Source organism: Dyadobacter sp. CY326 (genome assembly GCF_021390515.1).
In the GTDB taxonomy this organism is placed as follows: Bacteria; Bacteroidota; Bacteroidia; order Cytophagales; family Spirosomataceae; genus Dyadobacter.
Genome location: NZ_JAJUXI010000012.1, coordinates 1 through 57,287, shown reverse-complemented (window position 1 = coordinate 57,287; position 57,287 = coordinate 1). Strand labels below are relative to the sequence as shown.

At 43.6% G+C, this 57,287-nt stretch carries 55 protein-coding genes and 1 rRNA gene (1 of these 56 running past the window's edge); 25 read left to right on the top strand and 31 right to left on the bottom strand.

Going from position 1 to position 57,287, the window contains the following annotated elements:
- The 4 genes from LZG73_RS22195 to LZG73_RS22180 all read left to right on the top strand — a co-directional run.
- Window positions 1-1,210 carry the 3' portion of a PLP-dependent aminotransferase family protein gene (locus tag LZG73_RS22195; protein WP_233854625.1) on the top strand. It extends 275 nt beyond the left edge of the window, so only the last 1,210 of its 1,485 coding nucleotides appear in the window; the start codon falls outside the window, past its left edge; the stop codon is at window positions 1,208-1,210.
- 131 nt (window positions 1,211-1,341) lie between these two features.
- Complete coding sequence (locus LZG73_RS22190) at window positions 1,342-2,661, top strand: D-arabinono-1,4-lactone oxidase (RefSeq protein WP_233854623.1); 1,320 nt, start codon at window positions 1,342-1,344, stop codon at window positions 2,659-2,661.
- A 129-nt stretch (window positions 2,662-2,790) separates the two neighbouring features.
- The gene (locus tag LZG73_RS22185; protein WP_233854621.1) at window positions 2,791-3,465 is read left to right on the top strand and encodes a TetR family transcriptional regulator C-terminal domain-containing protein; all 675 of its coding nucleotides are present in this window, start codon (window positions 2,791-2,793) and stop codon (window positions 3,463-3,465) included.
- Window positions 3,466-3,467: 2 nt separating this feature from the next.
- The gene (locus LZG73_RS22180) at window positions 3,468-4,769 is read left to right on the top strand and encodes an AarF/ABC1/UbiB kinase family protein (RefSeq protein WP_233854619.1); all 1,302 of its coding nucleotides are present in this window, start codon (window positions 3,468-3,470) and stop codon (window positions 4,767-4,769) included.
- Window positions 4,770-4,788: 19 nt separating this feature from the next.
- On the opposite strand, the gene LZG73_RS22175 is transcribed toward LZG73_RS22180, so the two are convergent.
- Complete coding sequence (locus LZG73_RS22175) at window positions 4,789-5,913, bottom strand: AI-2E family transporter (protein ID WP_233854617.1); 1,125 nt, start codon at window positions 5,911-5,913, stop codon at window positions 4,789-4,791.
- A 110-nt stretch (window positions 5,914-6,023) separates the two neighbouring features.
- On the opposite strand from LZG73_RS22175, the gene LZG73_RS25710 reads away from it, so the two are divergent.
- Complete coding sequence (locus tag LZG73_RS25710; RefSeq protein WP_409014352.1) at window positions 6,024-6,317, top strand: type II toxin-antitoxin system HigB family toxin; 294 nt, start codon at window positions 6,024-6,026, stop codon at window positions 6,315-6,317.
- Between the two features lies 1 nt (window position 6,318).
- Window positions 6,319-6,690 (top strand): type II toxin-antitoxin system HigA family antitoxin, encoded by a 372-nt coding sequence (locus LZG73_RS22170; protein WP_233854615.1) that lies wholly within the window; start codon window positions 6,319-6,321, stop codon window positions 6,688-6,690.
- A gap of 23 nt (window positions 6,691-6,713) precedes the next feature.
- Here LZG73_RS22170 and LZG73_RS22165 read toward each other — a convergent pair whose 3' ends face one another.
- Together LZG73_RS22165 and LZG73_RS22160 are read right to left on the bottom strand one after the other, a co-directional pair.
- Window positions 6,714-7,157, bottom strand: a complete 444-nt coding sequence (locus LZG73_RS22165; RefSeq protein ID WP_233854613.1) for a GNAT family N-acetyltransferase — start codon at window positions 7,155-7,157, stop codon at window positions 6,714-6,716.
- A gap of 58 nt (window positions 7,158-7,215) precedes the next feature.
- A complete protein-coding gene (locus LZG73_RS22160; RefSeq protein WP_233854611.1) occupies window positions 7,216-8,700 on the bottom strand; it encodes a cryptochrome/photolyase family protein in 1,485 nt (494 codons plus the stop codon).
- A 45-nt stretch (window positions 8,701-8,745) separates the two neighbouring features.
- Between LZG73_RS22160 and LZG73_RS22155 the strand changes: the two genes are divergently transcribed.
- The gene (locus tag LZG73_RS22155; RefSeq protein WP_233854610.1) at window positions 8,746-9,690 is read left to right on the top strand and encodes an MBL fold metallo-hydrolase; all 945 of its coding nucleotides are present in this window, start codon (window positions 8,746-8,748) and stop codon (window positions 9,688-9,690) included.
- A gap of 186 nt (window positions 9,691-9,876) precedes the next feature.
- Here the strand turns inward: LZG73_RS22155 and LZG73_RS22150 are convergent, their stop codons facing one another.
- The 6 genes from LZG73_RS22150 to LZG73_RS22125 all read right to left on the bottom strand — a co-directional run bounded on the left by LZG73_RS22150 (window position 9,877) and on the right by LZG73_RS22125 (window position 19,554).
- Complete coding sequence (locus LZG73_RS22150; RefSeq protein ID WP_233854609.1) at window positions 9,877-10,764, bottom strand: DUF72 domain-containing protein; 888 nt, start codon at window positions 10,762-10,764, stop codon at window positions 9,877-9,879.
- 73 nt (window positions 10,765-10,837) lie between these two features.
- On the bottom strand, window positions 10,838-11,353 hold the full coding sequence (locus LZG73_RS22145) for a phosphoheptose isomerase (protein ID WP_233854608.1): 516 nt from the start codon (window positions 11,351-11,353) through the stop codon (window positions 10,838-10,840).
- A 108-nt stretch (window positions 11,354-11,461) separates the two neighbouring features.
- Complete coding sequence (locus LZG73_RS22140) at window positions 11,462-13,036, bottom strand: SusD/RagB family nutrient-binding outer membrane lipoprotein (RefSeq protein ID WP_233854607.1); 1,575 nt, start codon at window positions 13,034-13,036, stop codon at window positions 11,462-11,464.
- Window positions 13,037-13,046: 10 nt separating this feature from the next.
- Window positions 13,047-16,232, bottom strand: coding sequence for a SusC/RagA family TonB-linked outer membrane protein (locus tag LZG73_RS22135; RefSeq protein ID WP_233854606.1), 3,186 nt, complete (start codon window positions 16,230-16,232; stop codon window positions 13,047-13,049).
- A gap of 271 nt (window positions 16,233-16,503) precedes the next feature.
- Window positions 16,504-17,697, bottom strand: a complete 1,194-nt coding sequence (locus LZG73_RS22130; protein WP_233854605.1) for a glycosidase — start codon at window positions 17,695-17,697, stop codon at window positions 16,504-16,506.
- A gap of 27 nt (window positions 17,698-17,724) precedes the next feature.
- Window positions 17,725-19,554: a sodium:solute symporter family protein gene (locus tag LZG73_RS22125; RefSeq protein WP_233854604.1), complete on the bottom strand. Its 1,830-nt coding sequence runs from the start codon at window positions 19,552-19,554 to the stop codon at window positions 17,725-17,727.
- Between the two features lie 323 nt (window positions 19,555-19,877).
- On the opposite strand from LZG73_RS22125, the gene LZG73_RS22120 reads away from it, so the two are divergent.
- A complete protein-coding gene (locus tag LZG73_RS22120; protein ID WP_233854603.1) occupies window positions 19,878-20,762 on the top strand; it encodes an AraC family transcriptional regulator in 885 nt (294 codons plus the stop codon).
- A gap of 91 nt (window positions 20,763-20,853) precedes the next feature.
- Here LZG73_RS22120 and LZG73_RS22115 read toward each other — a convergent pair whose 3' ends face one another.
- From LZG73_RS22115 to LZG73_RS22100, 4 genes are all read right to left on the bottom strand, one after another.
- Window positions 20,854-21,921: a branched-chain amino acid aminotransferase gene (locus LZG73_RS22115; protein ID WP_233854601.1), complete on the bottom strand. Its 1,068-nt coding sequence runs from the start codon at window positions 21,919-21,921 to the stop codon at window positions 20,854-20,856.
- A gap of 112 nt (window positions 21,922-22,033) precedes the next feature.
- Entirely contained in the window at window positions 22,034-22,594 is a 561-nt protein-coding gene (locus LZG73_RS22110; RefSeq protein ID WP_233854599.1) for a cob(I)yrinic acid a,c-diamide adenosyltransferase, read from the bottom strand.
- Window positions 22,595-22,607: 13 nt separating this feature from the next.
- Entirely contained in the window at window positions 22,608-23,036 is a 429-nt protein-coding gene (locus LZG73_RS22105) for a putative toxin-antitoxin system toxin component, PIN family (protein ID WP_233854597.1), read from the bottom strand.
- A complete protein-coding gene (locus LZG73_RS22100; RefSeq protein WP_233854595.1) occupies window positions 23,029-23,271 on the bottom strand; it encodes a hypothetical protein in 243 nt (80 codons plus the stop codon). Before LZG73_RS22100 ends, LZG73_RS22105 begins: the two co-directional genes overlap by 8 nt.
- A 172-nt stretch (window positions 23,272-23,443) precedes the next feature.
- Here LZG73_RS22100 and LZG73_RS22095 point away from each other — a divergent pair, with 172 nt between their 5' ends.
- Together LZG73_RS22095 and LZG73_RS22090 are read left to right on the top strand one after the other, a co-directional pair.
- Window positions 23,444-23,956: a hypothetical protein gene (locus LZG73_RS22095; RefSeq protein WP_233854593.1), complete on the top strand. Its 513-nt coding sequence runs from the start codon at window positions 23,444-23,446 to the stop codon at window positions 23,954-23,956.
- 9 nt (window positions 23,957-23,965) lie between these two features.
- A complete protein-coding gene (locus LZG73_RS22090) occupies window positions 23,966-25,231 on the top strand; it encodes an S-adenosylmethionine:tRNA ribosyltransferase-isomerase (protein WP_233854591.1) in 1,266 nt (421 codons plus the stop codon).
- A 13-nt stretch (window positions 25,232-25,244) separates the two neighbouring features.
- On the opposite strand, the gene LZG73_RS22085 is transcribed toward LZG73_RS22090, so the two are convergent.
- A complete protein-coding gene (locus tag LZG73_RS22085) occupies window positions 25,245-27,131 on the bottom strand; it encodes a discoidin domain-containing protein (protein ID WP_409014351.1) in 1,887 nt (628 codons plus the stop codon).
- Window positions 27,132-27,142: 11 nt separating this feature from the next.
- Here LZG73_RS22085 and tyrS point away from each other — a divergent pair, with 11 nt between their 5' ends.
- From tyrS to LZG73_RS22070, 3 genes are all read left to right on the top strand, one after another.
- A complete protein-coding gene (tyrS, locus tag LZG73_RS22080; RefSeq protein ID WP_233854918.1) occupies window positions 27,143-28,438 on the top strand; it encodes a tyrosine--tRNA ligase in 1,296 nt (431 codons plus the stop codon).
- 70 nt (window positions 28,439-28,508) lie between these two features.
- On the top strand, window positions 28,509-28,718 hold the full coding sequence (locus LZG73_RS22075) for a hypothetical protein (protein ID WP_233854589.1): 210 nt from the start codon (window positions 28,509-28,511) through the stop codon (window positions 28,716-28,718).
- A 65-nt stretch (window positions 28,719-28,783) separates the two neighbouring features.
- On the top strand, window positions 28,784-29,053 hold the full coding sequence (locus LZG73_RS22070) for a hypothetical protein (RefSeq protein WP_233854587.1): 270 nt from the start codon (window positions 28,784-28,786) through the stop codon (window positions 29,051-29,053).
- A 25-nt stretch (window positions 29,054-29,078) separates the two neighbouring features.
- Here the strand turns inward: LZG73_RS22070 and LZG73_RS22065 are convergent, their stop codons facing one another.
- Both LZG73_RS22065 and LZG73_RS22060 read right to left on the bottom strand, forming a co-directional pair.
- A complete protein-coding gene (locus tag LZG73_RS22065) occupies window positions 29,079-29,318 on the bottom strand; it encodes a hypothetical protein (protein WP_233854585.1) in 240 nt (79 codons plus the stop codon).
- A gap of 173 nt (window positions 29,319-29,491) precedes the next feature.
- Window positions 29,492-30,307, bottom strand: a complete 816-nt coding sequence (locus LZG73_RS22060; RefSeq protein ID WP_233854583.1) for a metallophosphoesterase — start codon at window positions 30,305-30,307, stop codon at window positions 29,492-29,494.
- Window positions 30,308-30,427: 120 nt separating this feature from the next.
- Between LZG73_RS22060 and LZG73_RS22055 the strand changes: the two genes are divergently transcribed.
- Window positions 30,428-30,883, top strand: a complete 456-nt coding sequence (locus LZG73_RS22055) for a regulatory protein RecX (protein ID WP_233854581.1) — start codon at window positions 30,428-30,430, stop codon at window positions 30,881-30,883.
- Between the two features lie 50 nt (window positions 30,884-30,933).
- Here the strand turns inward: LZG73_RS22055 and LZG73_RS22050 are convergent, their stop codons facing one another.
- Window positions 30,934-31,929 (bottom strand): ribonucleoside-diphosphate reductase small subunit, encoded by a 996-nt coding sequence (locus tag LZG73_RS22050; protein WP_233854579.1) that lies wholly within the window; start codon window positions 31,927-31,929, stop codon window positions 30,934-30,936.
- Window positions 31,930-32,135: 206 nt separating this feature from the next.
- On the opposite strand from LZG73_RS22050, the gene LZG73_RS22045 reads away from it, so the two are divergent.
- Window positions 32,136-33,020 (top strand): glycosyltransferase family 2 protein, encoded by an 885-nt coding sequence (locus LZG73_RS22045; RefSeq protein ID WP_233854577.1) that lies wholly within the window; start codon window positions 32,136-32,138, stop codon window positions 33,018-33,020.
- A 94-nt stretch (window positions 33,021-33,114) separates the two neighbouring features.
- Entirely contained in the window at window positions 33,115-33,942 is an 828-nt protein-coding gene (locus tag LZG73_RS22040; RefSeq protein ID WP_233854576.1) for an FkbM family methyltransferase, read from the top strand.
- A gap of 3 nt (window positions 33,943-33,945) precedes the next feature.
- Here the strand turns inward: LZG73_RS22040 and corA are convergent, their stop codons facing one another.
- The gene (gene corA / locus LZG73_RS22035) at window positions 33,946-34,890 is read right to left on the bottom strand and encodes a magnesium/cobalt transporter CorA (protein WP_233854575.1); all 945 of its coding nucleotides are present in this window, start codon (window positions 34,888-34,890) and stop codon (window positions 33,946-33,948) included.
- Between the two features lie 102 nt (window positions 34,891-34,992).
- Between corA and LZG73_RS22030 the strand changes: the two genes are divergently transcribed.
- Genes LZG73_RS22030 through LZG73_RS22015 form a run of 4 tightly spaced genes read left to right on the top strand, consistent with a single transcriptional unit; the run spans window position 34,993 to window position 37,440 of the window.
- Complete coding sequence (locus LZG73_RS22030) at window positions 34,993-35,427, top strand: DUF6934 family protein (RefSeq protein ID WP_233854574.1); 435 nt, start codon at window positions 34,993-34,995, stop codon at window positions 35,425-35,427.
- 5 nt (window positions 35,428-35,432) lie between these two features.
- A complete protein-coding gene (locus tag LZG73_RS22025) occupies window positions 35,433-35,597 on the top strand; it encodes a hypothetical protein (protein WP_233854573.1) in 165 nt (54 codons plus the stop codon).
- 51 nt (window positions 35,598-35,648) lie between these two features.
- Entirely contained in the window at window positions 35,649-36,836 is a 1,188-nt protein-coding gene (locus tag LZG73_RS22020; protein WP_233854572.1) for an MFS transporter, read from the top strand.
- Entirely contained in the window at window positions 36,826-37,440 is a 615-nt protein-coding gene (locus tag LZG73_RS22015; protein ID WP_233854571.1) for a YigZ family protein, read from the top strand. The genes LZG73_RS22020 and LZG73_RS22015 overlap by 11 nt, the downstream gene beginning before the upstream one ends.
- On the opposite strand, the gene LZG73_RS22010 is transcribed toward LZG73_RS22015, so the two are convergent.
- Window positions 37,412-37,576, bottom strand: coding sequence for a hypothetical protein (locus LZG73_RS22010; RefSeq protein ID WP_233854570.1), 165 nt, complete (start codon window positions 37,574-37,576; stop codon window positions 37,412-37,414). The genes LZG73_RS22015 and LZG73_RS22010 overlap by 29 nt on opposite strands.
- Window positions 37,577-37,792: 216 nt before the next feature.
- Between LZG73_RS22010 and uvrA the strand changes: the two genes are divergently transcribed.
- The gene (gene uvrA / locus LZG73_RS22005) at window positions 37,793-40,645 is read left to right on the top strand and encodes an excinuclease ABC subunit UvrA (RefSeq protein ID WP_233854568.1); all 2,853 of its coding nucleotides are present in this window, start codon (window positions 37,793-37,795) and stop codon (window positions 40,643-40,645) included.
- Between the two features lie 10 nt (window positions 40,646-40,655).
- Here uvrA and LZG73_RS22000 read toward each other — a convergent pair whose 3' ends face one another.
- Together LZG73_RS22000 and LZG73_RS21995 are read right to left on the bottom strand one after the other, a co-directional pair.
- Window positions 40,656-41,390 carry a LytTR family DNA-binding domain-containing protein gene (locus LZG73_RS22000; RefSeq protein ID WP_233854567.1) on the bottom strand — a complete coding sequence of 245 codons (735 nt, stop codon included), beginning with the start codon at window positions 41,388-41,390 and terminating at the stop codon, window positions 40,656-40,658.
- A complete protein-coding gene (locus tag LZG73_RS21995) occupies window positions 41,387-42,457 on the bottom strand; it encodes a sensor histidine kinase (RefSeq protein WP_233854566.1) in 1,071 nt (356 codons plus the stop codon). The genes LZG73_RS22000 and LZG73_RS21995 overlap by 4 nt, the downstream gene beginning before the upstream one ends.
- 315 nt (window positions 42,458-42,772) lie before the next feature.
- Here LZG73_RS21995 and LZG73_RS21990 point away from each other — a divergent pair, with 315 nt between their 5' ends.
- Window positions 42,773-45,637, top strand: a complete 2,865-nt coding sequence (locus LZG73_RS21990; protein ID WP_409014350.1) for a TonB-dependent receptor domain-containing protein — start codon at window positions 42,773-42,775, stop codon at window positions 45,635-45,637.
- A 71-nt stretch (window positions 45,638-45,708) separates the two neighbouring features.
- Here LZG73_RS21990 and LZG73_RS21985 read toward each other — a convergent pair whose 3' ends face one another.
- The 10 genes from LZG73_RS21985 to LZG73_RS21940 form a co-directional block, all read right to left on the bottom strand.
- The gene (locus tag LZG73_RS21985) at window positions 45,709-46,170 is read right to left on the bottom strand and encodes a hypothetical protein (RefSeq protein WP_233854564.1); all 462 of its coding nucleotides are present in this window, start codon (window positions 46,168-46,170) and stop codon (window positions 45,709-45,711) included.
- A gap of 106 nt (window positions 46,171-46,276) precedes the next feature.
- Entirely contained in the window at window positions 46,277-47,215 is a 939-nt protein-coding gene (hemC, locus tag LZG73_RS21980; RefSeq protein WP_233854563.1) for a hydroxymethylbilane synthase, read from the bottom strand.
- Between the two features lie 47 nt (window positions 47,216-47,262).
- Window positions 47,263-47,622, bottom strand: coding sequence for a type II toxin-antitoxin system HigA family antitoxin (locus LZG73_RS21975; protein WP_233854562.1), 360 nt, complete (start codon window positions 47,620-47,622; stop codon window positions 47,263-47,265).
- The gene (locus LZG73_RS21970; protein ID WP_233854561.1) at window positions 47,600-47,917 is read right to left on the bottom strand and encodes a type II toxin-antitoxin system HigB family toxin; all 318 of its coding nucleotides are present in this window, start codon (window positions 47,915-47,917) and stop codon (window positions 47,600-47,602) included. The genes LZG73_RS21975 and LZG73_RS21970 overlap by 23 nt, the downstream gene beginning before the upstream one ends.
- Before the next feature lie 61 nt (window positions 47,918-47,978).
- Entirely contained in the window at window positions 47,979-48,881 is a 903-nt protein-coding gene (gene rimK, locus LZG73_RS21965; RefSeq protein ID WP_233854560.1) for a 30S ribosomal protein S6--L-glutamate ligase, read from the bottom strand.
- Window positions 48,882-48,912: 31 nt separating this feature from the next.
- On the bottom strand, window positions 48,913-49,383 hold the full coding sequence (locus LZG73_RS21960; protein ID WP_233854558.1) for a RimK/LysX family protein: 471 nt from the start codon (window positions 49,381-49,383) through the stop codon (window positions 48,913-48,915).
- Window positions 49,380-50,498, bottom strand: coding sequence for a DNA polymerase III subunit delta' C-terminal domain-containing protein (locus LZG73_RS21955; protein WP_233854556.1), 1,119 nt, complete (start codon window positions 50,496-50,498; stop codon window positions 49,380-49,382). The genes LZG73_RS21960 and LZG73_RS21955 overlap by 4 nt, the downstream gene beginning before the upstream one ends.
- Before the next feature lie 34 nt (window positions 50,499-50,532).
- Window positions 50,533-51,729 (bottom strand): putative sugar nucleotidyl transferase, encoded by a 1,197-nt coding sequence (locus LZG73_RS21950; protein WP_233854554.1) that lies wholly within the window; start codon window positions 51,727-51,729, stop codon window positions 50,533-50,535.
- 147 nt (window positions 51,730-51,876) lie between these two features.
- A complete protein-coding gene (locus LZG73_RS21945; protein WP_233854552.1) occupies window positions 51,877-52,131 on the bottom strand; it encodes a type B 50S ribosomal protein L31 in 255 nt (84 codons plus the stop codon).
- 130 nt (window positions 52,132-52,261) lie between these two features.
- Complete coding sequence (locus LZG73_RS21940; RefSeq protein ID WP_233854550.1) at window positions 52,262-53,173, bottom strand: sugar phosphate isomerase/epimerase; 912 nt, start codon at window positions 53,171-53,173, stop codon at window positions 52,262-52,264.
- 447 nt (window positions 53,174-53,620) lie between these two features.
- Between LZG73_RS21940 and LZG73_RS21935 the strand changes: the two genes are divergently transcribed.
- The 3 genes from LZG73_RS21935 to LZG73_RS21925 form a co-directional block, all read left to right on the top strand.
- Complete coding sequence (locus LZG73_RS21935; RefSeq protein ID WP_233854916.1) at window positions 53,621-56,065, top strand: ribonucleoside-diphosphate reductase subunit alpha; 2,445 nt, start codon at window positions 53,621-53,623, stop codon at window positions 56,063-56,065.
- A 152-nt stretch (window positions 56,066-56,217) separates the two neighbouring features.
- Entirely contained in the window at window positions 56,218-56,868 is a 651-nt protein-coding gene (locus LZG73_RS21930) for a hypothetical protein (protein ID WP_233854548.1), read from the top strand.
- A 343-nt stretch (window positions 56,869-57,211) separates the two neighbouring features.
- Window positions 57,212-57,287, top strand: a 16S ribosomal RNA gene (locus LZG73_RS21925); the annotation flags it as partial.

Sequence of the window (57,287 nt, the reverse complement as noted above, 5' to 3'; positions counted from 1 at the left end):
TAATGCCGGGAGCCCGCTGCAATTTAATGCGGACGACCTGGTCAGATATCCGCAAAAAACGGGTTTCGCTTTTGAAGAAAGCATGTTGCTGGACAGGCCGGTGTCGGTTTCAAAAGCAGAGCTCGAATTTACCGACGGACTGCCTGATGTTCGCCTGGCCCCGATGGATAAGCTCGCAAAAGCATATGCAAGCGTTTTGCGCCGGGGCAATAACCGTAAATTACTCACTTACTCGCATGTGGAAGGCAACGCTTTTTTTCGTGCCAAATTAGCGGAATATTTGAATAATACGCGTGGCTTACACATTGGAAAAGAGAATGTTATAACCACGCGGGGCATTCAAATGGGCATCTACCTGGCTTCAATGCTGTTGCTGAAAAAGGGCGACAGCGTTATTGTGGGCGATTTGAGTTACTATGTTGCCAACATGATTTTTCAGCAAGCCGGTGCGAACATTAGTGCTGTTCCCGTTGACGCCCACGGCATTTCCGTGGATGCCGTCCGGAAGTTATGCGAAACGAAGCGCATTCGCATGCTTTACATCACGCCGCATCACCATTATCCCACCACTGTGACATTGAGCGCCGAACGGCGGATGGAATTACTGAATCTGTCGGTTCAGTATGGTTTTATCATTCTCGAAGACGACCATGATTATGATTTTCATTACAACAGCAGCCCGGTTTTGCCGCTGGCGAGCGCGGACGGGGCGGGAATGGTGGTTTACATTGGTTCGTTTTGCAAGGCGCTTGCGCCCGGCCTGCGGTCGGGTTACATTGTAGCGCCACAAAATCTGATTGGTGAGCTGGCCAAGTTTCGAAGGATCATTGACCGACAGGGCGATCTGATGATGGAGCAGGCTTTGGGTGAGTTGCTGGATGAAGGTGAAATTCAACGGCACATTAAGAAGGCGCAAAAGGCATATCACCAGCGCCGCGATTTGCTGGAACAACTGCTGCAAACGCAATGCAATGATTATCTGAGTTTTAAGTCCCCGCCGGGCGGACTTGCAATCTGGACTGAGTGGCGAAAGGACATTAATTTAATGCGTGTCAGCAAAGCTTGTTTAAAACAGAACCTGCATTTGCCGCAAACTTTACTTTTCCAGACTGGCCAGCTCAGTGCAATGCGGCTCGGTTTTGGAAACCTGGATGAAAATGAAATCCGGCAGGCGGTTGAAATCTTACATGGGGTTTTGGAAAAGCAATGAATCAGTGAAGGCGTGAAGGTTGTAATCCTGAAATATTCAATTAATTTGGGATAAAATCATACTCTCGATCGTCACAATCATCCCGCCCGCATATGGATAAGCGAACTTTTATCAAACTATCATCAGCATTAATGACAGCACCATTATTATCGCCCCTAAGCGGCTGGGCAGCCGGCGGCAGTGCCGCAGAAAAGCTCAAAAACTGGGCGGGAAACCTCGAATACAGCACAGAAAAGCTCGATCAGGCAAAAACTTTGCAGCAGGTTCAGGACATTGTAAAGAAATATGACAAGCTGAAAGTCCTGGGGACGAGGCATTGCTTTAACAACATCGCCGATACAAAGGACCAATTTATCTCGTTGGTCAATGCCGATGAACAAATCGTTATCGATGAGCAAAACAAAACCGTAACAGTTAATTCCGGCTTGAAATATGGTCAGTTGAGCCCTTATTTACACAAAAAAGGCTTTGCCTTGCCTAACCTTGCATCACTGCCGCACATTTCAGTTGCAGGCGCCTGCGCCACGGCCACGCATGGCTCGGGTGAGAAGAATGGCAATTTGGCAACAGCGGTTTCTGCAATGGAACTGGTCACGGCGAATGGTGATGTTTTGCAATTGAGCCGCAAAAAGGATGGCGAAAAATTCAATGCTTCGGTTGTGAACCTGGGCGCGTTGGGCGTTGTGACGAAAGTTACGCTTGACATTGAACCGACATTCATGATGGGTCAGTTTGTTTACGAAAACCTTCCTCTTGATCAATTGAAGGATAATTTTGATAAGATAGAAGCGAGTGGATACAGTGTCAGCTTGTTCACAAATTGGCAAAGCAATGACATTACGGAAGTCTGGGTTAAGCAAAGAATTGACAACGGAAAACCTTTAAAAGCCGACAAGGAATTTTTTGGCGCAAAACTCGCAACCAAAAATCTGCATCCAATCCCGGAACTTTCAGCCGAAAATTGCACGGAGCAAATGGGCGTTGCCGGTCCCTGGTATGATCGCATGCCGCATTTCAAAATGGGCTTCACACCGAGCAGCGGCGTTGAACTGCAGTCTGAATTTTTTGTGCCGAGACAAAATGCTGTGGATGCGATCATGGCTGTGTCACGTTTGGGCAGCCAGGTTGGTCCGCATTTGCTGACTTCCGAAATCCGCACCATTGCGGCTGATAATTTCTGGTTAAGCCCTTGTTACAAGCAGGATTCTGTTGCCATCCATTTTACGTGGAAGCAGGATTGGCCCGCGGTTAGCAAACTGCTTCCGATCATTGAAAAGGAGCTTTCGGTGTACAATGTGCGTCCGCATTGGGGCAAATTGTTTTCCATTTCGCCGGATCTGCTTGCCAAGCGCTATGTTAAAATGGAGGAATTTAAGACGCTGGCCAATGAGCTGGATCCGAAGGGCAAGTTTAGAAATGACTTTTTGAAACTGAATATTTTCGGCGCCTGAAAATTTCGAGCGTTGAGTGAATGTTTAAGGCCAGTAATTTTGTTGCTTAATAGTTGGCCTGTGAAGATCTACAGGCCACTGATATTCGTTTAATAGAGTGTATTGTCACATTGTTAACCAAATAATAAAATGGCAGCAAAAGTAGTAGGGCTCCCGGCAGCAGCCGAGGAAATCACAGCTGATAAGATTACAGAATTATATATGCATGACAGTTTGGAAAACAACAAGAAGCCGGATTCGGTTTATTTGTTTTGCAAGCGTCATGGCATCGTTGAAAGGGAATTTTACAAACATTTCTCCTCCATTGACGCTGTTGAAAAACGCGTTTTTGTAAGCTTCCATAAGCTTGCAGTAAACCTCATTAACCAGAGCGGCGACATGCCGGCACTGGGTTTTCGGGATAAGTTGCTGACTTACTATTACACTTATTTTGAAATTCTAACGGCCAATCGCAGTTATGTGGTTTTTGATCTGAAAAGTGATAAAAGCCGACTGGAAGGCGTGATGAAACTGCGTGAGTTCAGACGTCAGTTCAAAGAGTTTGTTGGCCAAATCAGCGAAGGATATCTTAAATCCAAAAATGAGCGCATCCGCAAAGCACAGCAGGAAGCACTTGAAGAAGGAGCGTGGGTTCAGTTCTTGGTAACCCTGAAATTCTGGCTGGACGACGAGTCCATTGGTTTTGAAAAAACAGACCTTTTTATTGAAAAATCGATTCGCGCTACGTTTGATCTCATTGATATTACGCCGCTGGAAAGTGTTATCGATTTTGGTAAATTTCTCATTAAAGAAAAGTTAAAGTAGGAATGGAGACAATAGACAGCATACCTACTTCGAAAATTCAGCGTGCAACCAGATTGATTTCGACCGGTGTGAAAATCGGGGGTAACTATTTGAAATATTATGGTGAGAAAATCACCAATCCCGAATCAGCGCGGGATAACCTGAACACAAACAACGCTGAGGATATTTACGACGGACTTAAAAACCTGAAAGGCAGTGCATTGAAATTGGCGCAAATGCTGAGTATGGAAAAGAATTTTCTTCCGCAGGCTTACGTGGAAAAGTTTTCTTTGTCCCAATTTTCGGTGCCGCCATTGTCAGCGCCGCTTGTTGTCAAGACTTTCAGAAAGTATTTTGGTAAATCGCCGCTTGAAATTTTTGACACATTTGACGCCAATGCAATCAATGCCGCGAGCATCGGACAAGTGCATAAGGCTACGAAAGATGGCAAAGAACTTGCCGTAAAAATTCAATATCCGGGTGTTGCAGAAAGCATTTCGTCAGATTTGGCATTGGTTAAGCCAATTGCCATGAGCATGTTCAACATTCAGGCGAAAGACTCTGATAAATATTTTAAAGAAGTTGAAACGAAGCTGACCGAGGAGACGAACTACATTCTGGAAATTGCACAAAGCCAGGAAATAGCTGACGCTTGTGCGCACATTCCGAATTTGAGATTCCCGCAATATTATCCTGAATATTCTTGCGAAAGGGTGATTTCAATGGATTGGATGACCGGTAAGCATTTGTCCGAGTTTACGAAAGTGAACAAAGATCAGAACGTCGCCAACAAACTGGGACAAGCGCTTTGGGATTTTTACATGTTTCAGGTCCATCAATTACGAAAAGTGCACGCGGACCCACATCCGGGAAATTTTCTGGTTGACGATATGGATAATTTGATTGCGATTGATTTCGGGTGCATCAAAGAAATTCCAGAATCGTTTTACACCCCATATTTTGAGTTGGCAGAGCCCGAAAAGCTGAATGATCCGGAGATTTTTTATTCACGGATGGAGGCGCTGGAAATCTTGTCCAGCAAGGATTCGCCGCAGGAAACGGTTTATTTTTCCAATCTTTTCAGAGAAATTCTGTCATTGTTAACGCAGCCATTCCAATCCGAAACTTTTGATTTCGCAGATGAAACCTTCTTCGCCAGACTTGCGGCACTTGGAGAGAAATATGCGAATGATAAGGAATTGAGGAAAATGAATGTGAATCGCGGTTCTAAACATTTTATTTATATCAACCGCACATTCTTTGGCTTATTCAGCTTGCTTCATGATTTGAAAGCGACTGTTGAGACCAAACAATTTGCAATGTAAAACGATAAGTTGGCGGAGACTAAGAATCTTTGCCAACTTCTTTTTTAAGCGGTTTTCGCTTATTTACAAATCTGAAAAGATTGTTGTTCGCCTGCTCCGGCGTCTGATCTCCAAGCAAGATGCCCCAGGGTTTGAGCCCATCAACCCGGTCAAATATCACTTTCATCATCGCGATTACAGGAATAGAAAGGAACATTCCGGATAATCCCGCCAGTGCGCCGCCGACGAGCACGCCTACGATTGAAACCAACGCATTGATCTTCACTTTTGAGCCGACAATAAGCGGCACAAGGAAGTTATTATCAATGAATTGAACGGCAATAAAAACGCCCACAACGCCCAGCAATGTGTGCGGATCGGGGTTGCTTATGAATGTTACCATCACAGCCAGCGCCGTCGCGACCAAACCGCCGATGTAAGGCACAAGGTTCAAAATAGCGGCCATAATGCCAAGCAGCATCGCATATTGCACATTGAGAAAGAGCAATCCGACAGAATTCAGCACCGCAACGACAGCGGTTTCCAGCAGCAAACCAACCATGTAACTCTGGATAATGGATTTGATTTCCCCCAGAATTTCGAGCACGCGCGGCTTGTGCTTTTCGGCAAACAAAACGACCAGAAAGTGCAGCAACATCGTGCGGTAATAAAGCAGCAAGAATGCATAAATCGGAATCAGGATCAGCGTTGCAAGCGGTCCGGTTACAACACCGAGGGTCTCAGCGCCCTGGAAATTTTCCAGCGTTTTGGTTTGCGCATTTTTCAGATATTCGGCCTGTTGACGGTAACTGACGCTATATTCTCTCCTGATCCAGCGACGGGCGTCCATGTAAAACTCGTTAATGTTCCGTTTTAACTTGGGCCACTCATCCGTAAAGTCTGCGAGTTGCATAGAAAGTATAACGCCTACGCCAGACACAAGAATCACAGCCAGCAGCACCGCCAGCGTAATCGCAACCACTTTTGGCATGCCCAGGCGCATCAGCCACGCCTCAACCGGCCTGAGTAAAACCGCAATAAGCCCCGCCATAGCCAACGGAACCAGGATATCCTGCCCCAGATAAATAGCCAGCATTATCAAGCCAATGGCAAGAAGCGAGTAAGTCAGTTTTTGGTAAAATGCAGAGGGGGTGGTTGGGTACATTTTCGATTACTAGCTTAGGTAACAAACTTAAAAATATAGAAATTCTAAAATCATTTTAGTTATGCTAAATATTACGTATATTTGCCCAATATACACACTTAGTTTTTCAAATGGTTGTAATAAGCTACAAGATGATCCGGCAATATGGTAAAGTTGATAAACATAGCCTTGAAGCGCTGGATACTTGGTTTCAAATTGTCGAAAAGTCAAATTGGTCTAACTTTAATGAGGTAAGGCGCATATTCAATTCGGTTGATGCTGTCGGTAATGATCTCTACGTTTTCAACGTGCGAGGCAATCACATTCGAGTCATCGTACGGATTTTATTTAGTGTTCGAACAGTCTACATAAAGTTCATTGGTAATCATAAAGAATATGATAAGGTAAGAATTGACCAGTTGTAAGATGAAAAAAATAGAATTCAGGACAGAAAAGGAATATGATGAGGCGATGATCGAGATTGATCGCCTTATGAAAAAGGGAGAGGCAAGGCTGTCTGAGGAGGAGCTCGAAACCATTCGCAAAATGGCGCTTGCGGCGCAGGCGTATGAGAAGGAGCATTATTATGTTGAGCCGCCCAGGACGCTTGAAGGAATGATAGAATTGCGGATGTACGAAATGAAATTGAAGCAAAAGGACCTTGCAGCGACGCTTGGAGTTAGCGATACAAAACTTTCATTGATCCTGAATGGAAAGCAAAAGCCCGATATTCCCTTTATTAAAGCAGTCCACACGAAATTGAATGTTTCAGCAGACTTCATTATGCAACACATTTAGCAGGCATGTTAAGCATGGAACAGTCAAGCCAGCTGCTTTTGCATGAAAATGCTGTGGCCGATTTCTTGATTTTGGCCAGGCCGTTCCGAAAGCGAATAGCCGAGTTTTAGATACATTTTTATGGCTTGTTGTTGTTTGTTGCCCGTTTCCAAAACCGCATTTACGAAGCCTAATTCTTTGGCCCATTGTTCCAGTTCGGTGACCATTGCGGATGCGATGCCTTTTCCTCTGGATGCGGGCGAGACGAACATGCGCTTTAATTCAATCGTTTTTTCATCAAGAACTTTAAAGCATCCGCAACCGATGGCAATGTCATTTTCATAAGCTAATATGACTGTCTGTAAATTAGTAATGCGGTTATATTCTTCGTAATCAGCTTTTTGTGTATTATAAAGAAGGCAAAGTTCATCATCCAGCAAGTCTGTAAGCTTTTTGAAATCTGGATTTTCGCTATTGGTTCGCGTCATAGTGAGCGTTTTTTTGAAACCTGAAATTCGAAATTACAACTAATCGCCATTTCGGAAATTATTGGTGATCCAGTTTTCTCAAAAAATCATTGGCGTGCTGTAAATGTGCTTGTTGCTTTGCTTCATCCATGTTATCAAACGTCCTGATCAGCATTCCAAGCCTTGGGTTTTTAAGGAAAAAATTTCTTTGTTTGTCCATAAACCGCCAGAAAAGTCCATCCCAAATGGGTTGCCATTCACCTTTGCTGAAATCGCTCATTTTCATCAAATAATTGCTGCCGCTAATGTAAGGTTTGGTCGCCATCAGACCGCCATCCGCAAATTGACTCATGCCATAAACGTTCGGGACCATTACCCAATCATAAGCATCTATAAAAAGCTCCATGAACCAGCGATACACGTCGTCAGGGTCAAATTCACACAATAACATAAAGTTACCGATGACCATTAATCGCTCAATGTGATGGCAATAACCTGTTTTAAGCACTTTTTTAATCACAATATCCACCGGCTCAATGCCTGTCGTTCCTGTCCAAAACGACTCTGGGATCTTGCGGGTAAAACCCCAATAATTGCGCGTGCGCTCACGGCTTCCCTTAAATTCGTAAACGCCGTGAATAAATTCACGCCAACCAATCACCTGCCGGATAAATCCTTCCAGCGAGTTGAGCGGCGTGTCATGTTTAGCTGCAAAAGCCAATGTCAGGTCAATCACCTTTCTGGGCGTTAACAAGCCTGTGTTCAGCATTGGCGTGAGCACGCTATGGTGTAAAAAGTGCTCCGAAGTGACCATTGCATCCTCGTATTTTCCAAACGCTTCAAAACGCTCTTTCAAAAACTGATTCAGCCATTCCTCGCTTTCGTGCGCATTGATTGGAAACCTTATTTGTTCCGGAATGTGTCCGTAATTCCCGGCATAATGTTGCTCAACATAAGCTTTTGCATTGCTGCAACTTGCATTTGTATCCGGAAACTGAATGATTGGCGGGAGCTGCTTTTTAGGGAATTTTAAGCGATTTTCTGTGTCAAAGCTCCATTTTCCTCCTTCGGGCTCACCTTTGTCGTCAACGAGAATCCGGTTTTTCTTACGCTGGACCGTGTAAAAATCCGCCTGGAAATAGCGTTTTTTATTCATAAAATACATTTCCAATTCTTCTTGTGAATTGAGAAACATTGGCGTGTCGAACTGTGTTAGTGCTATTTGATTCTTCTGAGCTGCGTTGGCCAGTCTTTTTTGTAGCCAATTATCTGTTACATCTGCATAATATATTTCCGCAACACCCTTGGTTTTCAGCACCGGGATTAATTTCCGAACATCCGCATGATCTTCCTGAGCTTCAATGTAATGCACATTAATTTTCAAGCTTTCCAGGTGTTTTTTGTATTCCAACATCGAGGCGCGGTGAAAGAGTAGCTTGTGTTTGTGAAACGAAAACTGGTTAAAAAACAAATGCTCTTCAACCAGCACCACATCCCTTCCAACCGCAACAGCCGGATGCTCATGAAATAACTGATGCGGAAAAATTAACGTAATTGCCTTCATTTGTTATCAATGTCGATAAATGCTTATAACGCTCCTACTAAAATCATGCGAATCAAATTAGTCCTTTGCTTCATTTTTACGGTTTCCGTTTGCACTGCGCAAAGCGGTTTTCGGGTTGTGCCATTGGGTGTCAAAGGTGGCGGCGATGACGGAAATTTGTCGGCTTACATGGTTGCGCCTGCAAATTCGAGTGCATATGTATGTCTGGACGCAGGCACAATAAGCAATGGCATTACAAAAGCAATCGCCAACCAGGCTTTCAACGCATCGCCCGATTCCGTGCTGAAACGTTACATTAAGGCTTACTTGATCTCGCATCCGCATTTGGATCATGTTTCAGGAATGATCATCAATTCGATTGAGGACACCACGAAGCCCATTTATGCCTCTCAATATTGCATTGAAGTTTTGAAAAATCATTATTTCAATTGGCAAAGCTGGCCAAACCTCGGAAGCGAAGGGAACGCCCCGGCATTGAAAAAATATAATTACGTGGCTCTTTCAGAAGGTTCAGAAACAAACATTGAAAACACCGCGATGTCTGTTAAAGCGTTCAAACTCAGCCATTCCAATCCCTATGAAAGCACGGCATTTTTATTAAAGCGCGGAACAGATTATGTGCTTTATTTTGGAGACACTGGTGCGGATGAAGTTGAAAAGTCGGATAACATGCAACACGTTTGGAAGGCAGTTGCTCCATTGGTCGCCGCAAAACAACTGAAAGGAATTTTCCTGGAAGTGTCTTATCCCAATGATCAGCCAGACAAAAAGCTTTATGGACATTTGACGCCACAATGGTTTATGAAAGAGCTTAACGTGTTGGCTCAGCTTGCTGGTGCTGGTAATTTAGCAGGATTGAATGTAATTGTCACGCACATGAAACCGACTGGCGATAGTGAGGCAAAAATTAAAGCAGAACTTACATCAGAAAATGCGCTCAAACTAAATTTAATTTTCCCCGAACAGGGCAAAGCGTTTGATTTGAAATAGTGAAAGATTGCACTGGTGCGGATGGCGCGAATGTCCACATTCGTGCCGATTATTTTAAGGCCTCCGGCCGCCGAAACTTCTGACAGCGGCCAGAGGCCTAATAATAAAGGGGACGAACGTATACGTTCGCCCCAGCTTCTAAGTTATGTTCGACCCAGCTCCTAGATAACGTTCGCCCCAGCGTCGCTATTTCTTCGCTAGCAGCGGGGTCGGATGAGCTGGCACTTTCAGTTCCGTTCCCAGTTCATCATTGAATTTCTGAATCAAATGTGCGGACAAAAGCGGTGAGGCTTCCTCATGATTCTGGTGCACGAAAAAGTAGATATTCTCAATCCCTTCTTCCACCCACAACTTCAATCGTTCAAACCAATCATCCAGCCTTGTGTAATCCGAATCCACATTGGCGCCATTATAGCGGATGAATGCAGTCGGAGTTGTGAGCCGCATGTGGAGCAAATCGCGGCGTCCTGCCGAGTCAGTAACGATATGCGTAATGTTATTTTTCTCCAAAACAGCATACAATTCTTCGCTGTTGAATGAGCCGTCATACCAACCTGTGTGCCGCAATTCGAGCGCAAGCGGGAAGCCGGACGGCCATTCTTCCAGGTAAGCTTTCAACGCATCCCAGTTTTTTGGGCCAAAATTGTCGGGCATTTGCAGAAATAACATGCCCAGCTTTTCCTGTAAATGGGCGATGCCGTCCAGATAAATGTCCGTCGTTTCTTTCGCTTCCTTCAACCGTTTCCAATGACTTATTCCCTGATGCAATTTTGGAAAAAACCGGAACTCAGCGGGCGTCTTGTTATACCAGCTTTCAATCGTCTCGACCGGGAAATTATTGTAAAATGTTGCATTCAGCTCAATGCTGTTGAATTGCGTTGCATAGTAACCGAGCTCGTCCTTTGTCCCTTTTGGATAAAAAGTTTTCAAATCGGCCTTATTCCACTTTGCACAACCAATGTAAATATTCGGTTTGCCTTTTTTTGCGTCATTCAGCAATTTTTTGTTCGCTGGCGCATCTTCCGGCAACGTAAAATCAATGCTATCTGGATTGTCAACTTTCCCGAATTTCATGGTCGAACGTCTGTCTATAAATGATTAATATTAAACTTCCGTTAGTTTAATTAACGGGAAAATCTCAAATGGTTTATCTTCCAAAATCATCCTGCACGCGAACAATGTCATCTTCGTCAGACGGATTTTCAGGATCAGTATGTTGCCAGATTTCAGCCACAAAGCCCCACTCATCAACCCCCACCAAACGATGGCGCTCGCCTTTTTTCAAATCAACCACAGTCCCGATCGGAAGCTGGCGCAATGGTGTTTCTTCGTCCGTATCGCTGATCACAATTCCTGCATTTCCACCGATCACTTTCCATATTTCAGCGCGGCGGTGGTGATATTGCCACGAAAGGCGCTTATTGGGCGCTACAACCAGTATTTTCGGGCTCAATTTTTCATAACCGGCAAAATCTTCAAGAGAAAGGTGCGGGAAAAATGTAGAAATGAATTTCGGTGCCTCCGTTTCTTCCAAAACAAAAAAGCCACCCCACGGCCGCGAGTGATCTTTGCTCACAACGGTAAAACCCTGCTCGTCGATAAACTGCTGAACTTTTGCAAAAACAACATCCTTATCGGCTGTCGCGGTGAAAGATTGTATCATAAATCGTGATGTTGGTAAAATCAGTGATGGTTTCAAAATTAGGATAAAAAACAAAAAGATGCCCCAAAATATTCAGGACACCTTTTGAATTATATCTACTAATTTATACTATTTGTCCCACCAAACTTTGGTCGTAAAGTCGTCAGGCAACGTTGCGCCGGTTTGATAGTTTGGATTTCCTGCCACTTCATTGGTTGGATAGCGCAATCTCACCGGAATTGTGCCGCCCGTTACATTGCCCGGATAATTGGTCGGTGTCAACTTAGGATATCCTGTTCTTCTCCAGTCCGACCATGCTTCCCACCAGTTAAAGAATTTGTTTGCCCATAACTGTTCTCCGATCATTTCCAAAGCTGGCTTTGTAACGCCATAAGGATAGGTCGTCAGATATTTTGCAACTGCCGCGTCCGCAACCGTCAATGTGGCATCAAATGGCGTGTACATTTGCATAGAAGCCTTAACGCCAGCCTCATAATGCGACTTTGCTGTTCCCGCGATTCCCGAGCCGATTTTGCGTTCAATTGCCTCAGCGAGTAAAAATTCAACCTCACCGTAATTCATAATTTGATAAGGATCAGAATCTTGAAGCATTTTTGTGTTAATCCTGGAATACGTTTTGGCTACGTCCACTTGCTTGCCTTCCAGCTTGTCAAGCATTGGCTGATCATAGCCATTTGGCATTCCTTTTTGTTTCAATGGATCAACAATGGTTCCGTCAATGCCGCCGCTGATGATCATTAAACGAGGATCATCGTCCGCTGCACTGGTTTGGTTTGCGCCTTTTAACCAGTTAACCAGCGTTGCGCTCAGGTAAGTTGGCTGCCCTCCGTCACCCGGATCGAATGCTCTTGAAATACCATTTTGATTGGTCCATTCATTAGGTCCGTCGGACATTTTAATCCAAACATTGTCTGCATTGCTTGCGAAAACACCACCCGCTGCCGCTTTTGTAACATATGTCGCTGCTTTTGCCGCATCAACATTCGAAATGCGCATGGCAAGGCGAAGCATTAACGAATAGCCCCACTTTTTCCATTTCGCAATATCGCCGTCGTAAATAAAATCCGCAGCTTTGAAGCCTTCGTCCGGGTTGGAAGCGCTTAATGCGGTTGTGGCTTCATCAAGCTCTTTTAATAAGTCAGCATATACAACATCCTGCGTATCATATTTTGGAAAAAATATGCCTTCAATGCCCTTATTGGCTTCTGTATAAGGAATGTTGCCATAAAAATCTGTAAGTCTGGCAAAGCTGAAAGCGCGGATAATCCTGGCTGCCTGACGCATGTTCAGATATTTTCCTTCTGCAAAACCGCCTGGACCCGACTGTTTTAGAATTTCCGCAACGTTCTTTAACTGGTCGTTATAAGTGAATTCAAACGGCGCTGCATTGGTTTCTGCATTGCTTGTATACTTGTCGCCCGGCGCAATTCCACCTCCTGAATTAGCAAGATGCTGAATCGCATAGGCGAACATTCCAATGTTTGTTCGCCAGTCAATGTAACGGTTATCACCAGTTGTTCCATTGGACGCAATGGCCAGCTCGGTGGAGGTGAAGATGAAATTTAAGTCGACCTCATTCAGCGCTTGCGGGTTAACGTTCAGATCGTGCAATTGCTTTGTGTCGCAACCCGTGACCAAAATTATTGCGAGTCCGTATTTTATATATTTTTTCAAATTTTTCATTTTTCAATAATTAAAATGTTGCTCTCAAATTGAAACCGTAGCTGCGCGTTGATGGAAATCCGAAATAGTCAAAACCTTGGGAGTTTCCGTTGGAGTAAGTTGACTCAGGATCAACATTATCGATATTCTTGAACAGAATAGCGAGGTTACGACCAACGAATGAAAGCGTAAGGTTCTGTAATGGAGTCTTTTCCAACAGTTTTTTCGGGAAAGAATAACCCAGTGTAAGCTGTCTCAATTTGACAAATGAAGCGTCATACAAATACATTGTCGTCACAGCGTCTGATTCGCCGCCCACAGATCCCCAATAGTTGTAAGCTTCCTGAGGCGTAAGTGTTTTGTTAAATGGCTTGTATTCAGTTCCTTCCTGCGTAACGCCGCTCACGGTTAGCGGAGCTTCACCTTCACGACCTTGCAGCGAACGCTTGCTTACGCCCCATTGATCAAGTCGCATGTTTGTTCCGGAAAGAATGTCGCCGCCTACTTTGAAGTCAACAAGGAATGAAAGGTCAAATCCTTTGTAATTGAATGCGTTGGTCAAACCTCCCGTCAACTTAGCAATGCCATTTCCAATCACCTCATATCCTGCCGAACCAACCGGGCGACCGTCGCTGTAAAACACCGGCTGTCCATCTGGCGACAGTTTTTGAACACGTCCTGTGATCATACCAAAAGGCTGTCCAACGATGTTCTTCACATATGAATTTCGTGTCCGCGGCTCGTCCATAACCAGTTCATTCACACCATCAATCAGCGACTTCACTTTGTTAGAGTTTTTGGCCAAATTCAATGTTACGTCCCAGGTTACGCTGCTGGATTTAAGCGGCGTAACCGTCAATAACAACTCAATTCCCCTGTTTTGCAGCTTGCCAAGGTTAACCGACGTGCTTCCAAAGCCCGACGCTCTTGAAATCGTCGCATTCAAAATATCGTCCGTTGTTTGCTGATCATAATAAGTGAAGTCAACGCCGATTTTGTTATTGAACAAACGGAAATCAATCCCGAATTCAGTTTCTGTAACCGTAAGTGGTTTCAACATTGAGTTAGGAATGTTTCCTCCATTGCCCATTGCGGACGAGAAAGATGCCATTGGATAACCCAGATGCGGATTTCCGTTCAATGAGTAAGTCAAGTTAGTCGCATATGGCCCGATGGTTACGTTGCCAACCTGTGCCCAGGATGCGCGGATTTTACCATAAGAAACCCATGATGGCAATCCTTTGATCGCATCTGAAAACACAAAGCTGCTTCCGATAGATGGGTAAAGAATGCTGTTTGTTTCAGGGTTTAATACGGAGAACCAGTCGTTTCTGGCAGTGGCAGTCAGGAATAAGAAGCTGTTGTAAGAAATTTCGGCCGAACCAAGCAGGGAGTTAATGCCAGATTCTTCTGGTGTGTAATCCCAGGTTTTGCCTTTCAGGTTGTTCATTGCCGGGAAGAAAGCGACATTGAATCCGTTGCCGTACATGTTGGTGTATTCATATTTTCTGCGCATCCGGTTACCGCCTCCAAATGCAGTAATTCCGAATTTGCCGAATTCTTTGGTCACCCCAATCGTATATTCAGCATTGACCTCCTGCACATCCCAGTTGCCCAAATTTCTGGCTCCACCACGTTGATAACCAGTTCCTTCCGGTGTCAAGCCTTCTGCGCGGCGGGAATATTTGTCCATTCCCACACGGCCTTGAACGAATAACCAGTCAGTGAACTGATATCTTAGCTGGCCCGAAGTGATGATCCTGTTTTTCTGGTCTGATTTAATGAATTGATAAGCTGTCCAGTAAGGATTTTGGCCCCAGTTGTTATTTGCCTGCTGGAATTCCTCACCCACTTTTTTGCCCCAAAGACTAAGACTGGCAGCATCCGTTCCTTCCGGAATTGCGCCCGGTTTGTTGGGATCGCCATAATAATCCAGAACATTCTGATCGCCCGGAATCCGCCAAATCGCTTGAATGGCATTTCCTGGGGAGTCGGACACATTCGGACGGTTTTTTGCTTTTTCTTCTGAGTAAAGCACTTTCGCGTCCAATGTTAATTTTTTCCCGAATTTGGAAACGGTTGATAATGAAAGGTTAAGTCTGTCAAAACCAGAATTTGGAATGATAGAAGTGCTTTTCAAATTGGTAACCGAAGCGCGGAAATTCTGATTTTCGTTTCCGCCTGAGAATGCAAGGTTATTGGTAAATGCGTGACCTGTTTTAAGATATCTTGAAAAATTATCCCCTGCATGGGCATAAGGCCGCATTTTTCCGTCAAATCCGATCACCTGGCTGTTGTCGAATTTTGGCCCCCATGAATCGTCACCCCATTCGTAAGCTTGGTTCTGGTTAGCAGGTTTTGTCGCAACACGCTCCACATAAGAACCCGTTCCGTAGGTTTTTTGCAAATCAGAAAGGTCATTTAATTTCTCAAAAACATAATTTGACCCAAATTCAATGCCGACGCCTTTCCGCTTATTCCCGCGTTTTGTGATTACGTTGATAACGCCATTCGCAGCACGCGAGCCGTAAAGCGCAGCAGCATTCGCACCTTTCAAAACACTGATTGATTCAATGTCATCCGGGTTGATACTCGAAAGTCCGTCGCCTTCATCAGAACCGCCCCAAAGGCCAGCCTGACCGAAGTTGCTGTTGTCCATTGGAATCCCGTCAATTACATACAACGGCTGATTATTGCCCTGCAACGACTTATTTCCACGGATAATCACCCTTGACGAACCCGCGGGGCCCGTCGCGATCTTGCTTACATTCACACCCGCAACACGCCCGGCAAGCGCGTTACCAAGGTTTGCCTCTCGCGCGGACGTAAGGTTGTTGCCATTCACTTCGGTAATAGAATAGGCCAATGCGCGCTTGTCGCGGCTGATGCCTAGTGCGGTAACGACCACTTCATTCAATGCAGTGGCTTCGGCAGCCAGGGTAACGTCCAGGGAGCTCGCGTTTACCACAACCTCTTTGGATACATAACCAATGTAGCTGAATGTCAACGTCTTGCCTTTCTCAACAGATATGGAATATTCCCCTTTATCATTGGTTGTAGTTCCTCGGGTTGTGCCCTTCACTACAACGTTCACACCGGCGATCTCTCCACCAGAGGCATCATTCACTTTCCCGGATACAGTCATTTCCTGCGCATAACTCGTCAGAGTAAGCAAGGAAAGAAGTACCAACACAATGTTAAGTACATTTTTTTTCATACGCTTTTCTTTGGGTAGTAAGTTTAATTGTCAACAAATAGGGATTGTAAAGTACACGGTCCAAATATACCACTGTCACAAGCACATTCGTATAGTGATTTTTTATCTAAAAATAACACATTTTTGACGCGGCTGAATAAATTAGCAAGAAATAATTTAAAGCTAACTTGCTGTAAGTCAACGCATGTGTACGTAAACGCAAAAATGCGTTTTTGGGAGCCATTTTTTACGTACAAATATGCCGTGCAACCATATACGCTGCCAATGTTTGTTAAATCATCGAAGACAGTGCTTTAAGATATTGCTGATTTCTAGTAATGAGCGCATCAAGTTTTTTGCGCGTTTCAGCGGCACTGAAATCGTCTCCCGGCGTATTTAAAACGTAATCCAAAAGTCTGTCGATAGAAGATGTTGCCACATGCAGCCTTGCGTCGGAAGAGGCGTAATAAATGTAAACGTCGCCGTTGTCGTCCAGAATCCAGCCATTACAAAAGACCACATTAGACACGTCGCCGACACGTTCATCGCCTTGCGGTGCCAAAAAATAACCAGCCGGTTTGTGGGTCACTTTTGCCGGATTTTCGAGATTCGTAAGGAACATATAAAGCACATAACGAAGTCCGGCAGCTGTGTGTCTTACGCCATGAGCGAGGTGCAGCCATCCTGCTTTGGTTTTCAACGGAGCCGGTCCCTGACCATTTTTCGATTCGGATATGGTGTGGTAATGTCTGCGATCCACGATTGTTTCAATGTCAATAATCGCTTCTTCCATGCGATTTGCCAGTCCGAATGCAATGCCGCCGCCTGTTCCTGCTTCGATAAAGCCATCCTGGGGACGTGTATAAAACGCATATTTGCCTGCTACAAACTCGGGATGAAGCACAACATTTCTTTGCTGTCTTGATTTGGTTTTGAGATCAGGAAGGCGTTCCCAATGCTTCAAATCGTGCGTTCGGGCGATGCCGCATTGTGCAATGGCAGCCGATTCATCACCCAGTTTTGCATTTGGATCTTTGCGTTCCGTGCAAAAAAGTCCGTAAATCCAGCCGTCTTCATGCTGCGTCAGGCGCATATCATAAATGTTGCCGTCAGGTTCATGCGTTTCAGGAAGGTGCACAGGCCGGTCCCAGAATCTAAAATGATCAATTCCGTTCGGACTTTCGGCGACCGCAAAAAACGACTTTCTATCAACGCTTTCCACACGAGCGACGACAAGATATTTGCCATTTAACTTAATAGCGCCCGCATTGAAAGTTGCATTGATCCCAAACCGCTTCATAAGAAATGGATTTGTGTCAGGGTTTAGGTCATATTCCCAAAAAATAGGCGCATGCGCCGCCGTGAGCACGGGGAATTCGTAACGCTCGTAAATGCCATTTCCAGTTTCCAACATGACATTAGAACGAGAAATAAGCTTCTCTTGCTCAGATTTGATCTGTGTCAAACGCTTTTCAAAAACATTCATATTTGCCAAGCAATTTTGATTCAAATGTCAGTCCAAAGGCAGTTTTTTATACCAGGTTTTCCAAAGAATTGCGACGCAGATGGCGAGAATAACAGCTGCAATTGTCGTCTGCATAGGCATGAGCAATATTAGAAATACAGGCAGCGCAGTGATCGAAGTTTGTGCCGTGATGCCGATCAGAACGTTGAACATATCCCATCGAAAATTACGATTTGGCACAAACAACGGATCTTCTGATTGAACAGCAGCGAGCACGGGACCCCAAAAACCCCATGGCCTTACGTTTTTGTAAAAAGTCTTTAATGTGCCGAGATCAGTCGGCGGAGTGAGCAAGGAACCTGCAACGGCCCCGACCGTAGAAATGAGCAGGATAACTGGAAAATAGAAAAGGGGGACCGTTCCGGTAAAAATGTAAGGCGCAATCAATGCGCAGATAATGCCGGCCAGCATTCCCCAAAAAAAGCCGCTGCTATTGAAGCGCCACCAATGCCATTTCAGCACATTGGAAGCGATGTAACCGCCAAATAGTGCCGAAACAATCCACTGCAGAATGCTGTTCACGTCTTTTGTCAGGAAGCCGAGCAGTATGCTGATGGTCATGACGGCGAGTCCAAGCAAATAATTCATGCGTGAAATTTGCTTGTTGCTGGCATTCGGGTTGAAGGATTTTATGTAAACATCATTGACAAGATATGCCTGAGCCGCATTGAAAGTGCCCGCAAATGTTCCCATGAAAGCGCCCATTAACCCAACTAAAACCAACCCGAGCAAACCGGGGGGCACATATGCATTCAAGACCGCCGGAAGGATTCTTTCAAAGTCTTTTTTATCCACAATGGAAATGTTCAGCTCTTTATAAAAAAGCAATCCCAGGATGGTGACGCCAATGATCAGCAGATAACGTGTGGGCAGCAGCACAACATTGACGATCATGCTCATCATGGCAGCTTCGCGCGGCGTTTTGGCTGAAAGTATTTTTTGCATATCGTAACTTGGCGGAGGCCCGGCCAGACTTGCCAGAATTCCTTTCGCGGTCATTAATGCGAAAAAATATCCGAATGGGGCAAATCCCTGCGCCTCAATCTTTTTGTTCACTTCGGGAATGTGCGTGCTCCAGTCCAGGCCCAGTTCTTTGCCAAAAAACAGGTTGTCCCAACCCACCGGAACGGGAAGCGAACCTGCATTTTGCAAAGCCTGCATGGCAATGAATGCAATCACGACCGACACAAAGACCATGATGGCATAATGGATCAAATCAGCCCAAACAATGCTTTTCATACCGCCCAGTAAGGAATAAAAAACCGTAAACAATGTAAAAATGACGCCATAAACATGCGCAGCATAAGCCTGCGGAATCTTGATGGGCACATGTGGCTGGACATATTTCCAGGGGATAAATATTTCAATGAATTTGCCCAGACCGATAAACCCGTAAGCCATAAAACTGAGGCAGCTTAGCAAGGCAAAAGCAATGATAATCTTATGCGACGGAGACGAATCTTTGTTGTTTCCGAAACGTGTCAGCATCCATTCTGCGCCCGTCGAAACATTGGATCGTCGCAACCAGATCGATAAATAGACCATCAGGAAAATCTGGTTGAAAACGGGCCAGAGCCAGGGCAGCCAAATGCTTTTCACCCCATAAATAAACATGATCGAAACCATCCAGACCGTCCCGGAAATGTCAAACATTCCCGAGGCATTGGACACACCAAGCATCCAAAACGGCATTGATCTCCCGCCGAGCATGTAATTATTTTTGCTTTGCTGGGCTTGTTTTTTAGTGATGATCCCGATAACAGTGACAAGCACCAGGTAAGCGGCAATGACAAGGAAATCGACAAGTTTTATCTTCATGCAAACGATCAGGCATCCATGGTAATCTTAATTTGTGAATTTAAAATACAATGGATGGATTCCAACACGCGCCAGTCGCTTTGTTCACAAACATATGGACCATTCAGGCGTAATGTATAGTACAATTTTATCAATGATTAGAATTTTTCTTGCTAACCAGTGGCTTCCATTTTACGGAAATTATGTTGCAAACGTTCAAAAGCGCCGGATAGTAACTTTTTAGTAGTGCAAAATGTAAATTTAAAGTCAATTGTGTTATTTTGGTATAATACATTTTAAACATTAAATGATTATATTTAACACTAAACAAGCCGAACAGACATATGAGTGAAATTTACCGTGAAATAACCCCCCTGACTCAGTACGATTGCTTCACTATTTTTGCCAGAAAAAAAACCGTTTTTGATTTTCCACTGCATTTTCATGATGAGTTTGAACTGAATCTTGTGTTGTCGGGTAAAGGGGTCAAAAGGATTGTGGGCGACCACACGGAGGTCATTGACGATGCGGAGTTGGTGCTTGTTGGCAATAATTTGCCGCATGGATGGCTCAACAATTCCTATAAATGGGAGGAAGGATCACCAGAAGTTCATGAAATAACCGTGCAGTTTCATCGAGATCTTTTTGATGATAAATTCCTGAAACGCAATCAGTTATTCTTTGTTCGTTCCTTGCTGGAAAAATCCGCCAAAGGCATTTCGTTCTCAAAGGAAACCATCGAACGCATCACGCCGCGGCTTACGGCCTTAGTGGAAAAAAGTGGCTTTGATTCCATCCTCGAACTAATGTCGATTTTGCACGATTTATCGGTTTCGAGGAATATGCGGACGTTGTCCAACAGCACTTTTAATGGTGAGAATGTCAATTATAACAGTCGCCGCATAGAAAAAGTGTTCGCCCATTTGCGTGATAATTATGACAAGGAAATCAATCTGGAAGGCGTTTCGAAACTCGCAGGAATGTCGGAAGTGTCGTTCAGCCGGTTTATCAAAAAACGGACTGGAAAGACGTTCATTGAAAGCTTGAATGAGATAAGATTAGGCCACGCATCCCGATCGCTCATTAACACGACGAACACAATTTCGGAAATCGCCTACAAATGCGGGTTTAATAACTTGTCGTATTTCAACCGGATTTTCAAGAATAAAAACGGCTGCACGCCAAAAGAATTCAGGGATAATTATTCCGGGAAGAGGACTTTTATTTGAGTTTATGACTTCCAGTAAAAAGTTTAGAGTTCAAAGTTTAGAGTCTAAAATACTTTGAACTCCTAACCTTTGAACTCTAAAAACTCATAAACTATACTTTCAGCATCCAGCCAAATGTGTCTTCCTCTTTGCCTGTGCGCAAGTCAGTTAAGTAATGTTTTACTTTATTTACGAAGGAATCTTCTTTGATTTCGGGAAGTGGATAATCCACGCCTTCATAAGCAATGGATGCAAAAGGAGAAATAACAACAGCCGTTCCAGCGCCAAATGCCGCCTCAAGACTTCCGTCTTTCAAGCCATCGATAATTTCTTTCACGCTTACCCTGCGTTCTTCGACTGGAATGCCCCAATGTTGTGCAATGGCAACAATGCTTTTGCGCGTGATGCCGTCCAATGTGGTTTCCGAAACAAAAGGCGTCACCAGTTTGCCATCCAAAATGAACATAATGTTCATTGTTCCGGATTCTTCAATGTAAGCATGCTCACGGGCATCGGTCCAGATTAGTTGATCATAACCTTCTTGTTGCGCAAGTTTAGCTGGGTAAAGCGAACCGGCATAATTGCCAGCACATTTGGTTGCGCCCACACCGCCTTCCGCAGCGCGGATGAAATGCGTTTCAACTTTTACACGCGGCGGTTTTGCATAATAAGTACCAACCGGGCTTGTAAATATGATAAAATAATAAGAATCAGATGGTTTTACGCCGATATATGGATCAGTAGCGAACATATAAGGACGAATGTAAAGCGAACACCCCTCTTGTGAAGGCACCCAATCAGCATCCTGACGAAGCAATTCGGTAAGTCCGCTCATAAAAATTTCTTCGGGAATCGTTGGCATGCAAAGGCGTTCCGCAGATTTATTCAGTCGTTTCCAGTTATCAATCGCGCGGAAAAGAAGCACTTCTCCATCTTCGCTTTTATAGGCTTTCATGCCTTCAAAAATAGCCTGACCGTAATGCAGCGCAGCGGTCGCAGGGCTTAGCGAAAGGTCGCCATAAGGGACAATGCGCAGGTCCTGCCATTGGCCTTCGCGATATTCGGCGATAAACATGTGGTCGGAGATGTTCCGGCCAAAAACGAGATTGTTGAAATCAACCTCTTGCAAACGTGATTTTGTCGTTTGCTGAACCTCTATTTGCAACGTGTCGGCTGTCATGATGCCTAAAATTTAAATTGCGGATATCGTTTTTTAAGTAAGTTTTGATTCTTTCTTAAGTCCCGCAATTTAAAAAAATAAATCAATAATCAACAGATATTTAGTATAACAATTAAATTTTCGGAGTAACCCTCGGTTTCCACGTAACTTCCTCAATTTCCAGCTCGTAAGTCATGGCGCGGCAGAGCATAAACAAATAATCCGAAAGGCGATTGAGATAACGAATGACAATTTCCTCCACTTCCTCACCTTGCTGCAAATGGATCACCGCCCGCTCGGCACGACGGCAAACTGTGCGTGCAATGTGCCCAAAAGAAACCGACTGATGTCCACCCGGCAGAACAAATGCCCTTAACGGCGGAATCTGCGAATCAATCACATCCATTTCTTTTTCAAGCAACATTACATCCTCATCCAGCAAGTCCGGCAAAATCCGCTTCACCTGATCCGACTCAGAAGCCAAATGCGACCCAATCGTAAAAAGCCGGTCCTGAATCTCCTTCAAAAAGTCCCGCCGATGCGCATTCACAAGCTGATCGCGCAGCATGCCAATGTAACTATTCAACTCATCGACAGTCCCATAAGCATCAATCCGCACATGCGCCTTGCTCAACCGCGTCCCGCCAATAAGGGAAGTGGTTCCTTTGTCACCTGTTTTGGTGTATATTTTCATTTGATTAAATTTTTTATTTGACTTCCTCTTTCGAGAGCAGTGTGTAAAATTGTTTTGGATTTAAAATCGACAATCTTGGAAAGTCAATGTTTTTGAAGATTTCAAAATGTTTGTCGAATGTAACTAGACAAGTGGCATTAGAGGATATTGCCAGGTCGGAAAACTTATTATCGTCAGGATCAACTTCAATTAAATTCCATCGAAAATGAGGCTCCGCGAAGGTAACGTTACTAGCGGTGCAAATGATTTCGAGAACCAGTTGGGCAGTTTTTTGAGAATAGAACTCGGTTAGTTTCTCTTCATATTCATCTAAAACACTTGTGCTGACGATCCACTCAAAAGCTTCTACTTCAAACGATTGGTAAATGAAGAATTCGAAATTTGCTCGATTAATGGTCTTGATCAAAACATTTGTATCAACCACTACGCTAAGCTTACTCATGTGCATGGCCCAGGTCGGATCTTAAATCTTTCGATTCAAGCTCCTCATAATCCGAAGCAGAAATTCCTTTTTCCTGCACGACTTTATCCACTTCCTCAAACAGCTTTTTGCCAAGATGCTTGACGATGATCCTTTTAATTTCGAGGACATCTTCGTCTGGAATCTGGCGATCGAACATTCTCAGCAGGCCGATCTGGATAGCATTAAGCCCAGTTGTATGGTGTGTCGTTTTCATAGGTAATCATTTTATTTCAAATATATTAAGATTTCGGTTTCGTAGGGAGCAAGGCTGCCCTCTTTGCAAAACCCAAATCATTAACCTTCTCAATTAGGTTTTAGAAACTCCCGAAGCTAATTTTGCAGCCAAATTTACTATGGCGATAAAACCTTTTGGAGGTTACTAATTCATGAAAGTTACAACATTTGTTATAAAAGTATGGCGCTGGATGTCTTTGATTTTGGTCATTGGAGCGCTTGTATGGACTTATTCGCTTTTTCCTCAGACGGTTGCCGTTGATTTCTCTGAAACGGGCTTAGCCGAGCGATATGTTGAAAAAGAGCATATCTTTTACATTGTTATGGGGCTATTTATTCTGAATAATGTGCTGATAACAGGCCTTGCTCGTCACATTCCCAAGGTTGACCCTGTTCACCTGCCCATTCTGAACAAAAAGGTCTGGGCACAACACCGGGATGCATTGAATGAGCATCTTACTAATTGGCTCTACTGTCTTGTCGCCGTAATCAACACCATTATCGGGCTGAGTCTTTTTGCGCTGGCGACAATCAACAGCCAGCAATACAAGCTTGATGTCTTCGATTTTTCTTGGCTATTTTATCTCGGCATTGGACTGATCGTTATCGTTTTCCTTTTGCCGTTGCGACTGCTGTGGACGCCTGCTCCTGAGGATAAAATTTGAGGCTGAGGGATGAAAGAAGGAGAAGCAGCAGGTGAGATAAATCTTGCAAACAATTGGCTAAAAGCCGCAGAAGCAATCCGGTTGGAAAATTATGTTTACGATCTGCCCGAGGAGAGAATTGCAAAATATCCGCTGGAAAAGCGTGATCAGTCGAAGCTGATGATTTACAAGGCCGGCGAGATTACACATAAGCGCTTCACGGCTCTGCCTGAAAACCTGCCTTCAAAAACGCTTCTAGTTTTTAATGATACCAAAGTAATTCCAGCAAGGGCTTATTTTAAAAAAGAAACTGGGGCAGTCATAGAAATTCTATTACTACATCCGGAGCTTCCGACGCGTGTTATTAATGACGCCATGTTGGTCAAACATTCCTGCGTTTGGGAATGCATGATTGGCAACAAAAAACGCTGGAAACTGGCGGATCAACTGATAACTGAAATCGAAATCAATGGTCAAAAGGTTAGTTTGAGCGTTAACTACGAAGATTATGACCGCAATCTGGTTCGGTTAAATTGGAGCGGTGATTTTGTGTTTTTGGACATTGTAAAAGCACTTGGCGAGATCCCATTGCCGCCTTACTTGAACCGCGACACCGAAGCGCGTGATTCTGAAACTTACCAAACCGTTTACGCACATCACGACGGAGCGGTCGCTGCGCCCACAGCTGGGCTGCATTTCACACAGGATATTTTTGGAAAGCTTGAATCAAAAGGTGTAAAAAGGTCATTTTTGACGCTCCATGTGGGTGCCGGAACATTCCAGCCCATCAAAGTCACTTCGGTGACGGAGCATCGCATGCATTCCGAGCAGGTTGTTTTTTCAAAGCAATTGATCAATGATTTGCTGGAAAATCTGGGAATGATTATTCCCGTTGGAACCACTTCATTAAGGTCATTGGAAAGTTTATATTGGTTCGGTGTAAAGCTTTTTCACCAGGAAACGACGGAATTTTTTATTGAAAAACTCTATCCTTATCCTTTTGAAGAGAGCGAATTACCTTCCGCTGGCGAAGCATTGGAAGCAATTTTAATTTTCATGAAAGACCAAAACCTCGATCATATTGTTGGTGAAACTGAAATCTTCATCTTCCCGGGCTACAAATTCCGCCTCTGCCAGGCCATTATCACCAATTACCACCAACCCGGCTCCACCCTTATCCTACTAGTCGCCGCCTTCACCGGGCAAGACTGGAAACGCATTTACGCAGAGGCCTTGAAAAATGATTATCGGTTTTTGAGTTATGGGGATTCTTCGTTGTTGTGGCGGAAGGATTAGGCTTGCCCTGACGTCACTTCACCCCAACAACCTCACTCATCCCCGAAACCCCATTCTCATTAAACGCTTCAATAGCAAAATAATAAGGCACGCCAACATTCAATGCGCGCAACTCAAATGTGTTAGGATCATCATTCCAGAATTGGTAAGTCTGATATAATTTGTCTGGCGCTATTCCCCAGAGCACATTATAACCAATCACTCCGGGCACTTTTTCCCATTTTAAATCCGCATTCCGCGTGTCTTTCTGGCGAATTGCATTGAAGTTTGTAGGCGTTTCGGGCGCTTTGCCAAACCCATTTCCGAAAACCCTAAACTCACTGATTGCTAATACCGGCGAGGCGACGTAAATGTGCTCGTAGCGAACGTAGCGCGCTTTTACTGGCTTTGTTAACTCAATGTAAGCGCAAGGCCGGTCGCGTTTGGGTTCTTTGGAAAGATCGCTGACGACATCCCATTTCTTGCCATCGTTGGAAGTCAGGATTTTGAATTGCGTGTAAACAACTTCTGGTTTATTGTCAAAGATGTCAGATTTGTAATCTGAATAATTTACCTGAATTGCTTTAATCTCCTGCTCTTTTTCCAGATCAATGGTTAGCGTTTCACCAGGTTTGTTTTGTTTGGCCGCCCAGAACGTCCTGGGATTTTCGTCTGTGATTTTTGCTGCGGACATTGTGTCCATGACGGACGATGCTACAACTGGTTTTTTATACGAAAGCAACATCCAGCCTGTAAATAATTCATCACCTTTTCCTTCCCATTTCTTTGTTGTCATTTTGTGCGGGAAATCGCCAAATCTGGTGTTGGCGAACATCTGGCCGTCTTTATCAAAACCAGCGGCATATCTGACAATCCTTCTCTCCATTCCCCAGTTGTAGCCAATCCATGAAGTTCCGGTGTTCCAGTAATTGCCATAATTATCCTGAAATGTATTCCCGTGGCCCGCTCCGGTTGCAAAGCCGCCGGGCTTGTAGGAAACCGGATTGTAGGGCGCATAAGTGAATGGCCCAAGCGGATCGTCACCGACGTAAGTGCCATTTGCATAAACATTGTATTCTGTGCCCGGTGCGCCGTATTGTAGATAATACTTGCCATTATGCTTGGTCATCCATGCGCCTTCGGTAAATGGTTTGAAAGGATCTGAATGGTTTGGCCCGAAGCGTTCCCAGCCGTGTTCATATTGATTTAGCCAAAACATTGCCTTGTATTGATCCTTGAAAGCCAGCTTTTTGCTATGGTCCAGCTCCGCACCGAAAATCGGATACACATTGGACGAACCCCAATACATGAACCATCTGTCGGTGTCCGGGTCATGATAAATCGCCGGGTCCCAGGGGCCAATGTCCTTCGGCAGGCGCGGTGTCCAGCGGTTGTAAAATTCCCAAATGCCCTTTTCAGGCGCAACAGAATAAAGGATCGGCCGCGATTCAAATGTAGATTGGAACAAAAAAAGCGTGTCCCGAACGGAAACTGCCGCAGGCGCACACATATCTTCAAAAGGCCAGCGGTTAGCAGTCAGATATTTCCAGTTGATCATGTCTTTGGAATGCCAATAACCGCCCTGAATCGTCACAAACATGTAATAATCGCTTCCTTTGCCCGAAACTTTATGGTTAATGATCACCGGATCCGCGCCGGATCGGTAACTGATTTTTTCGTTCAGCTGCTCAAAATTGTATTTGTAATCAATGTCCATCGGATTACAATAAGTCGTTTGAGCAAAGGATGGCAGGAAAATGGTGGTGATTAATGTGCAGCAAATAGCTTGTAAAATGCTTCTGATCATTAGTATGTGATGTTTGAATGCAGGAAAATCTTTCAATGATGCTAAAATAGGCACTTTCCCGGTAAACTGATAACCTTTACCTTTGCGCTTCGATTTTGAAATAAGAAACAGCATTTATAATGACGATTGATTTTGTTGAAGAACTGCGCTGGCGCGGAATGCTTCATGATATGATGCCCGGAACGCATGAACAACTGAAAAAAGAGATGACTGCCGGTTACATCGGTTTTGATCCGACAGCGTCATCGTTGCACATTGGTAATTTGGCCACGATCATGCTTTTGGTTCACTTCCAACGTGCTGGCCATAAGCCTTTTGCATTGATTGGCGGCGCGACCGGAATGATCGGCGATCCGTCCTTTAAAGCTTCCGAACGTTCGTTTTTGGATGAGGAAACATTGCGTATCAATCAGGAAGGCATCCGCAAACAGCTTGAACAATTTCTGGATTTTGACTGCGGCGAGAATTCGGCCGAAATGGTTAATAATTATGATTGGTTCAAAGACATTGGCTTTCTTCAATTCTTGCGTGATGCTGGTAAGTTCCTGAGTGTCAATTATATGATGTCCAAAGATTCGGTTAAGAAGCGTTTGGAAACGGGCATTTCTTTTACAGAATTTTCTTACCAATTATTGCAGGGTTACGATTTTTATCATTTATATAAAAACAAGAATATCCGCTTGCAAATGGGCGGGTCCGATCAATGGGGCAACATTACAACCGGAACCGAAATAATCCGCCGCAAGGAAGGGGACGAAGAAGGATATTTCAAAGCCTACGCATTAACGACGCCACTGTTGACAAAATCCGACGGCTCCAAATTCGGCAAGAGCGAAGGCGGAAACATTTGGCTGGACGCTGAAAAAACGTCTCCATACGAATTTTACCAATTCTGGCTCAATCAGTCTGACGAAGATTTGCCGCGTTATTTGCGGGTTTTTTCTTTCAAAAACAAAGAACAAATCGAAGTATTAGAGACAAGCCATGCCGCCGAGCCGCACTTGCGCATCATGCAAAAAGCACTGGCATCCGAACTAACAATCCGCATTCACTCCGAACGCGCATATCAAACCGTTTTGAAAGCATCGGAAGTGCTTTTCGGCAAAGCCACGCTCGAAACGTTGCAAAGCATCGAAGCTGATGAATTCGATACGATCTTCGCAGGTGTGCCGCAAACCGAGATTACAACTTCGGAATGGAGCGACACTCCTAACATTACGGATTTGATTTCGACTGCAACAAAATCCGAAATTTACGCTTCAAAAGGAGAGGCGAGAAGAGCCATTCAGCAGAATGCGGTTAGCGTTAACAAAGTAAAAGTGACTTCTGCCGAGCAGGTTTTGAGCGATTTTAGTTTGCTTCAAAATCGTTTTTTGTTGATTTCGAAAGGGAAGAAGAATCATTTGGTTCGGGTTGTTTAGATTTTAAGCCGTTGGGAAAAAAAAGATTTCAACGGCTTGTAGGATTTTCTTACAAAATTTTTACTTTTGAATGTCTAAGTCGTTTAATTCAATTGAAGAGGCATTTGCCTGGTTTCTGGAACATGTTTACAAAAACTTACCGCCCGAGGAAAAAAAAGGCGAATTAGTAAGTGCTTGGCGAAGCTTCACATTTAAACAAGGCATATCTCAAAAGCGGATGATCTCCATTTTAGAGCGTTATGGGTTTGATGTGAATATTTCAGTGACCTATAAAAAGTAAAATTTTTTATTCAGATTTTGTAAGATTTTCCTACATATTATTAAAAACTATAACCACTGTCAAAGATGTTTATCAATTCTAAACTAAAAAATGAACAAAGGCCTTTTACGGAAGCAGAGGCTCAAATGCTATTTAAGCAGCATGAAACAATTAAAGAATTTTTTGAGAGAGATAGCAGCGTTGAAATAGTCAACTCGCTAAACACTTTGGTAGAAACTTTTTTATTCTCGGAAGATTCAGACAATGTAACTCCGGAAATGCGCGTGCACATTGCAAATCAGCTGCGCGTGGTGACATTGATTACCAAATTGGGCGAGACGATGGTTAAATGGTAGACAATCTAATTGGAGTAAGCATATATCATAGCTCAACATCCCTATTCCCGCTAAAACGGGAACCGTAAATCATAGCATTTAACTCGTCTCCTGTTTCTGGTCCTTCCCAACTTCCGGCAACTTTGTCTAACAATGCTAATGATTCATCCTTAGTTAGGCGTCGTTGAGTAATTTCTGAAGTAATAAGTCCAAGGCGATTGGCAATTTCTTTCATAAGAAAAATGTCTTTTTCCTTATGCCCCTCGATAATTAGCTTAAATGTCATAGTGTGTATCTAGTTTATGTAAATTATTAACTTGACTCGAATTAACCACAATTTAGAAAACCAGCAAAAAGCTCTTTTTAAAAATGGCACGCTATAAAAGCAAAAAGTTCACCCTAAGCGCCCTGTGCTGATGGGAAGGGGGGTGAACGTGTTGATGCGAAATTAAATAATTTTTAACTCTTCCCCGTAAAACTATTCAAAACCGGCGCCGCGGTGGGATTATACTGATATGATTGCCAGGTATGATCCTCATAAATCTCCACAATCCGGTAACCTTTATAAGTCGTTCCCCAGTTGCCACCGAAGTGCCCGTCAAAGAAATAGGGCTTTTTTCCGTAGATTTTTGTGCTGTCCTGGTCGTGGTCATGGCCGTTGAAGATGGCTTTGATGTTGGGGGTGTTTTCGAAAAGGTCAATCACTTCCTTGCATTCGATCCCGTTGACGGTCCATTTGGCGGGTGTGATGTGCAGGAATACGAAAATGCCTTTTTTGTCGCCGTGTTTGGCGATTTCGCTTTTTAGCCACTTGGCATCCGGGCACACATATTCGCCTTTTTCGTTGGAGGTGTCACCGACTATGAATGCATATTCGCCTTTTGCGAAACTGTGGTTTGTTGGATATCCCCACGTGCTTTGCCACACATCCAAGCCTACTTTATCGTGATTGCCGCGACTTACATAAAACGGCACGCTGAGGTTGCTGATCGTGTTTTTGAAATCGTATAACAATGTCGGATCGTCGTGAATAAGGTCGCCATTGAAGAAAAGAAAATCGACGCCTTTCTGCATTTTCTCGCGATTTACCCAGCTGATTAGATCCGTGTGGAACTGCTTAAAATCGGTGTCAGGCTGACCATAATGTCCGTCCGAAGCTACGATAAACCGCATCGAGATCCTGGGCGGCACATTGATTTCTTCCGGTTTGGATATAAATGAAAGGGCTGGCAGCGCGGGTAAAAGTTTTAAAAAAGAGCGGCGTTCAAATGTCATTGGATCGTTCAGGTTTGGGGCGTTCTGGGGTGCTTATATTATTCCAAAAATAGTTATTAGCGAATGATATTTTCTTTATTCTTGCACCTTGTTAAGAATATTTAATATAAAATTCAATTCATGGATCGCTTAATCCTGCAAAAAGCAGCGTCATATTGTGCTTATCAGGAAAGGACGCAAGATGAGGTGAGGCAGCGCCTGAAAAAGTGGAATGTGTGGGGTGAAGAGGCCGACGAGCTCATTGCAGAGCTGATTTCAATGAATTATTTGAGTGAAGAGCGCTTTGCAAAAACTTATGCTGGTGGGAAATTTCGGATTAAAAACTGGGGCCGGATGAAGATCAGGCAAGAGCTGAATCGCCGTGGATTGAGTCAATATAGTATTGAGAAGGGAATGGGGGAGATTGGGGATAAGGCTTATATTGAAGGGCTGAAAACGCTTTTGGCAAAAAAGAAAAACTTGCTTGTGAAAACGGAGACTGATCCTTTTAAACTCAAACAAAAACTGGCAAGATTTGCCTTGGGGAAGGGTTACGAAAGTGAGTTGGTTTGGAAGTCGATTGAGGATTTGGAATAGGCTGTTAGACTTTCCAAGTCTTGGAGACTTGGAAAGTCTTCGCGACCGCATCAGAAGTCAGAATCAAACGAAATCTTATGCCCTGAATCTTTATCCTTCACACCACTCATAACACCAGCCTTCTGATATTCCCCAACACGTTTCTCAAAGAAGTTGGTTTTTCCAGGAAGTGAGATCAACTCCATGAAATCGAATGGGTTAGCAGAGCCGAATTGCTTTTCGCAACCTAATCTTTCCAGCCAGAAATCGGCGATGTATTCAATGTATTGGTTCATCAGGTCCGCATTCATTCCGATTAAGGAAACAGGCAATGCTTCGCTTACGAATTCTTTTTCAATTTTAACCGCATCCATCATAATTTCAATTACGCGTTCTTGCGGTAACTGGTTGACAATGTGTCTTGTATAAAGCAAACAAGCGAATTCGCAGTGCAACCCTTCATCGCGGGAAATTAATTCGTTGGAGAATGAAAGTCCAGGCATTAAGCCGCGTTTTTTGAGCCAGAAAATGGAGCAGAATGATCCTGAGAAGAAGATTCCTTCCACGGCTGCGAATGCAATGATCCTTTCTGCAAACACCGGACTGTTGATCCATTTCAATGCCCAATCTGCTTTTTTCTGCACACAAGGAATCGTGTCGATCGCTCTTAACAAATAGTCTTTTTCTGACGGATCTTTAATGTATGTATCAATCAGCAATGAGTAAGTTTCGGAGTGAATGTTCTCCATCGCGATCTGGAAACCGTAGAAGCATTTTGCTTCCGCATATTGCACTTCGCTAAGAAAATTGACTGCCAGGTTTTCATTCACAATCCCATCCGAAGCAGCGAAGAATGCAAGCACGTGAGAAATGAAATGTCTCTCTCCGTCGTTCAGGTTCTCCCAGTCTTTCATATCCTGCGACAGATCGATCTCCTCAGCCGTCCAGAAAGATGCTTCATGACGTTTGTACATTTCCCAGATATCGGAATGTTTGATCGGAAATAACACAAACCGCAAAGGATCTTCGATCAACAGGGGCTCCTGTCTGGTAAGTTCTTGTGACATAATTATTTAAATTTTTTTACGAGGAACAGATATATAATTTGTTGATGTATCCGGGCCAGATTTGCCGGACTGGAGGAAACAAATCTACACGCTTTGGTTTGAAAATTCAAGGAGAAATCGATCAAATTCAATTCTTATTTAGCCAATATTCTTAGGACGAATAACCTAACTTTGTCGCGCTCACATCACCTTAAATTCCGCTTAAATTGAAGATTTCCGGTTTCACGATCATTCGCAACGCAGTCATTAACGACTATCCAATTGTGGAGGCAATCACGTCTATTTTGCCTGTGGTGGACGAAATGTTGGTGAGTGTGGGGCATAGCGACGACGAAACGCTGACGCTCATTCGCTCTATCCCGTCAAACAAAATCAGAATTGTGGAATCGGAATGGGACATGTCGCTACGCGCGGGCGGGAAGGTGCTGGCGGTGGAAACGGACAAGGCGTTAAAACAAATTTCGCCGGATGCGGATTGGGCGTTTTACATTCAGGGTGACGAGGTTGTGCATGAAAAATACCATCAGTCTATCCGCGAATCTTGTCAAAAACACGTGAATGATTCGCGGGTTGAAGGATTGCTTTTTGATTACGTGCATTTTTACGGGACTTACGATTACATCGGTGACAGCAGGAAGTGGTATCGCCGCGAAATCCGCATTATAAGGAATGAAAAGAATCCGCAAGGTCAGCCCATTTCCGCTTATCGGGACGCCCAGGGTTTCAGACGAGGGAATCAAAAATTAAATGTCATGCATTCCGGCGCCGCAGTTTATCATTATGGCTGGGTAAAAAGTCCGGCGCAGATGAAAACCAAGATGAAAAATGTGAGCCGTTTTTGGAATGAAGGCGAGGCTTGGGAGAAAATTTTGGAATCGGACGATTTTTTCAATTATGAAGAATTTGATTCATTAAAACGCTTCGAAGGTTCGCATCCTTCCGTGATGCAATCACGCATTGCGCGGCAGAGCTGGAAGGTGGAATTGGACACTTCCAAGAAGCGATTCAAGCTGAAAGACGCATTGCTTTACTGGTATGAAAAGCGGACGGGCCGGCGGCTGTTTGAGTTCAGAAATTACCGGTTATTGTGAAATTAGGGCATAAATGACTATAAATCCATAACAAAATTTCGCGTTTAAATCCTTAATATTGTAATTTCAGAGACTCACGAAATTCCTACGTTACATGTTTGAGTATTTTAAAAATTCACTCGCAAGAAAGAAAGCGCGCCGCCAGTTTCAGGAATATCCTCATAAAACGGACACTTTTTTGCTGGCCGAGGAAGGTGAAATATCATTTGCAAACTGGAAAAACCCGTTGGTAAACCCAAAGGTGATCACGCAGGAAGAAGTCAATTTTTTCAAGAAATTCATTCCAAAAGGCAGTCTGTGCATTGACATTGGAACGAACATTGGGGACACCACCGTCCCAATGGCGCTAGCGACTGGCAAAAACGGCACAACCATCGGGTTTGATCCTAATCCGCACGTTTTCAAGATTTTAGAGAAAAATGTCTCACTTAATGTTGATAAAACCAACATTATCCCGCTGCCTTACGCGATAACAAAGGAAGACGGCGAATTTTATTACAGCTCGTCCGAGGCGTCTTTTGGTAATGGTGGGATTTCCAATGAAATTGTTGAAGATCAGGGCGCTTTTCAATTGCCTGAAAAAATCAAAGGGATTAACCTCGAAAAATTCCTGAAAAGCAATTATGCTTCATTGCTTTCTAAACTTTCATTTATAAAAGTGGATGTGGAAGGTGCTGATATGGAAGTGATTAGGTCGATTAGCGACTTAATCCGCCAGTTTAAACCTGTGCTTGTTGCAGAATGCTTCCCGAAAGCAACCACAGAAGAACGGGCAGAACTTTATCACATTGTTTCTGAATTTGGCTACACGCTACATTACTTCTCCGACTTCAACGAGCATGCGAAAATCATTAAAATCGAAGGCCCGCGTGATATGAACAAGTGGAAAACCTTCAATTTCTACGCCGTCCCGAACGAGTAGGCATCAGATCCAGCGTTTTCGCCGAAGAAACCAAAGCACAATTAGCGAAGATCCCAACATCATTAACAGCGAAAGCCAGAAGCCCCACGGCTCATCGGTGCTTGGGATGTGGTTGTAATTCATGCCAAAAATCCCCGCAATGAGCGTCGGCGGCATAAATATGATGGTTACCACAGTGAAGATTTTGATCACCTGACTTTGTTCGAGGTTGATCAAACCCATGAATGTATTTTGCAGATATTCAAGGCGTTCGAAATTGAAAGTGGTGTATTCCAGCAGCGAGCTGATGTCTTTCAAAATGATCCGCAAATGCTCTTTCCTATCTTCCGGAAAATACTGACTTCTTAAAATTCCTGAAAGAACGCGCTGCTTGTCAATGCTCGTTTCACGCAGCATCATCGTAATTTCCTGCAAACCACTAATTCGGATTAGCACTTCCTGACGGGCTTTTTGCTCGTGCGTCAGGTCCTTACTAATCGAAGAAATGTCACGTGAAATGCCTTCGAGCGAATCGGCATCGGCTTCAATGCGGGTTTCGAGAAGCAAAAGCATAAAGTCAACTCCACCCTGGATTCCTTCCGGGCTTACTTTCATTTTCTTAACCGTATCGGCAAAAGTTTTCGAATCCCCACGTCGGTAAGTGAAGAGCACATTTTGGTATAAAATGAAGGAAACGGGATAGGTTTCATAACCGTCCCGGTCAATTTTCAGGAAGTTTGAGTTGGCATTAATTGTATCATTTTGTTCAAAAAACCGCGAACTGCTCTCAATTTCGACGATTTCCTGTGGCGTCTGAAAGCTGATATTGCATTTGTTCTCAACCCATTCCTCTTCCTCAGCGCTCGGCGACTGCAAATCAACCCAAATCAGATTTTTCACCTTGCCGAGCTCACGAATATCGTTCTCGCGCTTAATTAGCCTGCCTTCTTTATAAAATATGCGTACCATTTTTTAAAGTTGGGAAAAAAGAGAGAACCACAAAAACGGATTTCCAAAATTGTGGATTTAAGTTAACTTGCAGTCCGATTTTAATACTCATCACACACTATTTTGAAACATAGCTTTTATCCCTTCCGAGCGTCGGAAGATTATTTGTCCTTTACGTTTGAAAGCATTTCGAAGCAGCGCATTGTTCGGAAAAAGGCTGAGTTTGTTAAAATTTATGCTGACGTTTATAATTTCGCTTTTGGCGATTTGAATGACGAAGGCGAAATTGATGATCTGGTTGTTACTAATAATAAGGATATGGAAATTGTTTTTGCAACACTTATCCGAATCCTCCTAGATTATTTAACAAAATATGAAGATAATTGGGTTTATTTTAAAGGAAGTACACCTTCTCGTACCAGAATGTATCAAATCATATTAACGAAGGAAAAGGTGCACTGGGAAGATATGCTGATTATCTATGGTATCATAGATGGTGAAACATACCCTTTTGAATTAAATTGTAGGTTTGATGCGTTTATCATAACAAAACAGTAAGTAACATGAAAACAAAAAAAACAAAATGGGACTACGTACCACAAGCGACGATTGACCCAAACTTGAAGAGTAGTAGAAATTCACCTTTTGTTGTAAGGAAGGTTGAAGAGGCCAAACGGCACCTTGCTGGCGTGGATCTAAGCATCCTTGGCATTACCGACAAATTTTAAGTACTTACCAAACGTTCCTCATTTTTTAAATCAAATCCGTACTTTTGCGTAATGCAAAGTACAGTTTCTCCAAGCATATTCACAACGCAATTCTGGTTACTTGGCCTTAGTTCGTTTCTATTTTCTTCCAGCTTCAACATGCTCATTCCCGAACTTCCGGGATATCTGACACAGATGGGCGGTGCCGATTATAAGGGCGCAATCATTGGTTTATTCACCTTAACAGCCGGACTTTCCCGTCCATTCAGTGGCCGCTTAACCGACCGGATTGGCCGCGTTCCCGTAATGGCATTCGGCTCCATTGTTTGTTTTGTCTGTGGATTTCTCTATCCGTTATTTACAACCGTAATGCCCTTCTTGCTTCTGAGGCTGGTTCACGGCTTTTCAACAGGCTTCAAACCAACCGGAACTTCCGCCTATGTTGCGGACATTGTGCCTCCGAACAGGCGCGGGGAAGCGATGGGCGTACATGGGATGTGTATGGGCGTCGGCTCAGCGTTTGGGCCGGCGGTTGGGAGCATGATTAGCGAAGCATTTTCTTTGAATGCGCTGTTTTACACCTCTTCGCTGTTTGCGTTTCTGTCCATTGCGATTTTATTAAATATGAAAGAAACGCTTGTCAAAAAAGAGCGGCTTTCTTTGGATGCTTTTAAAATTACCCGCAGAGATATTTTCGAACCAGATGTTTTCAGCCCGGCGCTGGTTACGTTCCTTTGTTATTTCAGTTATGGCGCCGTGGCGACGGTTACACCTGATTTTAGCGAATATTTGGGACTGCATAATCGAGGTTATTATTTCATGTTTTTTACAATCTTCTCGATTTTGGTAAGGCTTTTTGCTGGGAAGATTTCTGACAGGCATGGCCGCATTCCGGTTACCATTGCTGGTTGCCTTCTTTTGATTATTGCTTTGGTTATCACAGGTTATGCCAATTCAGCAATTCTGTTTTTTACCGGAGCCGCGTTTTTTGGCGTTTCCATGGGCATACTTTCTCCTGTGCTTTCGGCCTGGACGGTGGATCTGAGTCACGATGATAATCGTGGGCGTTCCATTGCTACAATGTTTATTTCTTTGGAAGCCGGAATTGGCTTAGGCGCATTTTTGTCTGCCGAGCTTTTTGCCAATCAACGCGGGAATTTACCGTTGGTTTTTTACTGCATGGCGGGCTTTGCATTGGCTGCATTGATTTATTCAGTGTTGATTTATCAATTTAAAAAACGTCGCGCCCGTGTTATTTGACGACAGTTACCAAACTGTGACCGGGCCGGCGGAGGGATTTTTCAAAGAAAAAGGCAGCAAGTTCCTGGCTTACAGCTTTCCAATCGATAATGAATCAGATGCCAAAATGCATTTGGCCACATTGCGGGAACTGCATCCCAAAGCCGTGCATCATTGCTATGCTTACCGGCTCGGTGCAGATCGCATGAGTTACCGCATGAGCGATGACGGCGAACCGTCGGGAACTGCGGGCAGGCCGATCCTTAACACGTTGTATTCCAGGAATGTTACTAATGTGCTGCTGGTTGTGGTGCGTTATTTCGGAGGAACATTGCTCGGCGTTCCGGGCTTAATAAATGCATATAAGTTGGCTACGGAGGATGCTTTGAATCAGTCGGAGATTGTTACGAAGCACTTTTACAATTTATACGAACTCACGTTTTCTTATCCGCAAATGAATGATGTGATGCGGATTGTAAAGGAAATGGAACTGCCTGTGAGAGAGCAAGTTTTTGAGATGGAATGTCGGTTAGTGGCCGAAGTTCGGGTGACGAGCACGGAGAAATTTATCTCGCGTTGTGAGAAGATCGATGGCCTTACTCATTCTCTTTTAACATCCGGATAAAGTCATCGTCGTATTCCTTGATCGCTTTTAGCAATTCCTGCAATTCCTTTTCTTCCGGCGTGCCTTTTTTTGCGCCAAAAATTTCATCTGCCCGTTCCGAGGCTTTTTCGTATTCGCTTTCGTTGTTGATTTTCATGATCTTGATTTTTGAAATAAAAATTTGATGTCATCTTAGACAGCAAATTTTTGCTAAAATAATAAAGAACATGCAGGCAACATTAGTTATTATCTATTTTAGCAGCCCGACTGTGAATGCCGCAATGTTGTGCGGGAATTTTGCAACTCTGGGCAGGTTTTTTGGGTTATCCAATAACCAGTTTTACTGAACTTTATCGCAAACGAAAATATCATTTTGGAACATTTGAATGCAACTGAGCTTGATGGCCAGGATTTAATTGAAGTGGAAGGCGCGCGTGAGCATAATTTAAAAAATATTGACGTTAATATTCCGCGAAACAAGCTTGTGGTGGTCACGGGCATCAGCGGGAGCGGAAAATCTTCATTGGCTTTCGATACGATTTACGCAGAAGGTCAGCGCCGTTATATGGAGAGTTTTTCTTCTTATGCGCGCGGTTTTATCGGCGAAATGGAGCGGCCGGATGTGGATAAGATCAGCGGTTTGTCGCCCGTTATCAGCATTGAACAAAAAACCACCTCCCGCAATCCCCGCTCAACGGTGGGCACGGTTACTGAAATTTATGACTTCCTAAGGTTACTTTATGCCCGCGCTGGCGAGGCATTTTCATATGTTACCGGCCGAAAAATGGTCAAGCAATCGCAGGATCAGATCATTAACCAGTTATTTACACAGTTTTTAGGACAAAAAATTATTCTGCTTGCTCCTGCTGTAAAGGGCCGTAAAGGGCATTATAGAGAGCTTTTTGTTCAAATTGCGCGACTTGGTTATAACAAGGTGCGGGTGGATGGTGAAGTGCAGGAAATTGCGCCGAAAATGCAGCTGGATCGCTACAAAGTCCATGACATTGAGATTGTTATTGACCGCGTTGTTCCTAAAAAGGAATCGGAAGATCCGCAATCGCGCTATCGGATGAGCCAGTCTGTGGCGACGGCGATTAAGCAGGGAAAAGGGGCATTGATGGTTTTGGATGAAAAAGGAGAAACTTACTACTTTTCTCAAAATCTGATGGACCCGGAATCTGGGATCAGTTACGATGATCCTGCGCCTAATGCGTTCTCTTTCAACTCGCCTTATGGCTGGTGCCCAACTTGTCAGGGATTGGGGATGATTGAGGAAATCACGGAAGAGTCCATTATGCCGGACAAATCTTTGAGCATTACCAAAGGCGGCATCGCACCGATGGGCGAATATCGGGAAGCGTGGATTTTCAAGCAATTGGAAGTCTTGCTGAAACCGTTTAAGGTTACGCTCGCCACGCCTTTGGAAAAATTCCCTGAGGATGCAATGAAACTGGTGCTTTACGGAAGCGAAGATGCTGTGCCCGTTCCTTCTAAAAAATATCCGGGAACAGAATGGGAAACAAAATTCGACGGCATCATTAATTTCCTGAAACGCCAGCAGGAAAGCGGAAATGATAAAATTCAGGATTGGTTAAAGGATTTTATGACCATTCAAACTTGTCCGGAATGTAACGGCAAACGTTTGAGAAAGGAATCATTGCATTTTAAAGTGGACGGCAAAGACATTGCCGATCTTTCCAATAACGACATTCGCGTGCTAGCGGATTGGCTCACAAATCTTGAAGACAGACTCGAAGAAAAGCAGCGTGTTATCGGTCATGAAGTTTTAAAAGAGATTAGAAAAAGAGTCGGCTTCCTGCTTGATGTGGGGCTGGATTATCTGACATTAAACCGCGCATTGAGGACGCTTTCGGGCGGAGAAGCACAGCGGATCAGGCTTGCTACGCAGATTGGAACGCAGCTTACGGGCGTGCTATACATTATGGATGAGCCGAGCATTGGCTTGCACCAGCGAGATAATGTGCGGCTTATCAATTCTCTGAAAAGCTTGCGGGATCTGGGAAATACCGTTTTGGTTGTGGAGCATGATAAGGATATGATGCTTGCTTCGGATTATATTTTAGACATTGGGCCTGGTGCTGGACGCCACGGTGGGAATGTGGTTGGAGCCGGGACGCCGGAGGTTTTTCTTCAAAATGGCTCACTAACAGCCGAATATTTGAGTGGCAGAACGGCCATTGATGTGCCTAAAAAACGCAGAAAAGGAACTGGCAATACGATTTCATTAAAAGGCTGCACGGGTCACAATCTCAAAAATGTAAACATGACGTTTCCGTTGGGAACGATGGTTTGCGTTACGGGTGTGAGTGGGAGCGGGAAGTCGTCGTTGATTCATGAAACGCTGTTCCCGTTGTTAAATCAATTCTTTTACAAATCAAGAAGAGAGCCGCTGCCTTATAAATCGGTGGAAGGTTTGGAGAACATAGATAAAGTAATTGAAGTGGACCAGTCACCGATTGGCCGGACACCACGTTCGAATCCAGCGACTTATACGAACCTTTTTACTGACATTCGTGCTCTTTTTTCAGAATTGCCAGAAGCGAAAATCCGTGGTTATAAGCCGGGACGTTTCTCTTTTAATGTAAAAGGTGGACGTTGCGAGGATTGTGAAGGCGCGGGAATGAAAAAAATTGAAATGGATTTCCTGCCGGATGTGCACATTAATTGTGAAACCTGCAAAGGCAAGCGTTTTAACCGGGAAACATTGGAAGTGCGTTTCAAGGGAAAATCCGTTGCGGACATTCTGGATATGACGGTTGAGACAGCATTGGAATTCTTTGAAAACCAGCCCAGAATATTGCGTAAGGTGCAGACTTTGAACGATGTAGGTTTGGGTTACATTACATTGGGCCAGCACGCAACAACATTGTCAGGTGGAGAAGCACAAAGGGTTAAACTTTCGGAAGAGCTTTCGAAACGTGATACTGGTAAAACGCTTTACATTCTCGATGAACCTACGACTGGTTTGCATTTTCAGGACATTAAACATCTGTTGCATGTGCTGAACAAACTGGTTGAAAAAGGAAATACAGTCCTCATTATCGAGCATAACCTTGACGTCATTAAGGTCGCCGACCACGTGATTGACGTCGGTCCCGAAGGCGGCGCGCAAGGTGGCCGCATCATTGCAGAAGGAACTCCTGAGAAAGTTTCGAAAGTGAAAGGAAGTTACACTGGACATTTTTTGAAGGAAGAGCTGAAATAGCTTTTGCTTCCTACATCCATTTACTCAAAAACTGGTTAAAACCCTCCTTATGCTGGTCGCTGACGGGAATGGTCATGCTGCCGATTTGAATGGTGTTTTTGGTAACCGCACTGATTTTATCCAGATTAACAATAAATGAGCGGTGCACGCGCATGAACTTGGAAGCGGGAAGTTTTTCTTCCAATGCTTTCAAGCTCGTGAGTGAAAGAATGGGTTTTGGATCAGATTTCAAATGCACCTTAATATAATCTTTGAGCCCCTCCATATAAAGAATGTCTTCATAAGCGATCCTAACCAGCTGATATTCAACTTTTAGGAACAAATAACCATCTTTCGGGTCGGGCGTGGCGGCTGACGATGCTTTGTTCACCAACTCACTGTAAGCCTGCGCTTTGGCAGCCGCACGCAGGAATTCTTCGTAATTAAAGGGTTTTAGGAGATAGTCAAGTGCATCCACGCGGAACCCGTCCAGCGCATATTGATTAAAGGCTGTTGTAAAGATGATCCTTGGCGCGCGGCTGTCTGCTTTGTCTATGACCCTGGCGAGCTCAATGCCGGTCAGATCCGGCATTTGAATGTCCAGAAAAATCACATCAATTTGTCGCGAGTGAATGACTTGCAGCGCTTCCACTGCGCTCGAAAATCTTCCGGCCAGGGCCAGAAAAGGCGTTTTATCTATAAATGAGCAAACAAGTCCCAGCGCTAATGGCTCGTCATCGACTGCTATGCATTGGAGTACGCTCATGCAGTTTCTAATTCCAAATGAACTTCAAATTCTTTTTCTTCCTTATTCTCAGTCACTTCCAGCTGATACTTTCCCGGATAAAGCAGGTCCAGCCTGCGTTGCGTATTCACGAGCCCTATGCCGTTGCTTTCGTCCAGAATCGCTCTTTTATCCGTAAATAAAGTGTTTCTCACTTCAACAAAAATCTTGTGTTTGTCCTGCCGGATCTGAATGTCGATCCTGCTTGGATGCATGGAGCTCACACCATGCTTAAATGCGTTTTCAATAAAAGGCAAAAAGAGCATTGGCGCAATAGAAACATCATGCATCGGCTTCGGCGGATCGAGGTGAACGGTCACTTTATCAGTTAGCCGTAATTGCATTAATTGAATATAATCCTGCGCAAAGGCGATCTCTTGGCTCAGCAAAACAGTCCCATGTTGCGTTTCGTAAAGGACATAGCGCATCATGCGTGAAAGTTTGTGCAAAGCCTCTCGCGCCGCCTCTACATCAATGACAGTCAATGCATAAATATTATTTAATGTATTGAAGAAAAAGTGCGGGTTAATCTGTGCTTTCAGGAACGAAAGCTCGGAGTTGATCTTCTCTTTTTCGAGGTTTTCCCTGTATTGTTTATCGCGCTGCGCATCCTTAACCGCAGCTACACTTGTGCTGATTCCGATAATGAGGAGCGCGGTTAGCAATGCAAAATAGTCAAGTCTGTCTTGCGGTCTTTTATCGCCATTCGCTTCACGAGCGGTTTTGAATGCACGATCCATCTGCTCGCCATGTTTTATTGAGATCTTAACTTGCTCAATGATAACGGCTAACATTACTACGGACACCAGGTTCAGCAGAATGAAACGGCTATAACGGTTTTTGGCAAGAAACTGCGGAAACCATAGATAATAGTTGAGATAAAAAATTGTGATAAGCAGCGTAAATAACACCGCTTGCTTTACCCAAAATGTAACCGGTAACTGAATTTGCCAGCTGATCGGTTGCCACATTAAAAACAAAGCCAGGAAGCTCCATCCTAACAGATGCAGGAAGAATGGAGGATATTTTCGGGCAGTAGTCGCGTCCATTATTTGTTCATTAGGTGAGTGCAGCAAACGTAGCTTGCAATTACAATCATACGGTTAATATTTCAAAGCGCCTACCGCAATCGATTAACACGCAGGGAATACCGACTGATAAGCGCGGATAATCTATAAAGCAACAAGCAGCTACATTTACTGATTTCTGCATTTTTCCAAGATTCACAATGGATGACTTATCGGCTAAAAGCGCGGTTTGATCGGTGGAAGCGTCCTCTCTATCTATTGCCTAATTTATTGTCAGATGAAGCTATTTACTTTGAAATTGAAATCGAACCAATTTTTTGCAATACAACCATGGACATGATAAAAAAAGTTACTCCTATTATATTACTAACGCTGCTGAGCCTCGCTGCCTCAGCACAATTTCCCGGCGGTGGCGGTGGAGGATTTGGTGGAAATCGCGGTGGCGGCAATGATCGGCCACAGCGCCAGACCGTAATTCCGGGAACTGCGGAAGATACGCCAAAAGGGAATGGTCGAATTAAAGGATTCCTCGTGGATTCGGCAAGCAAAAAACCAGTTGAATTTGCATCCCTTGCATTAGTTGATGTCAAAACCAATAACCCGATCGACGGAACAACGACTGACGAAAAAGGTGCTTTTGAGCTTACAAAAGTGGCGTCAGGAAATTTCAAGATCTTGATTTCCTTCATCGGTTACAAAACAAAAACCATTAATGACATTAAAATTGACCGTAAAACAGAACTTGATCTAGGCAATGTTAATATTGCGGCAGATGTGGTTCAGTTGAATGAGGTTGAGGTTGTGGGAATGGCGCAGTTGATAGAGGAGAAGGTGGACAGGCTCGTTTATAATAATGAAAAAGACATTACCAGCAAGGGCGGTGACGCTTCGGACGTGATGAAGAAAGTGCCGATGTTGACGGTCGATCTGGATGGAAATGTTTCATTGAGAGGGAGTTCCAATGTTCGGGTTTTGATTAACAACAAACCTTCGACCATTATCGCAACCAGCGTAGCGGATGCATTGAAGCAGATTCCTGCTGATATGATCAAATCTGTTGAAGTAATTACTTCACCATCAGCTAAATATGACGCGGAAGGTTCGGCCGGGATCATTAACATTGTTACCAAAAAGAGCACAATCCAAGGTGGAACATTGAATTTGGATACAGGAATTGGAAATAGAGGTTCTAACTTGGGATTAAGAGGAAATTATAGAGTTGGTAAAATGGGTTTTAGTCTGGGTGGTTTTGGTAGATTCAACTACAACATGCCGGGAAAATCTGAAAACCTTCAAGTTGGTAAAATTGATAAATTCTCTATCCGCCAGATGACCGAGTCTGATAACAAAATGGCTTTTGGTTCATACAATCTTGGCTGGGATTACGAGATCGATTCTAAAACTTCACTTTCTGCCGGCGTACGTTATGGAATGCGTAACATGCGAAATCAGCAAGATTTGTCGACATTCAACACGCAAAGTGACGGCACAACGCGAAATAGCTTCCGGGATGTAAATACGAAAGACTTGTCGGGAACGTGGGATGTGAATGTGGATTATATCAAAACATTGGCTAAGCCACAGCAGGAGTTGAGCATTTCTACGCAATTCAGCCGTAACAACCGGACGAATGATTTTGATTCAGACATTTATTCACTGAGCAATGATGCAATTCGTCAGGAATTGCTGGGCCAGCAAGGAAACAATAATGCGAGCCATAACCAGGAAAGCACGATTCAGGTTGATTATCAGACGCCTGTGAAAGACAATCAGCTTCTTGAATTTGGTGGAAAGGGAATTTTCCGTCAGGTGGTTAGTAATTTTGATTATTACAATACAGTCGATACACCGCAAGCTGCTAGCAGTTTGAATTATGATCAGAATGTTGCAGCGGGTTATTTATCATACACTTATACAACGAAAAGTAAATTTACGGTGAAGGCAGGTTCGCGTTATGAATACACGAGCATTGACGCAACGCAAGGTGAGCAGGGCAATTTGAACATTCCTGCTTACAGCAATCTGGTGCCAAGTCTTAATTTATCCCAAACTTTTGGCAAAGGACAAACGATTAAACTTGGTTACAACCGTCGCCTTCAACGTCCTGGTATTCAATTCCTAAACCCTAATCAAAATGCGTCGAACCCACAGAACATCACTGTGGGTAACCCGCAACTCCGTCCGGAATTAACGGATCAGGTGGAATTGGGAACTAGCTTTTTCAAGAATTCGCTTTATGTGAATGTTTCAACATTCGCCCGCTTTACCAATAGTTCTATCGAAAGCATTCGTACAACAAGCGATGTAGGTGTGATTACGACAACTTACGGCAACATTGGCTCGAAGAAAAACTACGGTGTGAATGTGTTCGGAAACCTGACATTCTTCAAAAGATGGCAAGTGGGCGGAGGTTTCGACGCCTATTATGCTGATCTTACCAATAACAATCCAGATCCTTCTCTTGCGGCTTCAAACACAGGATTCGTAGTAAGCGGACGTTTCAGAACCAGTCTGAACATCAAAAATGGTTGGGGATTGCAAGGCGGTGGATTCGTGAGAGGACGTGATGTTCAGTTGCAAGGAACGCAGGCTGGATTCAGAATGTATGACCTTGGAATTAAGAAGGATTTCACCAACAAGCGCGGAAGCATAGGATTTGGAATGGAAAACTTCCTAGCTCCATCATTCAAAATGAAAACGCAGCTTGAAACGTCAACATTTACACAGAGTAACACGAACTATTTATTCAACAGAGGTTTCCGGGTCAACTTCTCCTATCGTTTAGGTAAAATGACATTTACTGAACAGAAGTCACGCAAACGCAAATCTGTAAATAATGATGATCAAAAAAGTGAAGGTGGTGGAATGGATGCCGGCGGCGGCGGCGGCGGAGCGGTTCAAGGCGCAGCACCAGCTGTAACAGTGCCAACCATGCGTCCGATGGCTCCAAACGCTTCAAGACCAGAAGGCGCAGGAAGACCAGCAGGCATCGACAGCACTGCAAGGCCAGCAAACCCGGGCATGCAAATGCGGCCAGGAACAACAACAGATTCAACAGCCCGCCCAGCAGCAATGCCAGCTGATTCAACTGCGAGACCTGTTATTCCAGCTGATTCAACTGCAAGACCTGTTAGCCCAGCTGATTCAACAATGATTCCAGGGAAACCAGCAGTGCCTGCGGACACGACCAAGAGGCCATAAGTTTTTTGGGTGATATTGAAAAGGCGCAGCCCGGACGTTTGTTCGGGCTGCGCCTTTTTCAATATTGTCTCTTACATTTCTTCAACCGCTACCAAAGTCCAATCATTTTTTCGTAGGGTCTTTTCTTTTGTCCAGATAATGACATCCGTGCGTAGCGCGGTGGCGTATAGGGCAGCGCTTCCTTCAAAGACCGATTCGTAAGGGAAATTCGTGGTTGCTTTTTTGAAATCTAAAAAGTTATGACCGTCTTGGTCAGAAACAGAAACAACATTATTATATATTGATTTCCGTATCACCTTATTGGTTGTAATGTCCTTAATCAATTCCTCAATCTCTATCTTATTAACGTCTATGCGTTTGATCTTCCATGTTATTTGTTCGTGCTGAGACGTATCTTCTACGACAGACTGATAGGTGTGGTGGTAATTCATACTAAGGTCTGCAATTGTGCCAATATCATCTACGCTGTCTTTTTTTGAACATGAGCAAACGACAAATAATGCTAAACCAAATAATAAAGGGTGGACTTTCATTGCGAATAGATTAAAGTTTTCGCAATGATATATATATAAATGACTCAGCGACTGTCCAATTATTCTTAGGCCAGAATCAATGACCCGCCGGTTAAACCACTTACTATTAAATTGAATTCACATTAATCTGCGACTTAATCTCTGCTAAAATACGATCGGCGCCAGCTTCGAGCAATTCGTTGGCCAACGCTATTCCTAACTCTTCCGGAAATGTGATTGAACCGGTTTCTGTCCTTCTAATCAACTCTTGACCATCCAAGCTTACAATGCCGCCCGTAATGTTGATTTGATCATCTTTTAATGTTGCCAATCCAAAAACAGGAATGCTGCATCCGCCTTGCAGGCGTTTTAAAAAGGCCCTTTCTGCTAGAAGGCAGGTTTCTGTCTCTGTATGATTGGTTAAGCTTTTGATCATTGCTTTCTTTTCTTCAGACAAATTTACGGCACATTCAATCGCGACGCTTCCTTGTCCAACGGCAGGCGTAAATTCATCCAGCAACAAATGTTCTGCGATTTTATCATCATATTTCATCCTGTGCACGCCTGCATAGGCAAGCAGCAAAGCGTCACAATGTCCTTCATTCAGTTTACCAAGGCGCGTTTGCAGGTTTCCACGCATGTCAACTGTTTTAATATGGGGAAAGAAATGTCTTAAAACAGCAATTCTGCGCGTTGAAGATGTCCCAACTACGAAAGCTTCACCGCTTTTTAGGGAAAGTTCTGTGTTATGACTTACCAAAACATCATTTGCCTTTTCACGCTCTGTAAAAGCAATTAATTCAAAAACATCATCCAGCTGCGATTGCATATCCTTAGCACTATGAACCGCAATGTCAATGCTGCCATCCAGCAATTGATCTTCCAATTCCTGCGTAAAGACGCCCTTGCTGCCAATTTTTGACAGAGCCCGGTTCAGGATTTTATCTCCTTTTGTTTCAATAATAACAACTTCCGTCTCAACGCCGCCCTCATTCAGCATTTCCTCCACATAATGCGCTTGCCAAAGTGCCAATTTGCTGCCGCGTGTTCCTATTTTTATATGCATGGTTTACTTCATTCTAATGCCTCAAATTAGAAGCACATCCATTATAATTAGTAAGCTTGAATTAATATATCTGCTGGAATGTGCAGGATTTCGTTCAGCTTTCGAATCATTGCCAGACTTAGCTTTCGCTTTCCAGATAAAATCTCCGATTTACGCGAACGATATCCTAAAATCTCCGAAAGATCTTTTTCTGACATTTCCATTTGTTCCATTCTAAACTTAATCGCTTCGAGTGGATTTGGTTTAGGGACGGGAAAATTGACGTTTTCATAATCCTTCACCAAAATAGAAAGCACCTCCAACTCGTCAGAGTCCTTAGAGTCCACCGAAATATTAATTTGCATTAACGCATAGATTTTTTCCAATGCCGCCTCGTACTGCTCATTATTTTTTATCGGAACGATCATAGCTTATTGTCTTTGCATTTATTTTGTCGTACGCTTCATGCGAGCCGAACCAAACTATAAAAACTATTTTCAATCGGAACTCAATGTCTACAATCAGGCGGTAAGAATTTCCATGAATGTTGAATACAACCCGTTTATTACTTAAAATTGACGCATTTCTGTAATGTTCCTTTAACTCATTAGGTGAATTCCAATTATTACTTTCGGCTTCTTCAAACCATGAAAGTAATGACTGCTGCGCCTTTGGGTGTATATTTAAATATTCTTTTAATGTTTTGACAGCTACAATGCGCATATGACCTCATAAAGATAAAGAAATGTTACCATATTGGTTACGCTGAGTTGTGTTATCTAAATTAAACCCCAACCGTATCCCCTTCGTCCGTAACAATCTTATCCTCTATATAAGCAACAATCAGAGACGCGATATCAATTCCACTTACTTCTTCAATTCCGCGGAGGCCAGGTGAAGAATTTACTTCCATGACCAGCGGGCCGCGTTCGGATTGAAGCAAATCCACACCTGCAATGCGGACGCCTAATGCCTTGGCGGCGGCGATGGCAGTGTGTTCCTCTTCCGCAGTAAGCTCGATCAAATGTCCTTCACCGCCGCGGTGCAAATTTGAGCGGAAATCGCTTTCGTGTCCCTGGCGTTTCATGGCGGCGATGACTTTATTGCCGATTACAAAAGCGCGAATATCGGCTCCTTTGGATTCCGCGATGTATTCTTGAATTAGAAAATTAGCCTTTAATCCGTAAAATGCCTCAATTGTGGATTTTGCAGCCTTAGTGCTTTCTGCCAAAACAACGCCAACGCCTTGCGTTGCTTCGAGCAACTTAATGATAACAGGCGGGCCACCAACCATATGGATCAGCTCATTAACTTGACTGGGGTTCTTGGCAAAAACAGTTTTTGGAATGTCCACACCGGATTTGGCCAGCACTTGCATACTCCGTAATTTGTCTCGAGAGCGAAGAATAGCCTGCGATTTTACAGTCGTAAACACCTTCATCAATTCCAATTGCCGCACAACAGCGCAGCCAAATGCATTTACGGAAGTGCCAATTCTAGGAATTACCGCGTCGATTTCGGTGATTGGTTGTCCTTTATAAATAATGGTCGGTTTGCCCCCTTCGATCATTACGAAGCACTTAACATGGTCGATAACCAATGCCTGATGACCTCTTTCCTTAATTGCCTCCACCAGACGCTTTGTTGAATAAAGGTCGGGATTGGTGGATAATACGGCGATTTTCATATAAATAATTGAAAAATAAAATGGGGTAAATTCAGGATTGATGTCGGGCGTGAGAACGATGAGATGCCTTTGAACGCTTTGCAGCGGATAAATCTTTTTGCGAAACATCCACTAAAAACCGCTTTTTCAGCAGTTTGCGTCCTAAAAGGATTGGATATTTCATTTTGCGCCGGTTGGCGAGTGAAAATTCTGTTCGTATTTTTTTACCAAAGATGGTGATCTTCGTTTTGATCACATAACGTTTTTCTTCTTTTCCTGAGGAATTCCTGACAATGGTTTCTTTAAAATCCGTAACCGTGAAGGATTGCTGCGGCGCGCCTTTTTTTGCATCCAGGTAAAAACACAATTGCGGTTGCTCGCCATCGCGGATCAATCGAACCCGCGAACAATGTATGGACGAAGTTGTCGCGCCGGAATCGACCCGGACCGGAACATCGTACCAGCCTAGTTCAGGCATATCCACAATGTCCGTTGCTCCGATAATTTCCAAATTCGGTTTCATCTGCGCTGAAAGAAATGGGCGACGGTCAACGAAAGATCCAGGAAAACCATTTTTGCCCGCACATTCCGTTCCATATGATAATAAGCCAGATTCACTTCTTCGATCATTTTTTCGAGTGAATCAAAGTTAACCGTTTTTGAAAAGTTCTGAACAAAAGTCAGCTCTTCCTCAGGCACGCGCAACAACTCGCCCGCGCCGTGGCTCCACACAAGCATATCCCGAAAAAGCCTTAATGCATATTCCAGCAGGCCTTTTTGCTTCTCTTTGTTCATGACATCAAAGTTATCAGCGAGCTTTACTAAATGCGAAATGTCATATTTATAACAAGAACGCATCCAGCCAGCAAACCAGCCCGAACGGTCATCCTCCGCATCCTGAACCAATTTCAATGCTTCTGATAAATTGCCATCACACAAATACGCAATTTGATTGGCTGCGGTGTCGCTTACTTGTTGCAGTTTGAGAAAATAACGCACATCTTCATCGGAAAACGCCGGCACCATAATGCGTTGTGTACGCGAAATAATGGTTGTTAAAAGCTTGTCTGACTGATCACTAACAAGCAGGAACAATGTCTTTTCAGGGGGTTCTTCCAATATTTTCAAAATCGCATTAGACGAAGCCGCATTCATAATGTCCGGTTTCCAGATGAGCAAAATTTTATATTCACCCTCATAAGCTTTAACCGATAATTTTCTCAAAATCCCGCGTGCTTCCTCCACAGAAATATTTCCCTGCTTGTTTTCAGCACTAATGTGATCAAGCCATTCGGGAAGAACGCGATAGGGATTTTCTAGCAAAAATGTTCGCCATAGCCCCAGAAAAGCCTCGCTGGTTTTGCCGTCAATCTTTTTTGTAGTTGCAATGGGAAATATAAAATGAAAATCGGGATGAATTAGTTTGGCCATTTTTGCACATGAAGCGCAAACGCCGCAAGCATCCTCTTCGCCTTTATTTTCACAATTTATATATGTTGCAAAAGCAAGTGCCAATGCAAGGCCACCACCGCCAGCCGGGGAATCAAACAGCTGTGCATGAGCCAAATGGCTATTTTTAACCGAGCGCCTTAACGTTGATTTTATATGTTCAAGTCCCGGTATTTCTCTGAAAAGCACGGTGGGTGATTTTTATCTAAAATGAATTAATGTTCTAATTTTCAAAGTCACGCTGCTGTTGCGTTTGTTCAAAAACAGATCTTAAAATTTGTTCATCATGCGCTCCGAATGTCACATTGCGACGGCTTACTGTGTCTCCCGCCACGTGAAGCGCCTTTTCAAATCTATATTCTGCAAATCCTTCCGCATTGCCGCCCCACGAAAACGAAGGCGTATGCTTCGCCTGAAAACCTGCGCCGAATACATTCACACTTACGCCGACAACGGAACCCGTGTTGAACATCGTCGAAATTCCGGCTTTGGAATAATCTCCCATCATCAAGCCGCAAAACCTTAATCCCGTGTCAACCAGAGCATTACTGACATAACTATGCAATTTCACGTTGCTATGGTCATTTTTTAAGTTGGAATTATTCGTGTTGGCACCCAGATTACACCATTCCCCCAACACTGAATTTCCCAAATAACCATCATGCCCTTTGTTACTATAACCAAATACAACACAATTACTTACCTCGCCACCCAGCTTGCTAAATGGCCCAACCGTTGTATTTGGACGAATCTTAGTTCCTTGTGCCAGCACGCTGCCTTCACCAATTGAAAATGGTCCTTGAACCATCGAACCTTCCTGAATCAGTGCATTTTTTCCAATATAAATCGGCCCATTCTCAGCATTTAAGATGGAGGCTTTTACAACCGCACCGCTTTCAATAAAGATATTTTCAGGGTTATAGCAATGTGTAAAAGGATCGTTAAGCGGCTCGGAAGTTCTATTCTCTGTTATTTTTCTAAAATCAGATTGGATCTGCTCGCCATTGAAAGTGAATATGTCCCAAACGTTTCGGATGAGTGTAAATGAGCCAGAATAATGTTGTGGCTCGTAATGCGTAATGTTCATACCAGGCGTCCATGTCTCGCCGCTTCTGATTGCGAGGATGTCATCACCAGAAACAAGTGCTGATTCCACGGGCAGCTTTTTGATTTCTTCCACGAGAGCAGCATCCGGGCAAAGTCCGCCATTGATATAAATGTTATCCGGAGAACTCACCAGTGGAAATGCTGCTGACAAGTAATCCGCAGTTTGGTATGAAACAGCCGAATCCAGCCATAAGCTCCATTTCTCAGATATCTTGTGAATGCCGCAACGGATCGCTGAAACTGGCCGTGTGTATGTGAATGGTAAAAGTTGAACGCGGATTGTGGGATCGTCAAACAGAATGATTGTAGGCATATTTTGTGCTAGTATGTGGGGCCAAAGTTCGCCCATTTTTTTGGTTAGGGCAAAAAAAGAAGCAGTCTCTTGTAAATGTACAAGAGACTGCTTCTTTAATTTCGGTATGAAAGATTATTAATGACCTTACGATCAATAATGTGCTGATTAAGCTTCTTTCTGTGCTCCGTAACGTTTTCTGAACTTATCTACACGGCCGGCAGTATCTACAAGTACATTTTTACCTGTATAGAAAGGGTGCGACTGAGAAGAAACCTCCACTTTATAAACCGGATAAGATTTGCCATCTTCCCAAGTGATGTTTTCGCTGGTTTCTATGGTAGAGCGCGTAATGAATTTAAAATCGCTAGATAGATCCCAGAAAACTACGTCTCTATAATTGGGATGAATGTCTTTTTTCATTGGTATATGGTATTATGTGTTTCGATACAATTCTCAAAAAGGATTGCAAAAGTAAAAATTCTTATTTATTAAACCAAGAAATGAAAGGCTATCTTTTTGATAAAACTTTGATCCCCGAAACTGTAAGTGATTAAACTTCACTCAATTGCTGTTTCAACACTTCTACGCCTTTACGCGCTTCTTTGTCAAAATCGGTGTAAGTAAAGCATTCAATGGATAATCCGCCTTTGTAACCGATCTTTTTCAAAGCACTTAAATAGGCTCTGAAATCATCTCCCTTTACCCCGGGAGGCGTGCGGTTTTCCTTTTCAGCAATATGGCAATGCACAATGTATTTGCCAAATTTTACAATCTCATCCGGCGACTCATCTTCTTTAAGCATGTGAAAAATGTCGCATAAGAGTTTCACTCTGGGGCTTTTTACGGCATCAATGATCTCAACGCCTTCCGCCAGACTATTAATAAAATTTGTTTCACCGCGGTTTAAAGGCTCCACGGCAATGGTAACCCCATATTTCTCAGCCAACGGCGCCATTTTCTTGGTCAGCTCAATGTGCTGCGCCTTCGCCTTATCCCGATCAAAACCCTCCGGAATGATCCGCGAACCGCCGCTTCCAAAAACCACATATTGCGATTTACATTCTTTTGCACGTTTTAAAACAAGGTCTGTTCTCTCCAAAATCGCTTCATGATTCGCATCCGGCCCCAGCGTTTTCAGACTTCCAGGCAGCAAAATTACATATGATTTAATTGGAAACTTTTCATCCCGAAGCTGTTGCAGGTTTTTGGCATACTGCGGATCACCGTCTTTGGGAATCAAGAAATTTCCGACCGACTCCTCTATATATGTACAACCCGATTCACGCAGATAATCCGCCTTGTCATAAGGTGCAAAAACGCCTAGTTGTAGAGCATATCCCGGTCCGGTATTTTTAGCAAACAGGATTTCTGGCACGGCAAGTCCAGCTGCAAGGCCTGTGGCGATTCCAGTGGAGGTTTTAATGAAATTCCTGCGCGATGAGGAAGTGATTATCTTAGTCATAATGTACTAGTTTTGATCAGTGTTACAGGAAGCTTGTGTAGTTAGTAATAATGCGGTTAGATAAATCTAAATGAAAAAGTTTACTTGTTTAGACTCTGTTTAAATAATATATTTACTATAACAAGCTGATTTTCAAATTTTTGATTGGTAAAATTTTTGTTTATCCAAATATTTTTTAAAATAAAGTTTACAAATTTTTTATATTAATTATTTATAAAAAATTTCATGGCGCCATTTTTATGTTCATAACTCTTAATTACCTAACATTTAGAATCTTAACAATTTGGTAATTTGGATTATCCCTATAAACCCAAAAAGCGGCCGACATTACTGATTGCGATTGTAATATTTTTGATGTTATTTCAAGAGAATTTAAGTCCTGCTTCTATTAAAAGTCCAGTATAAATTTCATCACAACTTCCTTCAAAACAACATATTAACATGTCTATGTATGTAATAAAGCGCGACGGTCGCCGAGAATCGGTAAAGTTCGACAAAGTCACCGCGCGAATCGAGAAATTGAGCTATGGGCTTGATACAAATTATATCCAACCCATAGAGGTGGCCAAAAAAGTTGTGTCCGGCATTTATGACGGCGTAACAACTGCGGAATTGGACAACCTGGCTGCTGAAACGGCGGCGTCCATGACCACCAAGCACCCGGACTATGCGATTTTAGCAGCCCGCGTTGCGATCTCAAATCTTCATAAAAATACATTGAAGTCGTTTTCAGCAACCATGAAACGTCTTTATACATATGTTGATGGCAAAACGGGTGAAAATGCTTCTTTGATTGCGAGGGAAGTTTACGAAATCATCCGTCAAAACGCGTCTCTTTTAGATTCTACCATTATTTACGACCGCGATTATGCCTATGACTATTTCGGTTACAAAACGCTTGAAAAGTCCTACCTATTAAAGGTTGACGGTAAAATAGTAGAAAGACCCCAACACATGCTGATGCGGGTTGCGATTGGGATTCACCAGGAGGATGTTCAGGCTGCGATTGAAACATATCATTTGCTTTCTGAAAAATGGTTTACGCACGCAACGCCAACATTGTTCAACGCCGGAACGCCGAAACCACAAATGTCGTCTTGCTTCCTGTTGACCATGAAGGAAGATAGCATTAACGGGATTTACGATACGCTTAAAAATTGCGCATTGATCTCGCAATCTGCCGGTGGCATTGGTTTAAGCATTCACGATGTGCGCGCAACAGGCACTTATATTAAAGGAACAAATGGTCAGTCCAATGGGATTGTGCCTATGCTTCGTGTCTTTAATGATACAGCAAGATATGTGGATCAGGGAGGTGGAAAGCGCAAAGGTTCTTTTGCTATATATATGGAACCTTGGCATTCAGACATTTTTGATTTCCTTGATTTGAAGAAAAACCATGGAAAGGAAGAGCAGCGTGCGCGCGATCTTTTCTACGCATTGTGGATTCCGGATCTTTTCATGAAACGCGTAGAGGCGAACGACACCTGGTCATTATTCTGTCCGCATGAATGTCCGGGACTTTCGGATACGCACAGCGAGGATTTCGTGAAGCTTTATGAAAGATATGAACTGGAAGGCAAAGCACGCAAAACTATAAAGGCGCAAGATCTTTGGTTCGCAATTATGGAATCGCAGATTGAAACAGGCACTCCTTACATGTTATATAAGGATCACGCGAACAGCAAGTCAAATCAGAAAAACCTGGGAACGATCAAGTCTTCGAACCTTTGCACCGAAATTATTGAGTACACAGCGCCGGACGAAGTGGCGGTTTGTAACCTTGCTTCCATTGCATTGCCAAAATTTATTGAGCAAGGACCGGATGGCTTCATGCGTTTTGATCACCAGAAGTTGTACGAAATCACAAAAGTGATCACCCGCAACCTGAACAAGATCATTGACCTCAATTACTATCCTGTTCCGGAAGCTGAAAAAAGCAACAAAAGGCACCGTCCAATTGGGATTGGTGTGCAAGGATTGGCAGATGCATTCTGTATGATGCGCATGCCATTTGATTCTGATGAAGCACGCCAGTTGAATAAAGACATTTTCGAAACCATTTATTACGGAGCCATGCAGTCGTCCATGGAACTGGCAGAAAAGCTTCGTCCGTACGAAACTTGGGCAGGAAGTCCTATTTCACAAGGCATTTTCCAATTCGATATGTGGAATGTAACGCCGGAAAGCAATCGTTGGGATTGGGAAAGATTGAGGAAAGATGTTATCCAACATGGGGTGCGCAACTCGCTACTGCTGGCCCCAATGCCTACGGCTTCTACAAGCCAGATTTTAGGTAACAATGAATGCTTTGAACCATTCACTTCCAATATATATGTAAGGAGGGTTTTATCGGGTGAATTTGTGGTGGTTAATAAGTATCTGCTCAAAGATCTCGTAAGGCTGGGACTTTGGAACGAGGAAATGAAAAACAACCTGGTGCGTGCAAGCGGATCAGTGCAAGCTATTCCAAACATTCCACAGAACATTAAGGAGCTATATAAAACAGCCTGGGAGATTAAGCAGCGCAGCTTGCTCGATATGTCAGCTGATCGGGGCGCATTCATTTGCCAATCGCAATCGCTAAACATCTTTATGGAAGAAGCGAATTTTGGTAAACTGACTTCCATGCACTTCTACGCTTGGAAGAAAGGACTGAAAACGGGGATGTACTATCTACGCACCCGCGCAGCTTCTGATCCGGTCCAATTCACATTAAGCAAGCAAGCAGAGCCACAGATCGAGCCTGCAACAGTTGTAGTTGCTGAGAAGGAGCTGAATTACGTTCAATATGCCGAGGAGCATGCGAAGCCCATTGTTCCAAGAGATAATAAGGCAGATATGCAATGTTCACTAGACGATCCTGAAAGCTGCGAGGCTTGTGGTTCGTAATTAGATAAAATACCTTGAAGGACGGGCTCTTGCTTTATAGCAAGGGCCTGTTTTGTTTGCTTTACAATAATCTCAAAATGCATTTAAATGAAATATTTTTATTTTGAAGGTGTCGCCTAGCACCAATATTCACCCTAGATTATCTTATGCTCATGAATAAGGTCAACTTACGAAAATCAGTCACATTCTCAGTTATCCTAAGTTGGATATTTGCGTTGTCTTGCACTAACCATGTTGTTCCGAGTAAGCCAGATACATTATGTAGTCGAATAAGTGGATTACCTCGTTTTTATCCTTGTGAGTTTGAAATCCTTAAGATTGACGTACTAAGTGATTCGACTGGCATAACTTTGGCAACGGCCACTAAGGAAAAGCCTTTCGTAAGCATCCCTCTTTCTAGGGCTGCGAGTAAGGGTTTTTATTCTGGGCATAATCAGCAAGGTTGGGCCAGCTACGCAGCAAAAATGACTATTAGGCGTTTGTCGAAACCATCGTTCCCTACGCCTACGGGTTATAAAATTCAGTTTGTGCGTCTTGACAATGATGATAATCCGTATAATGAAGCTTTGTATGGAACGACAACCATAAAGCCGGAAGTAGCTGTGGAAGAAACGGCAGTAATTAACGGCGGTATAATGCTAGAGTACTTTTCAACTCCTACCAAGGTTTTGACGCTTAATTATATCTATTCAATAAAAAATCCCGTCACGGCGCAAATGCTTAAAGATACCCCTAATAATTATGAGCTGTTAAGGGATCAAGCAGAAGCCCATATAACTATGCAAGTTGAATTGACGGATTAGTGAGCAAGGTGACATTATGAAGCAAGAAGCGCTTTTAAAGATGCATGTGATTGAATACTTCAAAAATATTTAAAATATTTTTTAAGCGGATAAAATTGGTTATCAATCGGTTACGTTTTTGTTGAGAAAAAATGCATAAAATACTTTTGTCTTGGACTTGCGGGATAAAAAAAGTTGTTGCACTTTTGCACTCCCAATCGGGAACAATGGTTTAGCAGACGGCTAAACAACGAGTTCTGAAAGATTCAGAGCAACGTTCTTTGACATGATGAAGAGAGCAAAAAGATAGTTCGTTTAAGAAGATTCGGTCCTCTTAGCAATGAGAGAGATCACAACAAAATTTACAATGGAGAGTTTGATCCTGGCTCAGGATGAACGCTAGCGGCAGGCTTAATACATGCAAGGCGAGGGGGCAGCAA

What these genes read in the sequence shown, in the direction of transcription:
- LZG73_RS22190 (WP_233854623.1), top strand. Translation starts at nt 1,342, where the DNA reads ATGACAGCACCATTATTATCGCCCCTAAGCGGCTGGGCAGCCGGCGGC.
- LZG73_RS22185 (WP_233854621.1), top strand. Translation starts at nt 2,791, where the DNA reads ATGGCAGCAAAAGTAGTAGGGCTCCCGGCAGCAGCCGAGGAAATCACA.
- LZG73_RS22180 (WP_233854619.1), top strand. Translation starts at nt 3,468, where the DNA reads ATGGAGACAATAGACAGCATACCTACTTCGAAAATTCAGCGTGCAACC.
- LZG73_RS22175 (WP_233854617.1), bottom strand. Translation starts at nt 5,913, where the DNA reads ATGTACCCAACCACCCCCTCTGCATTTTACCAAAAACTGACTTACTCG.
- LZG73_RS25710 (WP_409014352.1), top strand. Translation starts at nt 6,024, where the DNA reads ATGGTTGTAATAAGCTACAAGATGATCCGGCAATATGGTAAAGTTGAT.
- LZG73_RS22170 (WP_233854615.1), top strand. Translation starts at nt 6,319, where the DNA reads ATGAAAAAAATAGAATTCAGGACAGAAAAGGAATATGATGAGGCGATG.
- LZG73_RS22165 (WP_233854613.1), bottom strand. Translation starts at nt 7,157, where the DNA reads ATGACGCGAACCAATAGCGAAAATCCAGATTTCAAAAAGCTTACAGAC.
- LZG73_RS22160 (WP_233854611.1), bottom strand. Translation starts at nt 8,700, where the DNA reads ATGAAGGCAATTACGTTAATTTTTCCGCATCAGTTATTTCATGAGCAT.
- LZG73_RS22155 (WP_233854610.1), top strand. Translation starts at nt 8,746, where the DNA reads ATGCGAATCAAATTAGTCCTTTGCTTCATTTTTACGGTTTCCGTTTGC.
- LZG73_RS22150 (WP_233854609.1), bottom strand. Translation starts at nt 10,764, where the DNA reads ATGAAATTCGGGAAAGTTGACAATCCAGATAGCATTGATTTTACGTTG.
- LZG73_RS22145 (WP_233854608.1), bottom strand. Translation starts at nt 11,353, where the DNA reads ATGATACAATCTTTCACCGCGACAGCCGATAAGGATGTTGTTTTTGCA.
- LZG73_RS22140 (WP_233854607.1), bottom strand. Translation starts at nt 13,036, where the DNA reads ATGAAAAATTTGAAAAAATATATAAAATACGGACTCGCAATAATTTTG.
- LZG73_RS22135 (WP_233854606.1), bottom strand. Translation starts at nt 16,232, where the DNA reads ATGAAAAAAAATGTACTTAACATTGTGTTGGTACTTCTTTCCTTGCTT.
- LZG73_RS22130 (WP_233854605.1), bottom strand. Translation starts at nt 17,697, where the DNA reads ATGAATGTTTTTGAAAAGCGTTTGACACAGATCAAATCTGAGCAAGAG.
- LZG73_RS22125 (WP_233854604.1), bottom strand. Translation starts at nt 19,554, where the DNA reads ATGAAGATAAAACTTGTCGATTTCCTTGTCATTGCCGCTTACCTGGTG.
- LZG73_RS22120 (WP_233854603.1), top strand. Translation starts at nt 19,878, where the DNA reads ATGAGTGAAATTTACCGTGAAATAACCCCCCTGACTCAGTACGATTGC.
- LZG73_RS22115 (WP_233854601.1), bottom strand. Translation starts at nt 21,921, where the DNA reads ATGACAGCCGACACGTTGCAAATAGAGGTTCAGCAAACGACAAAATCA.
- LZG73_RS22110 (WP_233854599.1), bottom strand. Translation starts at nt 22,594, where the DNA reads ATGAAAATATACACCAAAACAGGTGACAAAGGAACCACTTCCCTTATT.
- LZG73_RS22105 (WP_233854597.1), bottom strand. Translation starts at nt 23,036, where the DNA reads ATGAGTAAGCTTAGCGTAGTGGTTGATACAAATGTTTTGATCAAGACC.
- LZG73_RS22100 (WP_233854595.1), bottom strand. Translation starts at nt 23,271, where the DNA reads ATGAAAACGACACACCATACAACTGGGCTTAATGCTATCCAGATCGGC.
- LZG73_RS22095 (WP_233854593.1), top strand. Translation starts at nt 23,444, where the DNA reads ATGAAAGTTACAACATTTGTTATAAAAGTATGGCGCTGGATGTCTTTG.
- LZG73_RS22090 (WP_233854591.1), top strand. Translation starts at nt 23,966, where the DNA reads ATGAAAGAAGGAGAAGCAGCAGGTGAGATAAATCTTGCAAACAATTGG.
- LZG73_RS22085 (WP_409014351.1), bottom strand. Translation starts at nt 27,131, where the DNA reads ATGCTGTTTCTTATTTCAAAATCGAAGCGCAAAGGTAAAGGTTATCAG.
- LZG73_RS22075 (WP_233854589.1), top strand. Translation starts at nt 28,509, where the DNA reads ATGTCTAAGTCGTTTAATTCAATTGAAGAGGCATTTGCCTGGTTTCTG.
- LZG73_RS22070 (WP_233854587.1), top strand. Translation starts at nt 28,784, where the DNA reads ATGTTTATCAATTCTAAACTAAAAAATGAACAAAGGCCTTTTACGGAA.
- LZG73_RS22065 (WP_233854585.1), bottom strand. Translation starts at nt 29,318, where the DNA reads ATGACATTTAAGCTAATTATCGAGGGGCATAAGGAAAAAGACATTTTT.
- LZG73_RS22060 (WP_233854583.1), bottom strand. Translation starts at nt 30,307, where the DNA reads ATGACATTTGAACGCCGCTCTTTTTTAAAACTTTTACCCGCGCTGCCA.
- LZG73_RS22055 (WP_233854581.1), top strand. Translation starts at nt 30,428, where the DNA reads ATGGATCGCTTAATCCTGCAAAAAGCAGCGTCATATTGTGCTTATCAG.
- LZG73_RS22050 (WP_233854579.1), bottom strand. Translation starts at nt 31,929, where the DNA reads ATGTCACAAGAACTTACCAGACAGGAGCCCCTGTTGATCGAAGATCCT.
- LZG73_RS22040 (WP_233854576.1), top strand. Translation starts at nt 33,115, where the DNA reads ATGTTTGAGTATTTTAAAAATTCACTCGCAAGAAAGAAAGCGCGCCGC.
- corA (WP_233854575.1), bottom strand. Translation starts at nt 34,890, where the DNA reads ATGGTACGCATATTTTATAAAGAAGGCAGGCTAATTAAGCGCGAGAAC.
- LZG73_RS22025 (WP_233854573.1), top strand. Translation starts at nt 35,433, where the DNA reads ATGAAAACAAAAAAAACAAAATGGGACTACGTACCACAAGCGACGATT.
- LZG73_RS22020 (WP_233854572.1), top strand. Translation starts at nt 35,649, where the DNA reads ATGCAAAGTACAGTTTCTCCAAGCATATTCACAACGCAATTCTGGTTA.
- LZG73_RS22010 (WP_233854570.1), bottom strand. Translation starts at nt 37,576, where the DNA reads ATGAAAATCAACAACGAAAGCGAATACGAAAAAGCCTCGGAACGGGCA.
- LZG73_RS22000 (WP_233854567.1), bottom strand. Translation starts at nt 41,390, where the DNA reads ATGAGCGTACTCCAATGCATAGCAGTCGATGACGAGCCATTAGCGCTG.
- LZG73_RS21995 (WP_233854566.1), bottom strand. Translation starts at nt 42,457, where the DNA reads ATGGACGCGACTACTGCCCGAAAATATCCTCCATTCTTCCTGCATCTG.
- LZG73_RS21990 (WP_409014350.1), top strand. Translation starts at nt 42,773, where the DNA reads ATGATAAAAAAAGTTACTCCTATTATATTACTAACGCTGCTGAGCCTC.
- LZG73_RS21985 (WP_233854564.1), bottom strand. Translation starts at nt 46,170, where the DNA reads ATGAAAGTCCACCCTTTATTATTTGGTTTAGCATTATTTGTCGTTTGC.
- hemC (WP_233854563.1), bottom strand. Translation starts at nt 47,215, where the DNA reads ATGCATATAAAAATAGGAACACGCGGCAGCAAATTGGCACTTTGGCAA.
- LZG73_RS21975 (WP_233854562.1), bottom strand. Translation starts at nt 47,622, where the DNA reads ATGATCGTTCCGATAAAAAATAATGAGCAGTACGAGGCGGCATTGGAA.
- LZG73_RS21970 (WP_233854561.1), bottom strand. Translation starts at nt 47,917, where the DNA reads ATGCGCATTGTAGCTGTCAAAACATTAAAAGAATATTTAAATATACAC.
- rimK (WP_233854560.1), bottom strand. Translation starts at nt 48,881, where the DNA reads ATGAAAATCGCCGTATTATCCACCAATCCCGACCTTTATTCAACAAAG.
- LZG73_RS21960 (WP_233854558.1), bottom strand. Translation starts at nt 49,383, where the DNA reads ATGAAACCGAATTTGGAAATTATCGGAGCAACGGACATTGTGGATATG.
- LZG73_RS21950 (WP_233854554.1), bottom strand. Translation starts at nt 51,729, where the DNA reads ATGCCTACAATCATTCTGTTTGACGATCCCACAATCCGCGTTCAACTT.
- LZG73_RS21945 (WP_233854552.1), bottom strand. Translation starts at nt 52,131, where the DNA reads ATGAAAAAAGACATTCATCCCAATTATAGAGACGTAGTTTTCTGGGAT.
- LZG73_RS21940 (WP_233854550.1), bottom strand. Translation starts at nt 53,173, where the DNA reads ATGACTAAGATAATCACTTCCTCATCGCGCAGGAATTTCATTAAAACC.
- LZG73_RS21935 (WP_233854916.1), top strand. Translation starts at nt 53,621, where the DNA reads ATGTATGTAATAAAGCGCGACGGTCGCCGAGAATCGGTAAAGTTCGAC.
- LZG73_RS21930 (WP_233854548.1), top strand. Translation starts at nt 56,218, where the DNA reads ATGAATAAGGTCAACTTACGAAAATCAGTCACATTCTCAGTTATCCTA.